Annotated in this window: 41 protein-coding genes and 1 pseudogene; 36 read left to right on the top strand and 6 right to left on the bottom strand. The window is 74.5% G+C overall.

What is annotated here, in order from left to right; all coding sequences use genetic code 11:
* The first annotated feature begins 660 nt into the window (after positions 1-660).
* The 5 genes from LPA27_RS14605 (at position 661) to LPA27_RS14585 (ending at position 5,694) form a co-directional block, all read left to right on the top strand.
* Positions 661-1,116: an SAV_6107 family HEPN domain-containing protein gene (locus LPA27_RS14605; RefSeq protein WP_056862494.1), complete on the top strand. Its 456-nt coding sequence runs from the start codon at positions 661-663 to the stop codon at positions 1,114-1,116.
* Between the two features lie 227 nt (positions 1,117-1,343).
* On the top strand, positions 1,344-2,612 hold the full coding sequence (locus tag LPA27_RS14600) for an endonuclease (protein WP_228942902.1): 1,269 nt from the start codon (positions 1,344-1,346) through the stop codon (positions 2,610-2,612).
* Positions 2,613-2,929: 317 nt separating this feature from the next.
* Positions 2,930-3,715 (top strand): methyltransferase, encoded by a 786-nt coding sequence (locus LPA27_RS14595; RefSeq protein ID WP_082499929.1) that lies wholly within the window; start codon positions 2,930-2,932, stop codon positions 3,713-3,715.
* Positions 3,716-3,880: 165 nt separating this feature from the next.
* Positions 3,881-5,056 carry a DNA polymerase IV gene (dinB, locus tag LPA27_RS14590; protein ID WP_228942901.1) on the top strand — a complete coding sequence of 392 codons (1,176 nt, stop codon included), beginning with the start codon at positions 3,881-3,883 and terminating at the stop codon, positions 5,054-5,056.
* Positions 5,057-5,181: 125 nt separating this feature from the next.
* On the top strand, positions 5,182-5,694 hold the full coding sequence (locus tag LPA27_RS14585) for a DUF3040 domain-containing protein (protein WP_228942900.1): 513 nt from the start codon (positions 5,182-5,184) through the stop codon (positions 5,692-5,694).
* Positions 5,695-6,306: 612 nt separating this feature from the next.
* Here the strand turns inward: LPA27_RS14585 and LPA27_RS14580 are convergent.
* The 3 genes from LPA27_RS14580 to LPA27_RS14570 all read right to left on the bottom strand — a co-directional run bounded on the left by LPA27_RS14580 (position 6,307) and on the right by LPA27_RS14570 (position 11,234).
* Positions 6,307-8,820, bottom strand: a complete 2,514-nt coding sequence (locus LPA27_RS14580) for a transglutaminaseTgpA domain-containing protein (protein ID WP_228942899.1) — start codon at positions 8,818-8,820, stop codon at positions 6,307-6,309.
* Positions 8,817-10,148 (bottom strand): DUF58 domain-containing protein, encoded by a 1,332-nt coding sequence (locus LPA27_RS14575; protein WP_228942898.1) that lies wholly within the window; start codon positions 10,146-10,148, stop codon positions 8,817-8,819. Before LPA27_RS14575 ends, LPA27_RS14580 begins: the two co-directional genes overlap by 4 nt.
* 108 nt (positions 10,149-10,256) lie before the next feature.
* Positions 10,257-11,234: an AAA family ATPase gene (locus LPA27_RS14570; RefSeq protein WP_056862497.1), complete on the bottom strand. Its 978-nt coding sequence runs from the start codon at positions 11,232-11,234 to the stop codon at positions 10,257-10,259.
* Positions 11,235-11,775: 541 nt separating this feature from the next.
* Between LPA27_RS14570 and mraZ the strand changes: the two genes are divergently transcribed.
* The 6 genes from mraZ to LPA27_RS14540 all read left to right on the top strand — a co-directional run bounded on the left by mraZ (position 11,776) and on the right by LPA27_RS14540 (position 17,885).
* Positions 11,776-12,201, top strand: a complete 426-nt coding sequence (gene mraZ, locus LPA27_RS14565; RefSeq protein WP_200918925.1) for a division/cell wall cluster transcriptional repressor MraZ — start codon at positions 11,776-11,778, stop codon at positions 12,199-12,201.
* A gap of 250 nt (positions 12,202-12,451) precedes the next feature.
* Entirely contained in the window at positions 12,452-12,589 is a 138-nt protein-coding gene (locus LPA27_RS14560) for a hypothetical protein (RefSeq protein ID WP_156697701.1), read from the top strand.
* Positions 12,590-12,599: 10 nt separating this feature from the next.
* Positions 12,600-13,661, top strand: coding sequence for a 16S rRNA (cytosine(1402)-N(4))-methyltransferase RsmH (gene rsmH, locus LPA27_RS14555; protein WP_056862498.1), 1,062 nt, complete (start codon positions 12,600-12,602; stop codon positions 13,659-13,661).
* Positions 13,658-14,380 (top strand): hypothetical protein, encoded by a 723-nt coding sequence (locus LPA27_RS14550; protein WP_228942897.1) that lies wholly within the window; start codon positions 13,658-13,660, stop codon positions 14,378-14,380. Before rsmH ends, LPA27_RS14550 begins: the two co-directional genes overlap by 4 nt.
* Positions 14,381-14,481: 101 nt before the next feature.
* Positions 14,482-16,278: a peptidoglycan D,D-transpeptidase FtsI family protein gene (locus LPA27_RS14545; RefSeq protein ID WP_056862500.1), complete on the top strand. Its 1,797-nt coding sequence runs from the start codon at positions 14,482-14,484 to the stop codon at positions 16,276-16,278.
* Between the two features lie 110 nt (positions 16,279-16,388).
* Positions 16,389-17,885 (top strand): UDP-N-acetylmuramoyl-L-alanyl-D-glutamate--2,6-diaminopimelate ligase, encoded by a 1,497-nt coding sequence (locus tag LPA27_RS14540; RefSeq protein WP_324251262.1) that lies wholly within the window; start codon positions 16,389-16,391, stop codon positions 17,883-17,885.
* 63 nt (positions 17,886-17,948) lie between these two features.
* Here the strand turns inward: LPA27_RS14540 and LPA27_RS14535 are convergent, their stop codons facing one another.
* Entirely contained in the window at positions 17,949-19,289 is a 1,341-nt protein-coding gene (locus LPA27_RS14535; protein WP_056862502.1) for an LLM class flavin-dependent oxidoreductase, read from the bottom strand.
* 323 nt (positions 19,290-19,612) lie between these two features.
* Between LPA27_RS14535 and mraY the strand changes: the two genes are divergently transcribed.
* From mraY to LPA27_RS14440, 19 genes are all read left to right on the top strand, one after another.
* Entirely contained in the window at positions 19,613-20,701 is a 1,089-nt protein-coding gene (gene mraY, locus LPA27_RS14530) for a phospho-N-acetylmuramoyl-pentapeptide-transferase (RefSeq protein WP_056904523.1), read from the top strand.
* A complete protein-coding gene (gene murD / locus LPA27_RS14525) occupies positions 20,683-22,203 on the top strand; it encodes a UDP-N-acetylmuramoyl-L-alanine--D-glutamate ligase (protein WP_416383245.1) in 1,521 nt (506 codons plus the stop codon). The genes mraY and murD overlap by 19 nt, the downstream gene beginning before the upstream one ends.
* Positions 22,204-22,245: 42 nt before the next feature.
* Positions 22,246-23,604, top strand: coding sequence for a putative lipid II flippase FtsW (ftsW, locus tag LPA27_RS14520; RefSeq protein ID WP_228942895.1), 1,359 nt, complete (start codon positions 22,246-22,248; stop codon positions 23,602-23,604).
* 10 nt (positions 23,605-23,614) lie between these two features.
* The gene (murG, locus tag LPA27_RS14515) at positions 23,615-24,715 is read left to right on the top strand and encodes an undecaprenyldiphospho-muramoylpentapeptide beta-N-acetylglucosaminyltransferase (protein WP_056904521.1); all 1,101 of its coding nucleotides are present in this window, start codon (positions 23,615-23,617) and stop codon (positions 24,713-24,715) included.
* A complete protein-coding gene (murC, locus tag LPA27_RS14510) occupies positions 24,712-26,154 on the top strand; it encodes a UDP-N-acetylmuramate--L-alanine ligase (RefSeq protein ID WP_228942894.1) in 1,443 nt (480 codons plus the stop codon). Before murG ends, murC begins: the two co-directional genes overlap by 4 nt.
* Positions 26,151-26,900, top strand: coding sequence for a cell division protein FtsQ/DivIB (locus tag LPA27_RS14505; protein WP_193664664.1), 750 nt, complete (start codon positions 26,151-26,153; stop codon positions 26,898-26,900). The genes murC and LPA27_RS14505 overlap by 4 nt, the downstream gene beginning before the upstream one ends.
* Positions 26,901-27,195: 295 nt before the next feature.
* The gene (gene ftsZ / locus LPA27_RS14500; protein ID WP_056904518.1) at positions 27,196-28,512 is read left to right on the top strand and encodes a cell division protein FtsZ; all 1,317 of its coding nucleotides are present in this window, start codon (positions 27,196-27,198) and stop codon (positions 28,510-28,512) included.
* A gap of 11 nt (positions 28,513-28,523) precedes the next feature.
* The gene (gene pgeF / locus LPA27_RS14495; protein ID WP_056904517.1) at positions 28,524-29,255 is read left to right on the top strand and encodes a peptidoglycan editing factor PgeF; all 732 of its coding nucleotides are present in this window, start codon (positions 28,524-28,526) and stop codon (positions 29,253-29,255) included.
* Positions 29,252-30,013, top strand: coding sequence for a YggS family pyridoxal phosphate-dependent enzyme (locus LPA27_RS14490; RefSeq protein WP_324251261.1), 762 nt, complete (start codon positions 29,252-29,254; stop codon positions 30,011-30,013). The genes pgeF and LPA27_RS14490 overlap by 4 nt, the downstream gene beginning before the upstream one ends.
* Positions 30,014-30,087: 74 nt before the next feature.
* A complete protein-coding gene (locus LPA27_RS14485) occupies positions 30,088-30,597 on the top strand; it encodes a cell division protein SepF (protein WP_056904516.1) in 510 nt (169 codons plus the stop codon).
* Between the two features lie 52 nt (positions 30,598-30,649).
* Entirely contained in the window at positions 30,650-30,946 is a 297-nt protein-coding gene (locus LPA27_RS14480) for a YggT family protein (RefSeq protein ID WP_056862511.1), read from the top strand.
* 160 nt (positions 30,947-31,106) lie between these two features.
* Entirely contained in the window at positions 31,107-31,910 is an 804-nt protein-coding gene (locus LPA27_RS14475; protein WP_056904967.1) for a DivIVA domain-containing protein, read from the top strand.
* A 214-nt stretch (positions 31,911-32,124) separates the two neighbouring features.
* Positions 32,125-32,565 (top strand): TraR/DksA family transcriptional regulator, encoded by a 441-nt coding sequence (locus tag LPA27_RS14470; RefSeq protein WP_056862512.1) that lies wholly within the window; start codon positions 32,125-32,127, stop codon positions 32,563-32,565.
* Positions 32,538-33,200 carry a signal peptidase II gene (gene lspA / locus LPA27_RS14465; RefSeq protein ID WP_228942893.1) on the top strand — a complete coding sequence of 221 codons (663 nt, stop codon included), beginning with the start codon at positions 32,538-32,540 and terminating at the stop codon, positions 33,198-33,200. The genes LPA27_RS14470 and lspA overlap by 28 nt, the downstream gene beginning before the upstream one ends.
* Positions 33,197-34,135: an RluA family pseudouridine synthase gene (locus LPA27_RS14460; RefSeq protein WP_056862513.1), complete on the top strand. Its 939-nt coding sequence runs from the start codon at positions 33,197-33,199 to the stop codon at positions 34,133-34,135. Before lspA ends, LPA27_RS14460 begins: the two co-directional genes overlap by 4 nt.
* Positions 34,122-34,850, top strand: coding sequence for a GNAT family N-acetyltransferase (locus LPA27_RS14455; RefSeq protein ID WP_228942892.1), 729 nt, complete (start codon positions 34,122-34,124; stop codon positions 34,848-34,850). The genes LPA27_RS14460 and LPA27_RS14455 overlap by 14 nt, the downstream gene beginning before the upstream one ends.
* A gap of 167 nt (positions 34,851-35,017) precedes the next feature.
* A complete protein-coding gene (gene dnaE, locus LPA27_RS14450; protein ID WP_056904514.1) occupies positions 35,018-38,569 on the top strand; it encodes a DNA polymerase III subunit alpha in 3,552 nt (1,183 codons plus the stop codon).
* Positions 38,554-39,168, top strand: coding sequence for a hypothetical protein (locus tag LPA27_RS14445; RefSeq protein ID WP_228942891.1), 615 nt, complete (start codon positions 38,554-38,556; stop codon positions 39,166-39,168). The genes dnaE and LPA27_RS14445 overlap by 16 nt, the downstream gene beginning before the upstream one ends.
* 246 nt (positions 39,169-39,414) lie before the next feature.
* The gene (locus LPA27_RS14440; protein ID WP_228942890.1) at positions 39,415-41,112 is read left to right on the top strand and encodes a hypothetical protein; all 1,698 of its coding nucleotides are present in this window, start codon (positions 39,415-39,417) and stop codon (positions 41,110-41,112) included.
* Between the two features lie 77 nt (positions 41,113-41,189).
* On the opposite strand, the pseudogene ybaK reads toward LPA27_RS14440, so the two are convergent.
* Both ybaK and LPA27_RS14430 read right to left on the bottom strand, forming a co-directional pair.
* Positions 41,190-41,677: pseudogene (ybaK, locus tag LPA27_RS14435) on the bottom strand (Cys-tRNA(Pro) deacylase).
* A gap of 23 nt (positions 41,678-41,700) precedes the next feature.
* Positions 41,701-42,366 (bottom strand): LON peptidase substrate-binding domain-containing protein, encoded by a 666-nt coding sequence (locus tag LPA27_RS14430; RefSeq protein WP_228942889.1) that lies wholly within the window; start codon positions 42,364-42,366, stop codon positions 41,701-41,703.
* A gap of 116 nt (positions 42,367-42,482) precedes the next feature.
* On the opposite strand from LPA27_RS14430, the gene hisD reads away from it, so the two are divergent.
* The 6 genes from hisD (at position 42,483) to hisF (ending at position 47,823) form a co-directional block, all read left to right on the top strand.
* Complete coding sequence (gene hisD, locus LPA27_RS14425; RefSeq protein WP_228942888.1) at positions 42,483-43,808, top strand: histidinol dehydrogenase; 1,326 nt, start codon at positions 42,483-42,485, stop codon at positions 43,806-43,808.
* Between the two features lie 6 nt (positions 43,809-43,814).
* Positions 43,815-44,930 (top strand): histidinol-phosphate transaminase, encoded by a 1,116-nt coding sequence (locus LPA27_RS14420; protein WP_228942887.1) that lies wholly within the window; start codon positions 43,815-43,817, stop codon positions 44,928-44,930.
* Entirely contained in the window at positions 44,927-45,535 is a 609-nt protein-coding gene (hisB, locus tag LPA27_RS14415) for an imidazoleglycerol-phosphate dehydratase HisB (protein ID WP_193664638.1), read from the top strand. Before LPA27_RS14420 ends, hisB begins: the two co-directional genes overlap by 4 nt.
* 56 nt (positions 45,536-45,591) lie before the next feature.
* Positions 45,592-46,221, top strand: coding sequence for an imidazole glycerol phosphate synthase subunit HisH (gene hisH / locus LPA27_RS14410; RefSeq protein ID WP_056904509.1), 630 nt, complete (start codon positions 45,592-45,594; stop codon positions 46,219-46,221).
* A 103-nt stretch (positions 46,222-46,324) separates the two neighbouring features.
* Positions 46,325-47,065, top strand: coding sequence for a bifunctional 1-(5-phosphoribosyl)-5-((5-phosphoribosylamino)methylideneamino)imidazole-4-carboxamide isomerase/phosphoribosylanthranilate isomerase PriA (priA, locus tag LPA27_RS14405; RefSeq protein ID WP_056862522.1), 741 nt, complete (start codon positions 46,325-46,327; stop codon positions 47,063-47,065).
* Positions 47,062-47,823 (top strand): imidazole glycerol phosphate synthase subunit HisF, encoded by a 762-nt coding sequence (hisF, locus tag LPA27_RS14400; RefSeq protein ID WP_056862523.1) that lies wholly within the window; start codon positions 47,062-47,064, stop codon positions 47,821-47,823. Before priA ends, hisF begins: the two co-directional genes overlap by 4 nt.
* The last annotated feature ends 239 nt before the right edge of the window (positions 47,824-48,062 follow it).

Below are 48,062 nucleotides of genomic sequence, written 5' to 3'. Positions count from 1 at the left end.
ACTGCTCCTCCAGGGCGGCGATGGCCTCGAGGTCTGCGGCCATCACCTCGAGGTCGGAGGCCACGAGCCGACACGAGACGGAGGGCGTCCGACAAGCCCGAGAAGGCCGCCCTGCGGCCGGTGCAGGGGCTCCCGGTCCCACCCCGCCCGGCCCACCCCGCGAGGCTCCCGGTCCCACCCCGCCCGGCCCCGCCAGGCCCGCCGCGGTCGGGCCCGCTCCGCCCAGCCCGGCCCAGCCTGGCCCGGCCCAGTCCCGCAGGCCTCGTCGGCCCCTTGGGCCCCAGCTGTCGGCCCGGACCCGCACCTGTCGGCCTGCGCGTGGGCCGACAGGTGCGGGTGTCACCAGCCGACCGGTGAATCCCGCCAGGGCCGGCCGCAGCCCTCCGCGACCAGGCGGCCCCGGGGGCGCTCGGGCGACCCTTGACGCACTGTCCGTGGCGGGCGGTATGGTTCACCCGTGTTCGAATACATGTTCGAACGCTGCCGACGGGGGCGATCTCGACCCCCGTCCCCGTCGGCGCTCGATCCCGGGTGGCTCCGCCGGAGCGGGGCCTCGTCGGGAGCAGGTCAGGGGGTCGCACGTGGGGTCGACGACCAGGTTAGGTGGACCATGACAGACGACATCCAGCAGCACGCCCCGCGTGGGGCCGAGGTGGAGGCGTGAGCGCGCCGCGGGCGTCGGTGGCCCCGCCCAACCCCTACGCCCTCCCCGCGACTACCCACTCCTACCTCCTGCGAGCCGCGGAGTCGCTCCAGGAGGCCGTCGTGGCCACCGAGGTGCCGGCGCGCTACGCGCTGGCCCACGTCGCCGCGCTCCGCTCGGCGGCCGCGCTGCTCTCGGCGCGGGCCCAGCCGGCGCCGGCGCGGCGTCGACCGCAGAAGAATGCCTGGGTGCTGCTGGCCGAGGTGGCGCCGGAGCTGGCGGAGTGGGCGACCTTCTTCGCAGCGGGGGCCTCGAAGCGCGCCGCCGCGGAGGCGGGGTCGCGGCGCGCGGTCAGCGAGCGCGAGGCCGACGACCTCGTCCGCGACGCCGACCGGTTCCTGGGTGTGGTGGAGCAGGCCCTGGGCCTGGTCCCGCACGCGCCCTCGGCCGAGCGCATCAGCCGCGCTGGCTGAGCCCTCCGCCCCCCTCGGCCGGCCGCCCGGCCGCGCGGCGAGGGCGGTGACACGAATCGGGTCGGGGCCTTGTCGGTCCGGGTGGCTGGATGGTCGCGGTTGAGTCGATGACGAGGGGTTCCCCGGTCGCGCCGGGCGGTGAGGATCGCCCAGGCTCGACCGGGGGCCGCTGTGGCCCCGCCCGCCCCGACGCCCGCACGGGTGTCCCAGTGATCGGAGTCCCGCGCATGCGGCTTCTCGGGCCGCGCCGCACGGCGCAGCTGGTGTCCCTCCTCCTCGTCCCGGCCACCCTCACGGTGGCCCCCGCCCTCGCGCCCGCCGCCCTCCTCGGCGCGCCCGAGGGATCGACGACCGGCTCGACGACCGGCTCGACGACCGGCTCGATGGTGGGCTCGATGGTCGGGTCGGTCCTGCCGGGGGCGGCCAACGCGGCGGCGCCGGTGAGCGTCGCCACCGCGCGCACCGTGCAGGACGGCTCCACGGCCACGGTGCGTGGCTACGTCGTGGGTCAGCCCACCGCCACCAGCACCGTGGTGACCTCGGGGTTCCCCGACGACTACGCCCTCGCCCTGGCCGACGCGCCGGGGGAGACCGCCACGTCGCGGATGGTCTACGTGCAGGTGCCGAGCGCCTTCCGCGCGTCCTGGGGGCTGCGGTCCAACCCCGCGCTGATGGGGCGCCGCATCGACGTGACCGGCACGCTCGGCGCCTACTTCTCGGCACCCGGCGTGCGCAACGCCACCGCCTTCGCCATCGCCGACGGCGGCGGGGGCGCCACCCCGCCCCCGAGCGGGGGCACCGACGACTACGACAGCACCTACTACGCCGGTGCCGTCGGCAAGACGGGCTCGGCGCTGGAGACGTCGCTGCACACGATCGTCTCGCGCGGTGTCGCGCGGCTCACCTACGACGAGGTCTGGGCCGCCCTGCGCGAGACCGACCAGGATCCCGCCGACGCGAGCCGCGTGATCGAGCTCTACACCGGCGAGAGCCGCCCCGAGACCGACAACGGTGGCGGCGTCGAGCAGTGGAACCGCGAGCACGTCTGGGCCAAGAGCCACGGCGACTTCGGCACGGCCACGGGCCCCGGCACCGACCTGCACCACCTGCGCCCCGCCGACGTGACGGTCAACTCCGCTCGCGGCAACCTCGACTTCGACGAGGGCGGCTCGCAGAACGCCGAGGCTCCGGGCAACTACGCCGACGGCGACTCCTGGGAGCCGCGCGACGCCGACAAGGGCGACGTGGCGCGGATGATCTTCTTCATGTCCGTGCGCTACGAGGGCGGCGACGGCTTCCCCGACCTCGAGGTCAACGACCGGGTCGCCAACGGCACCGCCCCGCTGCACGGCAAGCTGTCGACGCTCCTGCGGTGGAACGCCGAGGACCCGCCGTCGGCCTTCGAGATGCGCCGCAACGACGTCATCTACGAGCGCTTCCAGTTCAACCGCAACCCCTTCATCGACCACCCGGAGTGGGCCGACGCCATCTGGTGACCCGCGCCGGCGGCCGCGGTCGGTGGCGGTGACGAGCGGCCACGGTGCCTGGCGGGTGGCGGTGCGCGACGGGTGGCGGTGACCTGCGACGCGTCGTAGGGTGCAGGGTGTCGAACAGACGTTCGACACACGACGTCCCCGGCGGCCGCAGCACCTGCCACCGGGTCGAGCCCCAGGGAGTCCGCCCCCGTGCCAGGTGATCGACCCCAGCGCGTCCCCACCGCCGCCCCCGTCGCCGCGTCTCTCGCCGGGGGCGGCCCGGCGACGCGGGCGCGGGCCCGGGCCCGGGCGCTCGTCGGTCCCCTAGGGTGGTCGCCATGGCAGCAAGCGAGCGCCCTCCCGCCCGGCCCGACGAGCGGTCCCAGGAGCGGCCCAGCGAGCGGCGGGCGGCGGCGCGCACGGCCGTCGTCTGGGCGGCCCTGCAGGAAGCGCTCGGCGCAGGAGGGGCGGGCCGACCGCTCGACGTGCTCGACATCGGCGGCGGCACGGGCGGCCTGGCCGTGCGGGTCGCCGAGCTCGGCCACCGGGTGTCCGTCGTCGACCCCAGCCCCGATGCCCTCGCCTCGCTGGCGCGGCGCGCGCGGGAGCGGGGCGTCGAGGTGTCGGGCCAGCAGGGCGACCTGTCGACCCTGGCCGAGGTGGTGGGCCCCGCCAGCGCCGACGTCGTGCTGTGCCACGGGGTGCTCGAGGTGGTCGACGACCCGGCGGCCGCGCTGGCCAGCCTGCGAGCGGCCATGCGCCCCGAGGCCACCCTCAGCCTGCTCGTCGCCCAGCACCACGCCGCCGTCGTCGCCCGGGCCATGGCCGGACACTTCGGGCAGGCGCTGGCGATGCTCGACGCGCCGAGCGGGGCACCGGTCGCCGGCGGACGCGCCCGCTCGGGGCGACGCTTCACCCGTGACGAGCTCGAGGGGCTGCTGGGCGGCGCCGGGCTCGAGGTGCTCTCGGTGGACGGCGTGCGCGTCTTCGCCGACCTCGTGCCCGGGTCGTTGCTCGACCTCGAGCCCGGCGCCAGTGCCGCGCTGGTCGAGCTCGAGCGGGCCGTCGCACGCCGCTCGGAGTACCTCCCCCTCGCGACGCAGCTGCACGTGCTCGCCCGCTAGCGACCGGCCGGCTCCCGCCGACCGACGCCCTCGCGCCCCTGGGCCGCGGGGGGACCGGTGGTGACCGACCGGGGGGTGGCGGGCCCCGACGACGCCGCGTTCCCGGACGCGGGCCGGAGCGTCGCGCCACGCGCCGATCGGCGACCGGAGGGCACGCCCCGACCGGTGACGCCGATCCTGCACGTCGACATGGACGCGTTCTACGCCTCGGTGGCCCTGCGGGAGCGGCCCGACCTGCGTGACGTGCCCGTCGCCGTCGGCGGCGCCCACCGCGGCGTGGTGCTCGCCGCCAGCTACCCCGCCCGGGCGCACGGCGTGCGCTCGGCGATGCCGATGTCGCGGGCGCGACGGCTCTGCCCCCAGCTGGTCGTGCTGGCCCCCGACTTCGAGCTCATCGGCAGCGTCTCCCGCGCGGTCCACGAGTGCTTCCGCCGGGTCACTCCGCTGGTGGAGGTGCTGTCGGCCGACGAGGCCTTCCTCGACGTCGGCGGCGCCGGGCGGCGGCTCGGGCCGCCCGAGGTCGTCGCCGAGCTGGTCCGCGCCACCGTCCACGACGAGCAGGGCATCACCTGCTCGGTGGGGGTGGCCGCGACGGTGTCGGTGGCCAAGCTGGCCAGCCGGCTGGCCAAGCCGGACGGCGTGGTCGTCGTCGCTCCCGAGGACGTCCCCCGCATGCTCCACCCCCTCGACGTCGGCCTGCTCTACGGCGTGGGGGACAAGACCCGCGCCCGCCTCCAGCGACTGGGTCTGCGCACCGTCGGCGACGTCGCCCGCACCCCCCGCGCCGCTCTCCACGAGCTGGTGGGCGCCCGCCAGGCCGACCACCTGCTCGCGCTGGCGTGGGGCACCGACCGCGGCGAGCTCGTCGTGGGGCGTGCCCCCGGCTTCGGCGGCGGCGAGCCCGACTCCTCGATGGGCGCCCAGCACACCTTCGGGCGCGACGTCGTCGACCGCGACGGCGTGCTGCGCGAGCTGCTGCGGCTCACCACCTCGGTGACGGGCCGGATGAGGGGGCGCGACCTGGTCGGACGCACGGTGGCGATCACGGTGCGCTCGACCGACTTCACCACCGTGAGCCGCTCCCGGACGCTCGCGGAGCCCACCGACGTGACGCGCGAGGTCTACGAGACGGCCGTGGCGCTCTTCGACGCGCTGGGTCCGCAGCGGCGCGCCGTACGCCTGGTGGGGGTGCGGGTGGAGGGCCTCGGCCCCCGCGGTGCGGTGCACCACCAGCACGTGCTCGGCGAGAGGGAGCGTGGCTGGTCGGAGGCCGACCGCGCGGTCGACCGCGCCACCCGTCGCTTCGGGGGCGCCGCGGTGCGTCCGGCCAGCCTGCTCTGAGGACCGGCGGTGCGCGACCGAGGTCGTCGTGCCGCCGCCGAGCACGTCCCTCGACCCCCGCCGCGCGAGTAATTTCCCGACGCGCCTACCGTGACGTCGATCGCCTGCCTAGAATTGGCGCGACGGTGAGCCCGCCGATCCGCGTGACCCTGGAGGACCCTGTGCCACTCTCCGAAGAGGAGCTGCGACTGCTCGAGCAGATGGAGCGCGCCCTCTCTGAAGAGGATCCCAAGTTCGCCTCCACCCTGCGCGGCACCTCGCTGCGCCGGGCTGCACGGCGCCGCGCGATCCTGGCCGGCGTCGTCTTCGTCGTCGGCATCTGCGTCCTCATGGGCGGCGTGATCAGCAAGGTCTACGCCGTCGGCATCGTCGGGTTCGTGATCATGCTCGCCTCGGCGACCATCGGTCTCAACGCCCTCAAGGGCCAGCAGGCCGCCGCTGCCGCCGAGACCCAGGGCGCCGCGGCGCACCCGTCGTCGGGCTTCACCGTCATCGACGGCGGCCGCGCAGGTCGCTCCGCGCGCGCCGGCAAGAGCCGCGGCGGGCGGCCGTCGCGTCGCCCCCGCAAGTCCGGCACGTTCATGGAGCGCGCCGAGGAGCGCTGGCGCCGGCGCCGCGAGCAGAACGGCGGCTTCTAAGCCCTCGCTCGGCGCTGTCGTCACGCGTGATCGATGGCGGCTCGGACCCGTGCCCGGCGTGCGCGCCTGAGGTGACGCGGCGCGGTCCTGACCGCTCGGCCCTCCGGCGGCCGTCCTCGACGAGCCGGACGACGGTCCCGGTCGACGGTCCTGGTCGACGGCTCGGTCCGAGGCCTCCGGTCGACGGCGCTCGTCGACGGCGGCAGCCGACGGCCACTCGGGCCCGCACCGACCGACATGCCGGCCCCGGTCGGCAGGTCGGTGCGAGGGTCGTCGTCGGCGGGGTCCAGCGGTTACCCCGGCCTGCACCGGCCGATGTGCCCGGCCCCGGTCGTCGGACCGGCGCGAGGTCGTCGGAGCGGGAGCCGGTGGAGCCACGGGGCGGAGCCCCCGACCGCCCCCACCGGAGCCCGCCGGCAGCGGTGGCACCCGGCCCGCCCGGCGGCCCCGCTCAGCGGTCGGGCCAGGGCGGCGGCCCGTGCTCAGCCGGTCGGTCGACACCCGGCCCGCCCGGCGGTCCCTCTCAGCGGTCGGGCCAGGGCGGCGGCGCGTGCTCAGCCGGTCGGTCGATCCGGTCGGACCGGCGAGGTCACCCGGCCGGCGCCGCAGAGGTCAGCCGACCTCGTCGACCGTCGCGGCGCCGGTGCGCGTGGCACGCACCTCGGCCCGTCGCGCCTGCGCGCCCGACGGTCGCCGGCCCGCGGTGAGCACCGACCGCGGCCACCACCGCGCCGCGCGGCGCTGTCGCGGCGTGACGCCGGCCAGCAGGGCCGCGACGCAGACGCGCCCGTCGTCGCCCACCTGCTCGCTGGCGGCGGGGGAGTCGGTCGACCCGGCCGGGGCGTAGCGCAGCCGCTCGAGGGCGGTGACGAGCCGACGGGTCGCGGCGGCCGCCTCCGGGGAGGCCGCGGCGCCGCGCTCGGGTCGCTCGACCGGCTCGGCCGCGGGGTCGGCGTACCAGTCGAGGAGCGCGGCGCCGGCGGTGCGCACGGAACGCTGCTCGGGCCAGGGGTGGCCGAGGTCGAGGGCGGTGGCGCGCAGCTCCTGCCAGACACCCTCGGGACCCGCGGCGAGCCAGCGCTCACGCCGGCGGCCCCGCAGCAGGCGCGGCAGGAGCAGCAGTGCCCCGAGCGCCAGCAGGCCGCCGACGCCCCCGGCGACGGGGGCCCACGGGAAGGTCGTCGCCGTCGTGTCGGTGTCGTCGGGGCCCTGCGCCTGCGGCACCTCGGGCTCCGCGCTCGGCGCCGGCCGGTCGGGCTGCACCGGGGCCTGCGACTGCTCGCTCGGCTGGGCCGACGGCTGGTCGGGCTCGGAGTCGAGCTGGCCACGGGTGTAGTCGGGCACGGCGGCCGCCCGGTCGGCGGGCGTGGGCTCGAAGCGCACCCACCCGGCGCCGGCGATGAAGAGCTCGGGCCAGGCGTGGAGGTCGTAGGCGCTGAACTGGTACCGGTCGGGACCGATCTCGTCGGGGCGCAGGAAGCCGACGGCGACCCGGGCCGGGATGTCGAGCTCGCGGGCCATCACCGCCATGGCCGAGGCGAACTGCTCGCAGTAGCCGACCCGACCGCCCTCGTCGTCGCGCAGGAAGGCCTCGAGCTCGCTCACGCCGTTGCCCTCGTCGGCACGCGCGAGGTCGTAGGTGAACTCCGAGCGGAACCAGTTCTGCAGGGCCACGGCCTTGGCGTAGCGGGTCGGTGCCTCGGCGGTGACCTCGACGGCCAGGTCGCGCACCAGGTCGGGCAGCGGGGGCAGGTCGACCATCTCCGCGCTGACGGCGCCGGCGGCCGAGGGCGCTGAGGCGAGCTGGGCGGCGGAGAGGTCCAGCTCGACGCCGGTCATCGAGTAGTCGAGCCCGGCGGTGTCGAGGTCGTCCGCGCTGGCCAGGAAGTCCATGGTCGACTCGTCGTAGCGCCAGTCGCCCTCGGCGCGGATGGCGCGGATCGGCGCCCAGGTGGGCAGCCAGCGCGACTGGAAGTCCTCACCGATGCTCACGTCGTAGTCGTAGGAGCGTCGCGCGACGTCGCCCGCGACGCCCTGCAGAGCCGGCACCGCGCCGTCGGGCAGGTTGTCGGTGGGGATCTCGCGGTCCCCGGAGCTCCACGCCTCGCTGGAGAAGCGGTTGAGCACGGCGATGCGCAGGTACGACGGGTCGGGGTCGTCGGTCTGCACCTCGAGCAGGGGGATGTCGCTGCCACGGCGCAGGTCGCGCTGGAGGTCGGTCATGGGGTTGACGATCTGCACGGCGTCGTCGCCGCCCGCACCCCCCGCGCCGAGGGAGAAGACGTCGACGTCGAGGGTCGGCACCCCGAGGGGCACGAGCACGGCCAGCGCCGTCGCCGCGGCACCGACGCTCGCGGCGCCCACCCGCGAGGTCGAGCTGCGGGGGCCCAGGGCGGCCGAGGCGCGCAGGTCGGTGTCGCTGGCCTCGGTCGGGCGGCCGCGCTCGTCGAGCGGACGGCCCCACCGGGCGACCTGCTCGTCCTCCTGGAGGAAGAGCATGACCAGGAAGCCCGCCGCGGTGAGTGCGAAGACCCACCAGGAGAGCCCGGAGTCGACGATGCTCACCGGCACCGCGTAGACCGTGAGGAGGGGCAGGCCCGCCAGCGGCACGCGGCGCACGCCGTTGGCGAGCAGGTCGACCAGGAGCATGCAGGCCAGCCCGCCGCCGACGAGCAGCGGGTCGAGCGGGGCGGCCTCGGGCGGCACGGGGGCGGCGTACTGGCGTGAGGTCGCCACGGCGGCCTCGACGGCGCGCACCAGCTCGCTCCAGCCGGCACCGAGCGGCACCGGGGTGTCGATGAGCAGCTCGGAGGCCAGGGCGACCCCGACCACCGTCTGCGCGAGCAGCACCACGAGGGCGGGGAGGCGGGCGAGGCGGGCCAGGGCACCCGTGCCGGCGACGACCAGGGCCAGCAGCAGCAGGGGCCGCAGGAATCCGCCCGGGGTCTCGGTCAGCCCCCGCCAGGACACCACCGCGGCCCAGGTGGTGAGGGTGGCGGCCAGGGCCGAGAGCAGCAGGCGCCCGGCGCCCCGGGCGCGAGGGTCCTTCGACGCCGACGCTCGCGCGCGGCCGGTGCTCGGGCGGGCCGGGGACCCGGCCGGTGGCACGAGGGTGGGTGCGCTCACGAGGGTCCTCCACGGGTGGTCGCGCCGGTGCCGCCGCCGGTCCTGATCCCGGTGCCGGGCCCGCTGGTCGCCCCGTGCGGTCGGGGGGCGGTGGCGCGGCTGCGGCCGAGGTCCTGCCAGGCGGCGTCGAGGCGGTCGCGCGGGCCGAGCCCGACGCTGCGCCAGCCCTGGCGGGAGAGCACCGCGGCGCCGGAGGCGCCCGGGGCGGTCGGCACGCCGGTGCCCCAGGCGGCCACGTCGAGGGCGACCGCGAGACCGGCGTCGGCGCCGTGGTGCATGCGGCGCAGCACCGGCAGGTCGGCCTGGGTGAGGTCCCCGAGCACGGCGATGACGAGCCCGCCCTGGCCCTGCTCGCGCAGCCAGCCGGTGTCGAGGTGGGTGGCCCGCAGCGGCTGCAGGACGGCGAGGGACTCCAGGATCGGCCCGGTGTCGAGGGTGGCGTCACGCACGTGCCAGGCCGCGGCGGCGTCCTCGCCCGCAGCGGTGACCAGACGTACGGCGAACCCGCGCCGACCCAGGTGCGTGGCGATGGAGGCGGCGGCCACGACGGCGGTCTCCAGCGAGGAGGCGACGCCCTGGCCGCGGTGGCTGCCGGCGCGGTTGTCGATGAAGAGCGTCGCGCGGGCCTGCCACGGCTGCTCCTCGCGGCGCACCATCAGCTCCCCGGTGCGGGCCGAGCTCAGCCAGTGCACGCGCCGCAGGTCGTCGCCGCGGCGGTACTCGCGCACGGTGACGTCCTCGGCGCTTCCGTGGGCGAAGGCGCGGGGCCGGTTGTCGCCCGACCCGGAGGAGCCGCCGCCGAGGTTGATGGGCGGCAGCGGCACGACCCGGGGGGTGACGGTCAGCGGCACGCTGGTCTGGAAGGCCCGGCCGAGCTCGACGAGTCCGAAGGGGTCGCTGACTCGCACCGTCATCGGCCCGACGTCGTAGCGCCCCCGGACGTCGCTGCGCACCTGGTAGCTCACCTCGCGGCGCCAGCCCTGGCCGATGCCGTCGAGCACGAAGCGCGGGCGGGTGCCGAGCACGTAGGGCAGCTGGTCCTCCACCAGGAGCACGGCGTGGGGGGTGCGGCCCTGGTTGGTCATGGTGAGCCCGACCCGGGCGGGCTGGCCGGCGGTGACCAGCTGGGGGCTCACCGTGCGCACCAGGGCGAGTCGGTAGCGGTTGCGGCCGACGTAGGCGGCGGTGAGCAGCGGCAGGGCCAGCACCAGCACACCGACGCGGGTGAGCGCGGGCTGGCCGAGCAGCACGGCGCAGACGACGGCGGTGACGCCCGCGGCGACGAAGGCGCGACCGCGCAGGGTGAGCCCGGCGAGGGCCTCGCGCATCGGTCCTCCCTGGGTCGTCCGGCGGTGTCGGTGGTGTCGGTGGTGTCGGCGTGGGGCGGTGTGGGGCGGTGTGGCGTGGCGCGGGGTGCCGCGGTGGGGGAGTGGGGCTCAGGCCCGGTCGGGCTCCGGCACCGGCACCCCGGCGAGGATGCGGTCGAGCACGGCCTCGGTGGTGCGACCGTTCATCGCGGCCTCCACGCTGGGCAGCAGGCGGTGGGCCAGCACGGTGCGCGCCAGCAGCTGCAGGTCGTCGGGCACGACGTAGTCGCGGCCCTCGATGGCGGCGTAGGCCTTCGCGGCGCGCACGAGGTGGAGCGTCGCCCGGGGGGAGGCGCCGAGGGTGAGGTCCTCGGTGGTGCGGGTGGCGCTGGTCAGCGCGACGGCGTAGCGCTGCACCGCGTGGGCGACGTGCACCTGCGCGACGATCCCGGTGATCTTGCGCAGCTCGGAGGCGTCGGTGACGGCCTCGAGGTCGTCGAGGGGGTTGGAGCGGGTGTGGGAGTCGAGCATGGCGATCTCCGCGGAGGCGACGGGGTAGCCCATCGAGACCCGGGCCATGAAGCGGTCGCGCTGGGCCTCGGGCAGCGCGTAGGTGCCCTCCATCTCGACGGGGTTCTGGGTCGCGATGACCATGAACGGCGCCTCGAGGTGGTAGGTCGCGTTGTCGACGGTCACCTGGCGCTCCTCCATCGCCTCCAGCAGCGCCGACTGGGTCTTGGGGGAGGCCCGGTTGATCTCGTCGCCGACGACGACGTTGGCGAAGATCCCGCCGGGGCGGAACTCGAACTCGCGGGTGTTCTGGTTGAACACCGAGACCCCGGTGACGTCGGAGGGCAGCAGGTCGGGGGTGAACTGGATGCGGCTCACCGAACAGTCGATGCTGCGTGCCAGGGCCTTGCTGAGCATGGTCTTGCCGACCCCGGGCACGTCCTCGATGAGCAGGTGGCCCTCGGCGAGCAGCACCACGAGGGCCGCGGAGACGACGTCGGGCTTGCCCTCGATGACCCGCTCGACGTTGCCCCGCACCCGGGAGACGACCCGGGCCACGGTCTCGAGGTCGGCGCCTCCAGGGATCGGAGCAACCACGTCGGGTCCTTTCGGTCGTGCACTCGGCGCCGGCGGGCACGGCGCCCGGGGATGACATCACGGTAGGGCGTCGGTGCAACTCGCGTCGCCTGCCGGCGCGCTCGCGTCAGGTCCGGCCCCGGCGGTCACGGTGGTCGGCTGCGCCCCACCACGCACCCCCGGGGCGCGCCGGGTGCCCCACGCTCCTCCACCCGCGCTCCACCTCCGCGCGGGCCCGCTCCACCGGCCCCCACCGTGCGCCCCGCAGCAGGTCCGCGTCGCCTCGTCGTACGCCGGGAGCGCCCGGCCGATCTCGGTGCCGCAGGCCGCTGACCTGCGACGACAACGGTTCGGCGGGGTGCTCGGCCGCCGCGGCGCGCCGCGCCGGCGCAGGGTCTCCCCCCGCAGGTCGCACGGACAGGGCGACGAGCGGCCGCGGCCCGGTGGAGCGCTCGCGGGCGCAGAACACCGCCCCGGAGTGGTCGGATGTGGTTGACGGTGGAGGAAGGTGGAGTAAGGTGGTGCGAAGTGGAGGAGGCTCCCGGATCAGTGGAGGTGCGACGTGTTCTTCATGGGCACGTACACGCCGAAGCTGGACGAGAAGGGACGTCTCTTCCTGCCGGCCAAGTTCAGGGACCGACTCGCAGAGGGGCTCGTCGTGACACAGGGACAGGAGAAGTGCCTGGTCGTGTGGCCCGAGGACGTCTTCATGCAGGAGGCCCAGCGCGCACAGAGCACGCCGATGACCAACCGCGACGCCCGTGACTACGCCCGCGTGCTCTTCGCGGGCGCCGAGCAGGGCACGCCCGACAAGCAGGGGCGCATCGGCATCCCGTCGGTGCTGCGCCAGTACGCCTCGCTCGAGCGCGACGTCGTCGTCATCGGCGTGATGGACCGCATCGAGATCTGGGATCCCGCCCGCTGGCAGGAGTACTCCTCCGGGGCCCAGGAGAAGTTCGCCGAGCTCGACGAGCAGCCGCCCGTCTGACCCGGCACCCCCCGGCTCCACCCCGCACCACCGCAGACGGCTCCACCCGCACCACCAGCAGCACCACCCGCACGTCCACCACGGATCCGCCGGTCTCGGTACCGGCCCGCTCCCTCGGCCCTGGGGCACCTTCCCCGGCACCAGGACCGAACGCCACCTCGAGTCTTCTCACGGAGCGGGCCGGGACCCGGCTCGGCGGATCCGCCCTTTCCCCCGCACCGCCCGCACACCACCCGATCTGGGGTCGACGATGAGCATCACCCACGAGCCCGCGCCGCCGCGGGTGCGCCACCAGGCGCGCGACGCGGTGGTGCTGATGGCGTTCTCCGCCGCGGTCTCCCTCGGCGGCGCCGCGACCCTCCTGCTGCTCTCGAGCCTGGGACGCTGAGGTCGGCTCCATGGCTTCCCCCCGCCACGTCCCGGTCCTGCTCGACCGGGTCGTCGACCTGCTGGCGCCCGCGCTCGACGAGTCCGCCGCCGCCCGGCTGGGCGCGGCTCCCGTGCTCGTCGACTGCACCCTGGGCCTCGGTGGCCACAGCGAGGCCGTCCTCGAGCGGCTGCCCGGCGCCCGCGTCGTGGGCATCGACCGCGACCCCGCCGCGCTCGCGCTGGCCGGCGAGCGCCTGGCGGCCCACGGCGAGCGCTTCACCGGCGTGCACGCCACCTACGACGAGATCGGCGAGGTCGTCGCCGACCTCGGCCTGGGCGAGGTCGCGGGCGTCCTCTTCGACCTCGGGGTCTCCTCCATGCAGCTCGACGTGCGCGAGCGCGGCTTCGCCTACGCCGAGGACGCCCCGCTCGACATGCGCATGGACTCCTCGACCGGGCCGACCGCCGCCGACGTCCTCAACACCTACTCCGCCGCCGACCTGACCCGCGTCCTGCGCGACTACGGCGAGGAGAAGTTCGCCCGCAAGATCGCCGCCGCCGTCGTGCGCCGCCGCGAGAGCGAGCCCTTCACGACGTCCGGGCCGCTCGTCGAGCTGTTGTACGCCGAGATCCCCGCGCCGGCCCGGCGCACCGGCGGCCACCCCGCCAAACGCACCTTCCAGGCGCTGCGCATGGAGGTCAACGACGAGCTGGCCGTCCTGCGCCGCGCGCTGCCGGCCGCCATCGACGTCCTCGGCGTCGGCGGGAGGGTCGTGGTGGAGTCCTATCACTCGCTGGAGGACCGGCTGGTCAAGCAGGCCTTCACCGCCGCGACCCGCTCGGTCGTGCCCGACGACCTCCCCTTCGTGCCCGAGGGCAGCGAGCCGGCCCTGCGCCTGGTCACCCGCGGCTCGGAGAAGGCCGACGCGGGCGAGATCGAGGCCAACCCGCGCGCCGCCTCCGTGCGCCTGCGCGCCGTCGAGCGGGTCCGACCCTCCGACGGGCCCCAGGACCGGCCCCAGGGCCGGTCGGCCGCCCGCACGCCCCGCACCACCCACCGTCCCGACACCCGAGGGGGAGCAGCCCGATGAGCAGCACGGCACGAGCGATCCAGACCAGACTGCCCCGCCTCGCCGAGGCCGCCGTCGAGCGCGCCCGGCTGACCGTCGTGCCCCGGGGCCGCACGAGGGCGGCCAAGGTGCCGTTCGTGACCCTGCTCAGCCTGCTGATGCTCGGCGGCGTCGTGGGCCTGCTGCTGTTCAACACCTCGATGCAGCAGTCGGCCTTCGCCGCCACCGAGCTCCAGGACCGCGCCACCGTGCTCACCGCGCGCCAGGCCTCGCTGTCGATGCAGCTCGAGCGCCTGCGCGACCCGCAGAACGTCGCGCGCCGGGCCCAGGCCCAGGGCCTGGTGCTCCCGGCCGCACCGCAGTTCCTCGACCTCTCCGACGGCACCGTCACCGGCACCACCGACGCCGCCCTGGCCCCCGGGACGCTCGCGCTCGACCCGCCCCCGGCGCCGCTGCCGGCCGAGCTCCGCCCGCCGGCCCCGACCCAGGCCCCGCCCGAGGGCACCCTCCCCGGCGACCGCGACCGCTCGGGCGACCGTGACGGCTCGGGCGACGGTGACCGCTCGGGCGACCGCGACGGCTCGGCCGACCGCGATGGCTCGGACGCCGGCGACCGGTCCGGCGACCGCGACGGCAGTGGTCGTGAGCGCCAGCAGGACCAGACCGGCGACGACACCGTCGAGGACGCCCCGCGCGGCAACCGCGACGGCGACGCCGGTGGGGGTAGGAACGACCGGTAACACCTGCACCACCCGCACCACGTGCACCACCCGCACCACGGACCGAACCGCCCAGCACCAGCACCACCCGGAGGACGAGCGTGCGACAGACCCGCCAGCCGATGCGCAGGACCGCAGCCCGTGGCCCGGCCCGCCCCGCCGGCGAGCTGAGGGGCTCCCCGCAGCTGCGGCTGCGGATCGGCTTCCTGGTCATCGCGATGGTGCTGTCGGTCTTCGTGGGCCGCCTCGTGCAGCTCCAGGGTCTCGACCCCGCCTCCTACGCCTCGATGGCCGCGGCCGAGGGCCTGGAGGAGATCGTGCTCCCCGCCGAGCGCGGCGACATCCTCGACCGCAACGGCGAGCCGCTGGCGGAGTCGGTCGACGGGCTGATGGTCGTGGCCGACCCGGCGCTGACCGCCGACGACGCCCCGGAGCTCGCGCGCTTCCTCGCCAACCGCCTCGACGTCGACTACTTCACGATCCTGCCCCGCCTGCGGGCCGAGGACAGCCGCTTCCAGTACATCGCCCGCAGCGTGCCCGCCGCCCTCGCCACCTCGGTGGTCGCCAAGGCGCGCGCGCTGGGCTACGACGGTCTGGTGACCGAGCGCGACCCGGTGCGGGAGTACCCCGCGGGCGACGTCGCCGCCAACCTCGTCGGCTTCGTCGGCACCCCCCGCAAGAACGGCACGACCAAGCCGCTGGCCGGCTTCGAGCGCACCTTCGACGATCTCCTCGACGGCGTCGACGGCGAGGCGCGCTACTCCGTGGCCGCCGGCAACCGCGTCCCGCTGGGGGAGAACACCACCGTGCCGGCCGTCGACGGCGAGGACCTGCGCACCACCCTCGACCGCGACCTGCAGTTCTACTCCCAGCGCGTGCTGCGCCAGGCCGTGCGCGACTCCGGAGGCGAGTCGGGCTCGGTCGTCGTGCTCGACAGCCGCACCGGCGACGTGCTGACGCTGGCCGACTACCCCACCTTCGACGCCAACCACCCGCTGGAGTCCGACGAGGCCGACCTCGGCTCGCGCGCGGTCAGCGACGTCTACGAGCCCGGGTCGGTCGAGAAGGTCCTCACCGTCGCGGGCCTGGTCGACGCCGGCAAGGTCACCGCCCGCACGCGGCTCACGGTGCCCGGCGTGCTGCAGCGCGAGGGGGACAACCCGATCAGCGACTGGTTCGACCACGGCACCATCCGGCTCACGCTGGCCGGCGTCATCGCCCAGTCCTCCAACATCGGCACCGTGATGGCCACGGAGAAGTACGACGACGGCGAGCTGCGCTCCTACCTCGACGCCTTCGGCCTCGGGCGCACCACCGGCACGGGCATCCGCGGCGAGTCGGCCGGCATCCTGCCCGACGAGAGCATCTGGTCCGACGCGCTGCAGGACCGCATCGCCTTCGGTCAGTCGGTCTCGGTCAACGCACTGCAGATGGCGGCCGCGGTCAACACCATCGCCAACGGCGGGGTGCGCATCGACCCCAGCGTCGTGCTCGGCTCGGCCACCACCGACTCCGGCGAGCAGGTCGGCACCGACCACGCCACGGAGCGGCGCGTCATCAGCGAGGACGCGGCGCGCCAGACGACCCACATGATGGAGCGCGTGGTCGACCCCGAGGTCGGCGTCGCCCCGGGCGCGGCCGTCCCGGGCTACCGCGTCGCCGGCAAGACCGGCACGGCGCAGCGGGCCAGCAGCGAGTGCCAGTGCTACGACGGCAGCTACACCGTGTCCTTCGCCGGGTTCGCGCCCGCCGACGACCCCCGCTTCACCATCTACGTCGTGGTGCAGAACCCCACCAACGGCGGCGGGGGCGGCTCGGTCGGCGGTCCGGCCTTCTCCAAGATCATGGGCTACGCGCTGCGCCGCTACGCCGTGCCTCCCACCGGCACCGAGCCCTCGCGCCTGCCCGTCGAGTGGTGAGCCCGGCCGCGCGCTCCTAGGCTGACCCGATCGTGACCTCGACACCTGGCACTCCCGGCACGTCCGGCGACACCCGCCCCGCAGACCCGCCCCGCACGCCCCTCTCCGAGCTGACGGCGTGGGTGCGCCGCGAGCTGGCGCCGGCGCACCGCACCGCGCCCTCGAGCGACCCGACGCTCACCGGCATCACGCTGAGCTCCCAGCGCGTCCGGCCGGGCGACCTCTACGCCGCGCTCCCCGGCGCGCGCGCCCACGGCGCCGACTACGCCGCGGCCGCGGTCGGGGCCGGAGCCGTGGCGGTGCTCACCGACCCCGCGGGCGCCGACCGTGTGCCCCCCGGTGTGCCCGCCCTCGTGGTCGACGACCCCCGCCGTGTGCTCGGGCGGGTCAGCGCCCACCTCTACGGCCACCCTGCCGAGCGGCTGACGATGATCGGCGTCACGGGCACCCAGGGCAAGACCACCACCACGCGGCTCCTCGAGGGCGGCCTGGCCGGCGCGGGGGTGCGCTCCGCGGTCATCGGCACGGTCGGCACCCGCATCGCCGGGGTCGACGTGCGCACGGCGCTGACGACGCCCGAGGCGCCCGACCTGCACGGGCTCTTCGCCGTCATGGTGGAGCGCGGCGTCGAGGTGTGCGCGATGGAGGTCTCGAGCCACGCCCTCGTGCTGGGCCGCGTCGACGGCGTGGTCTTCGACGTGGCCGTCTTCCTCAACCTCGGGCGCGACCACCTCGACTTCCACGACACCGTGGAGGAGTACTTCCAGGCCAAGGCCGCCCTCTTCGGCCCCGACCGCGCGCGCCGCGCGCTGGTCAACCGCGACGACGAGCACGGGCGGCGCCTGGCCCGGGAGACGCCGCTGCCGGTCGCGACCTTCTCCACCACCGGCGGGGGCGCCGACTGGGAGGCGCTCGACCTGCGCCCGGCCCCGAGCCGCACCTCCTTCGAGGTGCGCGGCCCGGCGGGCCCGCCGTTCCCGGCCGAGGTGCCCCTGGCCGGTGCCTTCAACGTCTCCAACGCCCTCGCGGCCGTGGCCGCCGCGGGCGAGGCCGGGCTCGACGCCTCCGGGGTGGCCGACGGGATCGCCGCCCTGGCCGGCGTGCCGGGCCGGCTCGAGAGCGTCGACGCGGGCCAGGACTTCGAGGTCGTCGTCGACTACGCCCACAAGCCCGACGCCGTCGAGGCGGCGGTGGCCGCCCTGCGCCCGCTCACCGCGGGCCGGGTGGTGGTGGTGCTGGGCGCCGGGGGTGACCGCGACACCGGCAAGCGCCCGGTGATGGGGGAGATCGCCGCCCGGCTCGCCGACGTGCTCGTCGTGACCGACGACAACCCCCGCAGCGAGGACCCGGCCGCCATCCGCGCCGCCGTCCTGGCCGGCGCCGCCGCGGTGCCCGAGGCCGAGCGCGCCGAGGTGCGCGAGGTCGGCGACCGGCGTACGGCGATCGCCGCGGCCCTCGCCGTGGCCCGGTCGGGCGACATCGTGCTCGTGGCCGGCAAGGGCCACGAGACCGGTCAGGAGGTCGACGGGGTGGTGCACCCCTTCGACGACCGGCTCGTCGCCCGTGAGCTGCTGCTCGCCCCCCGGGCCGAGCAGCCCGACGCCTGAGGTCCTCCCGCACCCCGCGGGCACCGGCGGCGTGGCACGAGGGCGCCGCCGGTGCCTCGCGGCTCAGCCCGGCACGCGCTCGCGCCGCCCGAGGTCGAGACCGAGGTGCTCGCGCAGGGTGCGACCGGCGTACTCCCGGCGGAAGAGCCCGCGCCGGCGCAGCTCGGGCACGACCTGGTCGACGAAGTCCTCGAAGGTGCCGGGGCTCTGCGCCGCCGAGAGGATGAAGCCGTCGGCCTCGCCCCCGCGGAAGCTCTCCTCGATCTGGTCGGCGACCTCGGAGGCGGTGCCGACGAGCTGCGGCAGCAGGACGCCCTGGGCGTAGAGCCGGCCGATGTCGCGCAGCGTCAGGCTGTCGCGCTCGCTCAGACGGCGGGCGAGGTCGAAGAGTCCCTGCGTGCCCGAGACCTCGACGTGCTCGAGCGGGGCGTCGAGGTCGTAGGCGGAGAAGTCGTGGTCGGTGTGGACCGAGAGGGTCATCAGGCCCGAGACCGGGTCGGCCAGCTCGTTGTGGAAGGCCTGCTTCTCCTCCGCGATCGACCGCGTCTCGCCGACGAAGGGCACGAAGGAGGGGAAGACCTTGACCTGGTCGGGGTCGCGGCCCGCGTCGCTGGCGCGGCTCTTGATGTCGTCGTAGTAGGCGCGCCGCCCCTCCGGCGTCGGGTCGATCTCGAAGATGGCCTCGGCCCACCTCGCGGCGAAGTCGCGCCCCTTGCTCGAGGAGCCGGCCTGGATGAGCACGGGCCGGCCCTGGGGGGAGCGGGGGGTCGTGAGAGGTCCCCTCGTCTTGTAGAAGAGCCCGTCGAAGTGCGCCGGCCGCACCTTGTCGGGGTCGGCGAAGACGCCGGTCGCCTTGTCCTGCACCAGCGCGTCGGCGTCCCAGGTGTCCCACAGGGCCACCGCGGCCTCGACGAACTCCTGGGCGCGGTCGTAGCGCAGGTCGTGGTCGAGGGCCTCGGTGAGGCCGAAGTTCTGGGCCTCGGAGCGGCTGAGCGACGTGACGATGTTCCAGGCCGCGCGACCGCCGCTGAGGTGGTCGAGGCTCGCGAAGGCCCGCGCCACCTCGAAGGGGTGGAAGTAGGTGGTGCTCCTGGTGACCGCGACGCCGAGGTGGCGTGTGACCGCGGCGATGCTGGCCGCCACGAGCGACGGGTCGAGGGTGGCGCTGGCCTGCGTGCCGCGCCGCAGCGCCTCGCGCTCGTCGCCGCCGTAGTTGGTGGGCACGGCCAGCAGGTCGGCGAAGAAGACGAAGTCGAAGGTGCCCCGCTCCAGGGTGCGCCCCACACGGTGCCAGTAGTCGGGGGTCAGGAACGCCGGGTCGGAGCCGGGGTGGCGCCAGGCGGCGTGGGAGTGCGTGACGTGGGAGGCGATCTGGAATCCGCCGAGGTGCAGCTGCCGGCTCATGGAGGTCTGCCTTTCAGGAGTAACTGGAGTCAGTTACTAGAGGATAGATTGCGCCGTGGTCCGTCCGCCCTCGCCGTCCGGCTGCCGGTCGGCGCGGGCCGGGGTGGGCCGGGGTGGGGCCGGGGTGGGTCGGGCGGGCCCGGGGGTCGGCGGCGCACGTGAGGATCGCCACCGGGCGGCGGGGCGCGGAGGCGCCGGCGGCCCTCGTGGGTCAAGATGTCCTGGTTGCCCCGGCGACGTCGGGGATCACCCCGGCGGCGACGCGGGGCGAGGGACGGCGCGGCGACGCGCAGTGACGGCACCGAGGGAGCGGACGTAGTCGGATGAGAGCGATCCTCATGGGAGGTGGCCTGGCGCTGCTGATCTCGCTGCTCGGGACCCGCGTCGCGATCCGGCGCTTCACCGAGTGGGGCTACGGCCAGGAGATCCGCGACGACGGACCCACCAGCCACCACACCAAGCGCGGCACCCCGACGATGGGCGGCGTCGTCATCATCGGCGCCACCGTGGTGGGCTACTTCGTCGCCAAGCTCGTCACGCGCGACCTGCCCAGCGCCTCGGCGCTGCTGCTGCTCTTCCTCTTCGTCGGCACCGGTCTGGTCGGCTTCCTCGACGACTTCATCAAGATCTACAAGCAGCGCAGCCTCGGCCTGCGCAGCAAGGCCAAGATCGTCGGGCAGACCATCGTCGGCCTCACCTTCGCGGTCCTGGCGCTGAGCCCGTGGTTCGCCGACGACCGCGGCCAGCGGCCGGCGTCGTTCTCGCTGTCCTTCATCCGCGACTTCGACAGCTTCGTGCTGCCCGCCGTGGTGGCGGTGGTGCTGATCCTGCTGATCGTCATCGCCACCAGCAACGCGGTCAACCTCACCGACGGCGCCGACGGCCTGGCCACCGGCGCGAGCGTGATGGTGTTCGGCGCCTACACCCTGGTCAACATCTGGCAGAACAACCAGTGGTGCGGCCAGGACGACATCGCCTACGGCAAGTGCTACGAGGTGCGCGACCCCCTCGACCTGGCGATCATCGCCGCGGCCATCACCGGCGCCTGCTTCGGCTTCCTGTGGTGGAACGCCTCGCCGGCCCAGATCTTCATGGGCGACACGGGCTCCCTGGCGCTGGGCGCGGCGCTGGCCGGCTTCGCGGTGCTCAGCCGCACCGAGCTGCTCCTCATCGTGCTCGGCGGCGTCTTCGTCATGGAGACCGTCTCGGTGATGCTCCAGGTGACTTGGTTCAAGGCCACGCGACGCATCACCGGCACGGGCAAGCGGCTCTTCCGCATCGCGCCCATCCACCACCACTTCGAGATGGTCTGGGACGAGATCACGGTGGTCATCCGGTTCTGGATCATCACCGGGCTGTGCGTCGCCGGCGGCCTGGGCATCTTCTACGCCGAGTGGGTGGCCGGCACGTGAGCGCGCCCCGCGACCTCGACTCCCTGGGCCGGCACACGCCCTGGGACGGCGTGAAGGCCGTCGTCGCCGGCTTCGGCGTCTCCGGCTTCGCCGCCGCTGACAACCTCAACCACCTCGGCGCCGACGTCACCGCCCTCGACGAGTCGGCGGCGGGCAAGGAGGAGAAGGCCGAGCTGCTGGAGGTGCTCGGTGCCTCGATCCGCCTGGGGGAGGGCGCCACGGCGACCCTGCCCGACGACGTCGACGTCCTCGTCACCTCGCCGGGCTGGCGCCCCGACGCGCCGCTGCTCGCGCAGGCGCGGGCCCGCGGGATCCCGGTCTGGGGCGAGGTGGAGCTGGCCTGGCGCCTGCGCGACCCGGCCCACGCCACGCCGTGGCTGGCGGTGACCGGCACCAACGGCAAGACCACCACCGTGCAGATGCTCGACGCGATCCTGCGTGCGGCGGGTCTGCGCAGCGTCGCCGTCGGCAACGTGGGCCTGCCCATCGTCGAGGCCGTCATGGACCCCGAGCCCTACGACGTGCTGGCCGTGGAGCTCTCCAGCTTCCAGCTGCACTACACCGACTCGATGAGCGCCCAGTCGGCGGCGGTGCTCAACCTCGCCGAGGACCACCTCGACTGGTACGCCTCGATGGCCGACTACGCCGCCGACAAGGGGCGCATCTACGAGCGCGTCCAGCGCGCGTGCGTCTACAACGTCGCCGACCCCGAGACCGAGCGCCTGGTGCGTGAGGCCGACGTCGTCGAGGGGGCCCGCGCGGTCGGCTTCACCCTCGGCGTCCCGGGCGTGGGCATGCTCGGCCTGGTCGAGGACATCCTCGTCGACCGCGCCTTCATCGAGGAGCGCGGCACGAGCGCCGCCGAGCTGTGCCACCTCGCCGACCTCGAGGTCGACGGCCACCCGGCCGCACCCCACCAGGTCGCCAACGCCCTGGCCGCCGCGGCCCTGGCCCGCTCGCACGGGGTCTCCCAGCAGGCGGTGCGCGACGGGCTGCGCGGCTTCCGGCCCGACGGCCACCGCATCGCCGTGGTGGCCACCCACGAGGGCGTGACCTGGGTCGACGACTCCAAGGCCACCAACCCCCACGCGGCCGGGGCGTCGCTGCAGGCCTACGACCCCGTGGTCTGGGTCGCCGGCGGCCTGGCCAAGGGCGCCGACTTCGACGACCTCGTGCGCTCCGCCGCACCCCGGCTCCGCGGTGTCGTGCTGCTGGGCCGTGACCGCGACGTGATCGCCCGCGCTCTTGCCCGACACGCGCCCGATGTGCCCGTCAAAGTCGTCGGCGGCGACCAGACTGGCGCCACACACGCACCAGCAGTCACACGCACACCAGACACACCAGAACAGGTCATGCGGCAGGTCGTCGACGCGGCGGCCGGGCTCGCCCGGCCGGGGGACACCGTCCTCCTCGCGCCGGGATGCGCCTCCATGGACATGTTCGCCAGCTACGCCGCTCGTGGTGACGCCTTCACCGCAGCGGTCCGGGAGAGGACCGGCTAGCGGTCCGACCGGGCCCGCAGGGCCCACGCAGGAAGGGACGCCGTGACCACCACCGCCGAGCGGGGCCCCAGCCCCACCCGCACCGCCCGCCCCGCGCCGCAGGGCCTCGACGACACCCGGTCGATGCCCGCCCCCGGCGGCGCCGCCTCGGCGTGGTGGACCCTGCGCGAGCGCGTGCGCACGACCACGGCGACGGTGCACGACGCGCTCGACCGCCCGCTCACGTCGTACTACCTGCTGCTGGGGGCCTCGACCCTGCTGCTGACCATCGGCCTGATCATGGTCCTCAGCGCCTCGAGCGTGTACTCCTTCACCCAGAACGACGGCGACTCCTACGCCATCGTGCGCCGCCAGCTGATGTGGGTGGTGCTCGGGCTGCCGCTCGCCTTCGTGGCCAGCCGGCTGCCCCACCGGCTGCTGCGGGCCCTGGCCTACCCGGGCTACCTCGTCTCGCTGGCGCTGCTGCTGCTCACCGCCTTCATCGGCGTCGCGGTCAACGGCAACCAGAACTGGCTGGCGATCGGGCCGCTGCAGATCCAGCCCTCCGAGATCGCCAAGCTCGCCCTCATCCTGTGGGCCGCGCACATCTACGCCAACAAGGAGCGCCGCCTCGCGAGCCTGCACCAGGTGATGGTGCCGGTGGTCCCCGGCCTGCTGCTGGCCACCGGCCTGGTCGTCTTCGGCCGCGACCTCGGCACGGCGCTCGTGCTGTTCGCGATCATGCTCGGCATGCTGTGGGTGGTCGGCGCGCCGCTGCGCTTCTTTGCCGTCTGCCTCTCGCTGGTGGGCGTCGCCGCCATCGGCCTGGCCGCCAGCGACCCCGAGCGGGTCTCGCGGCTGACCACCTTCGCCGACCCCTTCAAGGACTTCCACGACTCCGGCTGGCAGCCCGCCCACGGGCTCTACGCCCTGTCCAGCGGTGGCTGGTTCGGCCAGGGGATCGGCGCCTCCCAGCAGAAGTGGGGGGACCTGCCCGAGGCCCACACCGACTTCATCTTCGCCGTGCTCGGCGAGGAGCTGGGCCTGGTCGGCACGGTGCTGGTCGTCGCGCTCTTCCTCACCATCGCCTTCGCCGCCCTGCGGGTCGCGCGCCACACCGCCGACCCCTTCGTGCGCTACGCCTCCTTCGGCATCGTGGTCTGGCTGGTCGGGCAGATGGTGATCAACGTCGGCATGGTGCTCGCCCTGCTGCCCGTCATCGGCATCCCGCTGCCCCTGGTCTCCTACGGCGGGTCGGCGCTGCTGCCGTCGCTGATCGCGCTGGGCCTGCTCATCGGCTTCGCCCGCCGCGAGCCCGAGGCGGCCCGGGCCCTCGCCCTGCGCCGGCGCGGACGCTCCAGCGGTGTGGCGGCCGGCCCGCTGGCGGGCCTCACCTCCGGGCGCGGCCGGTCCGATCGCTAGGTTGGTCCGGATGCGCGTACTCCTCGCCGGCGGTGGCACCGCCGGTCACACCTCGCCCCTGCTCGCCACCGCCGACGCCCTGCGTCGGCTCGACCCCGCCACCGAGGTGACCTGCCTCGGCACCCCCCGCGGGCTCGAGACCCGGGTCGTGCCCGAGGCCGGCTACCCCCTCGAGCTGGTGCCGCCGGTGCCGCTGCCGCGGCGCCCCGGTGCCGACCTGCTGCGGGTGCCGGGCCGCCTGCGCGGTGCGGTCACCGAGACCCTCGCCGTGCTCGACCGCGTCCGCCCCGACGTCGTGGTCGGCTACGGCGGCTACGTCTCGGTGCCGGCCTACCTCGCCGCCCGGCGTCGTCACCTCCCGATCGCGCTGCACGAGCAGAACGCCCTGCCCGGCGTCGCCAACCGCCTCGGCGCCCGCCTCGCCGCGCGCGTGGCCGTGAGCTTCCCCGACACCCCGCTGCGCGGCGCCGAGTACGTCGGCCTGCCGATCCGCCGCATGATCTCCCAGCTCGACCGGGCCGCCAGCCGCGCCGAGGCCTGCGCAGCCTTCGGCCTCGACCCCGCACGGCCGACCCTGCTGGTGACCGGGGGGTCGCAGGGCGCGACCCGCCTCAACCAGGCCGTCTCCGCCGCGGCGCCCGCCCTCGCGGCCGCCGGCGTGCAGGTGCTGCACGTGCAGGGCAAGCACGGCGGGGCCGACCCGGCCGCGGCGGGCTCCTCCTACGTCATCGTCGACTACGTCGACCGCATGGACCTCGCCTACGCCGCCGCCGACCTCGTGCTCTGCCGCGCGGGGGCCAACAGCGTCGTGGAGGCGGCCGCCACCGGCCTGCCCGCCATCCTCGTGCCGCTGCCGATCGGCAACGGCGAGCAGGCGCAGAACGCGCGACCCGTGGTCGACGCCGGGGGCGCGCTCCTGGTCGACGACGCCGCGGTCACCCCCGACTGGGTCGCGGCGACCGTGCCGGGCCTGGCCACCGACGCACCCCGGCTGCAGCGGATGAGCGCGGCGGCCGTGGCCCTCGTGCCCCGCGACGCCGACGAGCGCCTGGCACGCCTGGTGCTCGAGCTGGGTGCCACGCGCCGCGACCGCACGGGGGGTGCCCGATGAGGGTGCCCGTGCCGTCGACCCTCCTGCCCGCCGACCGGCTCGGCCGGGTCCACCTCGTCGGGATCGGCGGCGCCGGGCTCTCCGGGATCGCGCGCATCCTCCTCGCCCGCGGCATCACCGTGTCGGGCAGCGACGGCACCGACTCCCCGACGCTGCAGCGGCTGCGCGAGCTGGGCGCCACGGTCCACGTCGGCCACGCCGCCGACCAGCTCGGCGACGCCGACACCGTGGTCGTCTCCACCGCTGTGCGCGAGGACAACCCCGAGGTCGTGGCCGCGCAGGAGCGCGGGCTGCGGCTGCTGCCGCGCTCGGCCGCGCTGGCAGCGGTGATGGCCGGGCGCCGCGTCGTGGCCGTCGCCGGCACCCACGGCAAGACCACCACGACCTCGCTGCTCACGGTCGCCCTCCAGGCGGCCGGCGCCGACCCGACGTACGCCGTCGGGGGCGACCTCGCCCAGACCGGCACCAACGCCGCCGAGGGCGCCGGCGACCTCTTCGTCGCCGAGGCCGACGAGAGCGACGGCGCCTTCCTGGTCTACGAGCCCACCGTCGCGGTCGTCACCAACGTCGAGGCCGACCACCTCGACAACTGGGGCACCGAGGAGGCCTACGCCGCCGCCTTCGAGGAGTTCGTCGGCCGCATCCGCCCCGGCGGCCTCCTGGTGGCCTGTGTCGACGACGACGGCGCGGCCGCCCTGCGCGCGGTCGCGGCCTCGCGCGACCTCGCCTTCGTGGGCGTCGGCGAGGGCGAGGGCGCCGACCTGCGCGCCGTCGACGTCGTCTTCGCCGGCACCACCTCCTCCTTCACCGTCGTCGACCGCGGGGTCGAGCTGGGTCGGGTCACCCTGCAGATCCCCGGGCGCCACTACGTGCTCGACGCCCTGGCGGCGCTCGGCGCGGCGCTGCGCCTGGGCCACGACTTCGAGGCCCTCAAGCGGGGCCTGGAGTCCTTCGGCGGCACCCGGCGCCGCATGGAGCGCAAGGGCGAGGCCGCCGGGGTGCGGGTCTACGACTCCTACGCCCACCACCCCGTCGAGATCGCCGGCGACCTCCAGGCCGCCCGCTCGGTGGCGGGGGAGGGGCGCGTCGTCGTGGCCTTCCAGCCCCACCTGGTCTCGCGCACGCGCATCTTCGGCGTCGCCATGGGCCAGGCGCTCGGCGCCGCCGACGAGGTCGTCGTGCTCGACGTCTACCTGGCCCGCGAGGACGCCGACCCCGAGGTGACCGGCGCGCTGGTCGCCGACGCGGTGCCGCTGCCCGACGACCGGGTGGCCTTCGTGCCCGACCTCGCCGACGCCCCGGCCGCCCTCGTCGACCGGGCCCGCGCGGGCGATCTCGTGCTGACCCTCGGCGCCGGCACCGTGACCACCGTCGGCCCGCGCGTGCTCGACCTGCTCGAGCAGCGCGCCGACGGGGTCGAGGCGGGGCCCCGGCCGTGAGCGACCCGGTCGACCCGCGGACCCGGCGCACCCGTCGCCGCTTCGTGCGGCGTCGCTGGGCCCGGCGCTGGTCGACGCTGCGCTACGTCGTCGTGGGCCTCGTGCTGCTCGCGCTCGGAGCCGCTGCGGTGTGGACCGTGTGGTTCTCCGCGCTGCTCGACGTCGAGGACGTCGAGGTCACCGGCGTCGGGCCGCTGGCCGCCGACCAGGTGCGGGCGGCCGCGCAGGTGCCCGACGGCGAGCCGCTGGCGCGGGTCGACCTCGCCGCCGTGCGCGCCCGCGTCGAGTCGCTCTCGCAGGTGGCCTCCGCCGACGTCACCCGGTCGTGGCCCGACGCGGTGACGATCTCGGTCGAGGAGCGGGTGGCCGTGGCCGTGGTCGAGCTCGGCGGCACGCTGCGCGGCCTCGACGCCGAGGGCGTGGCCTTCCGCACCTACACCGCCGCACCGCAGGGTCTCCCGCGCGTCGAGAGCCAGGTCGACACCACCGCGGAGGCGCTGCGCGAGGCGGCCCAGGTCGTCGCCGCGCTGCCGGAGGACCTCGCGGGCCGGCTCGACCACGTGGAGGTCGAGACCGTCGACCGGATCGTCCTGGCGCTGCGCGACGGCCGCACCGTGGCGTGGGGGAGCGCCGACGAGTCCGCGCGCAAGGCCGAGGTGCTGACCGTGCTGCTGTCGCAACCCGGCACGGCGTACGACGTGAGCGTGCCGGGCCGTCCGACCGTGAGCGGTCCCGCGGTCGGCTGACCTGAGCGGGCCTCGTCCGGATCGTCGAGGACGCGCCGGGCGTGTCTGCGCGATCCGGCGCCTCCGTGTGCCTACTGTCGTCGTCACGGCGAGGTTGACATAACTATAACCCTCAGGTTGAGGGTCAGAGTTGAGGCCCGTCGCTTCCCCGCAGCACCATCCGGCACGACCCCAGCACCACATCAGCACGACCACCAGCAGCACGAACGCCGCCCGTCCCGGTGCGGCACCCCAGACCACCCGTGCGCGACGCACGGACCCAGCACCACCACCGATCAGCGAGAGGCGAGCCGCCGTGGCAGCAGCACAGAACTACCTGGCCATCATCAAGGTCGTGGGCATCGGCGGAGGCGGTGTCAACGCCGTCAACCGGATGATCGAGGTGGGGCTCAAGGGAGTCGAGTTCATCGCGATCAACACCGACGCCCAGGCCCTCCTCATGAGCGACGCCGACGTCAAGCTCGACATCGGCCGCGAGCTCACCCGCGGCCTCGGCGCCGGCGCCAACCCCGAGGTCGGCGGCCAGGCCGCCGAGGACCACGCCGACGAGATCGAAGAGGTCATCAAGGGCGCCGACATGGTCTTCGTGACCGCCGGCGAGGGCGGCGGCACCGGCACGGGCGGCGCTCCCGTCGTGGCCCGCATCGCCCGCTCGCTGGGCGCGCTGACCATCGGCGTGGTCACCCGGCCGTTCGCCTTCGAGGGCCGCCGCCGCGCCAACTCCGCCGAGGAGGGCATCGCGCAGCTGCGCGAGGAGGTCGACACCCTCATCGTCATCCCCAACGACCGGCTGCTCTCGATCAGCGACCGCAACGTGTCGGTGCTCGACGCCTTCAAGCAGGCCGACCAGGTGCTGCTCCAGGGTGTCTCGGGCATCACCGACCTCATCACCACCCCCGGCCTGATCAACCTCGACTTCGCCGACGTGAAGTCGGTCATGGCCAACGCCGGCTCCGCCCTCATGGGCATCGGCTCGGCCCGGGGCGAGGACCGCTCCGTCGCCGCCGCCGAGATGGCCGTCTCCAGCCCCCTGCTCGAGGCCTCCATCGACGGCGCCCACGGCGTGCTGCTGTCGATCGCCGGCGGCTCCGACCTCGGCCTGTTCGAGATCAACGAGGCCGCCGCGCTCGTCGCCGAGGCGGTGCACCCCGAGGCCAACATCATCTTCGGTGCCACCATCGACGACGCCCTCGGTGACGAGGTGCGCGTCACGGTCATCGCCGCCGGCTTCGACGGCGGCACGCCCAAGCGGCGCGACGAGGGCACCGTCCTGCGCCGCGAGCCGAAGGCCGAGCCGGCCCAGGAGGCCCGTCAGGCGTCCCCGGCGCCGTCGCTGCGTCGCGGCGAGGAGCGCGAGCCCGTCCCCGCGGGCGCCCGGCAGGGCTTCGGCCAGCCGGCGCCCCAGGGCGGCCAGTCCGGCCAGGCCCCGCAGCAGCCGCCGCGCCAGGCGCCGCAGCAGGCCCCGCACCAGGGCGGCCAGCAGGGCGCTCAGCAGGGTGGCCAGTCCGGTCCCACGGGCCCGGCGCCGACCCAGCCGCCCGCCCCGCGGCCGGCGCCGCGACAGGTGCAGTTCGACGACGACGAGCTCGACGTGCCCGACTTCCTGAAGTAGGTCCTGCCCCGGTGTACGCCTTCCGCACCACCACCGGCCCCGCCGACTCGCTCGTGGACCTCGCGTTCACCGACCGTGTCGGCGGGGTCAGTGCTGCTCCCTTCGCCGAGCTCAACCTCGCCGTCGAGGGCGACGACGACCCCGGCTCGCGACAGCGCAACCTCGAGCTGCTCCTCGCCGACTTCGCGCCGGGCGACCGGGTCGCCGACCTGCTCCAGGTGCACGGCCGCGAGGTCGTCACCGTCGGCGAGCACCCCGCCGCCGAGCGTCCGCGCGCCGACGCCCTGGTCACCGACAGCCCCGGCGTGGTGCTCGTGGTCCGGGCCGCCGACTGCGTGCCGGTGCTCCTCGCCGACCCGGTCGCCGGCGTCGTCGGTGCGGCCCACGCCGGCCGACCGGGCCTGGTCGCCGGGGTGGTGCCCGCCGTGGTCTCGCGCATGCGGGAGCTCGGGGCGCGGCGGATCGAGGCCTGGGTCGGACCGCACGTCTGCGGGGGGTGCTACGAGGTGCCCGAGCAGATGCGCGACGAGGTCGCGGCCGTCGTGCCGGAGAGCCGCGCCACGACCACCTGGGGCACGCCGGCGCTCGACGTCGGCGCCGGGGTGGTCGCCCAGCTGCGCGGCGAGGACGTCGTCGCTCACGACGTCTCCCGCTGCACCCGCGAGTCGCCCGACCTCTTCTCCTACCGTCGCGACGGCCGGGCGGCCGGGCGGCTGGCCGGCGTCGTACGGCGGCGCGCGTGAGCGCCCACGGCGCCGGGTCCGGTGACCCGCACCGGCCCACGGACGGCTCCGTCGCCACGACGGAGCGCGCCGCGGAGCTGACGGCCGCCCTCGGGCGTGCCCGCGAGCGGCTCAGCGACGCGTGCGTGGCGGCGGGGCGTGCACGCGACGACGTCGACCTGGTGGTCGTCACCAAGTTCTTCCCCGCCTCCGACGTGCGCGTCCTGGCCGGGCTCGGGGTCACCGACGTGGGGGAGAACCGGCACCAGGAGGCCGAGGCCAAGGCCGCGGAGCTGGCCGACCTCGACCTGTCGTGGCACTTCATCGGCGGTCTGCAGAGCAACAAGGCTTCGGCGGTCGCGGCGTACTCCGCCGTCGTGGAGTCGGTCGACCGTCCCAAGCTCGTCGGTCCCCTCGACCGAGGCGCCGAGCGGCGTGGGCGACCCCTCGACGTGCTGGTGCAGGTCAGCCTGGACCCGCCCGGGGCCGAGGGCCGCGCCGGCGTCGGGCCCGACGCGCTCCTGGCCCTCGCCGACCGCGTGGCGCAGGCCGAGCACCTGCGCCTGCGGGGCCTGATGGCGGTGGCGCCGCCGGCCGAGGACCCCGCCGTCGCCTTCGAGCGGCTGGCCCGCCTGCACGAGCGGCTGCTCACCCAGCACCCAGCGGCGACCGTGCTGTCCGCCGGCATGAGCGGCGACCTCGAGCAGGCGGTGGCCGCCGGCGCGACACACGTGCGGCTCGGCTCCGCGGTGCTCGGTTCGAGGCCCACGGTCCAGTAGGGTCCGACTACAACGTTGAGCGCCGATCGCCCCACCCGGGGACGACGGCGCAGGAGTTCCGGAGGACGACTGTCATGAGCGGCGCGATGCGCAGGATCGGCGAGTACCTCGGCCTGCTCGAGGACACCGGCCGGTACGACGACGAGTACGACGGCGACGACACCACCCGTGAGACCCAGGCGGTCCCGGCCCAGCGTCAGCCCGCCCCGGCGGCGCCCCGTCAGCCCGCGGCGCGAGCCGCGTCCGTGTCCGACCTCGCCGAGCGCCGCCGTCCGGCCGCCGGCCCCACCGGAGTGGTAGCCGAATTGTCCCGCATCACGACCCTGCACCCGAGCACCTACAACGAGGCCCGCACCGTCGGGGAGAACTTCCGCGAGGGCGTGCCGGTGATCATGAACCTCTCGGAGATGGACGACGCCGACGCCAAGCGTCTCGTCGACTTCGCCGCCGGCCTGGTGTTTGCCACCCGTGGCACGATCGAGCGCGTCACCAACAAGGTGTTCCTGCTCTCCCCGCCCAACGTCACGGTCGCCGCCGAGGACAAGGAGCGGATCGCCGAGGGCGGTTTCTTCAACCAGAGCTGAGGCCCGTCGTCACGACGAGCCCGGTCCGGCCCCGACAGGAGCTATCACCGACGTGCAGATCGCCGGTTGGATCATCCACTGGATCCTGTTCTTCTTCATCGCGCTCATGTGGGTGCGCTTCATCGTGGACTGGGTGCAGGTCTTCGCGCGCTCCTGGAGTCCGCGCGGACCGCTGCTGCTGGTCCTGGAGGCGGTCTACTCCGTCACCGACCCGCCCATCCAGTTCCTGCGCCGCTTCATCCCGCCGCTGCGTCTGGGGAGCATCGCGCTCGACCTGAGCTTCCTGCTCGTCCTGGTCATCGCGTGGGTGCTGCTCAACGTCAACGACGCCGTCTTCAACATCGCCTGAGCGCCCTCCGGGGCCCCAGCCGCCCACCGGGACCCGCCTGTCCCGCCTGTCCCACGACAGGCGCTATTGTTCCCCGAGAAGTTCGCAGCACGACCTCGCGCACCCGCGCGCGGCACGTCTGGGATCCACTTGAACACCACGACTGAGAATGGGTGAGGTCATGCCACTGACGCCTGAGGACGTGAGCAACAAGCGCTTTACTCCCGTCCGGCTGCGCGAGGGCTACGACATGGGGGAGGTCGACCAGTTCCTCGACGAGGTGGAGGCCGAGCTCGCGAGGCTCACCAAGGAGAACGAGGACCTCCGCTCCAAGCTCGCCTCCGCCCAGTCGGGATCGGGCCCGTCGGGATCGGGTCAGGCAGGCCCGTCCTCGGGTCAGTCCGCCCCGGCGACCACCGCGCCGTCCACGCCCGAGCCGGTCACGCAGCCTGTGCCGGTCGCGAAGCCCGAGCCGACGCCGGCCCCCGTGGCCGCACCGGCCGCGCCCGCCGCCGCGGCCCCCACGGAGACGATCCGCGTCGAGACGGTGCCGCAGGCCTCCAACGCCGCGGCGCGCCTGCTCGAGATCGCCACCCGCAACGCCGACGAGCTCGTCGACGAGGCCAAGAACGACGCCGACAAGATCGTGGGCGAGGCCCGCACCAAGGCCGAGCGTCTCGAGGCCGAGTCGAAGTCGAAGGCCGACCGCATGGAGTCCGACGCGCGCACCCGCGCCTCGATGCTCGACTCCGAGACCGCCGAGCGCCGCCAGCAGATGTTCGGCGACCTCGAGCGCGAGCGCGACAAGCTCAGCAGCGAGGTCGAGAACCTCCGCTCCTTCGAGCGCGAGTACCGCTCGCGCCTGAAGAGCTACTTCACCCAGCAGCTGGAGGCGCTGCAGAACGGCGCCGAGAGCGCCGCTCCGACCGAGGAGGCCCCGGCCCCCAAGCGTCTGCGCTCCATCCTGGGCGACGAGGAGTCCTGAGCGACTGCTCCACCTGGCTCGATCCGGCGCGGCCGGTCCCCTCGGGGGCCGGCCGCTCCGTCGTCTGCGCGGGCCCGTGACGGAGGGGCCCTGGTCGGTTCACCACCGACTGGCTACCCTCCTGCTCACCGTCCTCACCCCTCTCCCGCCCCCCCGGACCTCCCTGCTCCGTCCACCCCTGGCGCTGCGGCGCCCCCGCTCGAAGGCTGTGCCCGTGACCAAGGCAGCACCCACCAAGAAGGCCGCCACCGCGGCCCAGGCCCAGGACCTCGTCGTCAAGGAGGGCGAGTCCGACTGGACCGCCGCCGAGCTCGACGAGGTCGTCGCCGAGCTGCACGAGCAGCACGACCACATCGCCCAGGTGATCGCCGACCAGGAGCAGGAGCTGTCGGGACTGATGCGCGACTCCGGTGACGGGGCCGGGCAGGACCAGGCCGACGTCGGGGCGAGCAGCTTCGAGCGCGACCACGAGCTCACCGTGCTCAACAACGAGCGCGACAAGCTGGCCCAGATCGAGCGGGCCCTGGCGCGCATCGACGACGGCACCTACGGCGTCTGCGAGTCCTGTGGAGAGCCGATCGGCAAGAATCGGCTGATGGCATTTCCGCGTGCCACACTGTGCATGACATGCAAGCAGCGCGAGGAACGGCGATAGACCCCGAGACCACCGCAGCCCCCGCCGGGCGCTCCCGGGCGCGGGTGTGGGCGCTGTTCGCGACGATCGCCGCCACTGCGTACGCCGTGGACCTGGTCACCAAGGTGCTCGCCCTCGACCGTCTCGAGGGCCAGCCCGACGTGCCCGTCGTCGGTGACCTGCTCACCCTCACGCTGGTCAAGAACCCGGGCGCCGCCTTCAGCACCGGCACCCAGTTCACCGTGGCGCTGAGCTGCATCGCGATCGCCGCCACCGTGGTCGTGCTCGTGCTCAGCTTGCGGGTGCGCTCCCGGCTATGGGCCGTGGCGCTGGGCCTGCTGCTCGCGGGTGTGACCGGCAACCTCACCGACCGGCTCTTCCGCGATCCCGGGCCGATGCGGGGCCACGTCATCGACTTCCTGATGCTGCCCAACTGGCCGGTCTTCAACGTGGCCGACGTCTGCATCAACGTCGCCGCCGGCCTCATCCTCGTGCAGGCCTTCCGCGGTGTCCGCCTCGACGGCACCCGCGACCGCGACCACGAGCCCGACGACCAGCCCGGCGACCGGCCCGGTGACCGGCCGGACTTCGAGCCTGACGTCGAGCCTGACGATGCAGCCACGGCGAGCGGCCCGACCGCGGGGGACCAGCGATGAGCCAGACCTCCGAGCACCGCAGCCTCAGCGTGCCCGAGAGCCTCGCGGGGGAGCGGGTCGACGCCGCCCTGGCCCGCATGTTCGGGCTCTCGCGCACCCGCGCGGCCGACCTGATCGCGCAGGGCCTGGTGCAGGTCGACGGCGCCGGCGTCGGCAAGAGCGACCGGGTGCTGCCCGGCTCGCTGCTCGACGTGGAGATCCCGACCCTGACCGACCCGCTGACGGTGACCCCCGAGATCGTCGAGGGGATCAAGATCGTCCACGACGACGAGTCCATCGTGGTGATCGACAAGCCGGTCGGCGTCGCGGTCCACCCCTCGCCGGGCTGGACCGGCCCCACGGTCGTCGGCCACCTCGCGGGCGCGGGCTTCCGCATCGCCACCAGCGGCGCCTCCGAGCGCCAGGGCATCGTGCAGCGCCTCGACGTCGGCACGTCCGGTGTCATGGTGATCTGCAAGTCCGAGCACGCCTACTCGGTGCTCAAGAACGCCTTCCGCCACCGCACCGTCGACAAGACCTACCACGCGCTCGTCCAGGGCCACCCCGACCCGCTGGAGGGCACGGTCGACGCCCCGATCGGTCGTCACCCCCGCTCGGACTGGAAGTTCGCCGTGATGGCCGACGGCCGAGCCAGCGTCACCCACTACGAGACGCTCGAGGCGCACCGCTTCGCCAGCCTGCTCGAGGTGCACCTCGAGACCGGCCGCACCCACCAGATCCGGGTGCACATGTCCGCGCTCAAGCACCCCTGCGTCGGCGACCTGACCTACGGCGCCGACCCCGTGCTGGCCAAGCGCGTGGGCCTAGAGCGCCAGTGGCTCCACGCCGTCCGGCTCGGTTTCGAGCACCCCGACACCGGTGAGCACGTCGAGTACGAGACGGAGTACCCCGCCGACCTCGCCCACGCCCTCGAGGTCGTCCGTGACGGGTCCTGACGGACCCCCTGCGCAGCCCGACGTCCTGGTGCGTCCGGGCACGGGCGCCGACCTGGCCGAGGTGGCCGACGTGCACCTGCGCAGCCGCCGCGCGGCGCACCCCGCGATGCCCCCGGGCGCGCACCCCGACACCGAGGTGCGCAGCTGGTTCGCCACCTGGGACCTCTCCGCGCGCGAGCTGTGGGTGGCCCAGGAGGGCGGGCGCGTCGTGGCCTACGCCGCTCTGGCCGGCGACTGGCTCGACGACCTCTACGTGCTGCCCGGTGCCGCGGGTCGCGGGCTCGGCTCGCTGCTGCTGGAGACCGTGAAGGCGCAGCGGCCCGACGGCTTCTGCCTGTGGGTCTTCGAGACCAACACCGCGGCGCGCGCGTTCTACGCCCGCCACGGGCTGGTGGAGCTCGAGCGCACCGACGGCTCGGCCAACGAGGAGCGCGCCCCCGACCTGAGGGTGGCCTGGCCCGGCCGCGAGCCCCTCGTCTTCCTGCGCGGGCTCATCGACGAGGTCGACGACCAGCTCGGCGACCTGCTGGCGCGCCGCGCGGCCCTCACCGCCGCCGTGCAGCCGCACAAGGGCCACACCCGTCGCGACCCCGGCCGCGAGCGCGCCATCGCCGTCGCGATGGCGCAGCGGGCACCGGCCCTCGGGGTCGAGCGCCTGCACCGCATCGTCGACGTGGTGATCACCGAGAGCCTCGACGCCGCCCGCGAGGGGTGAGCCGCCGGTGGTGCCGCCGGTGGTGTCGGCGGCGGCTGGCACGATCCCCGGAGCGGTTGACGTAGGCTGATCCCCTTCCCCCAGAAGGTCGATCGGCGCCCGTCCGAGACCGCTGCACCCTGCTTGACCGCTGCCCGATCTCGACCCGGCGAGGACTTCCACACACGATGTCGACAGGCTCCCAGGACTCCTTCGTCCACCTGCACGTGCACACCGAGTACTCCATGCTCGACGGCGCCGCCCGCCTCGGCGCGCTGGCCGACCGGGCCGCGGAGCTCGGCATGCCGGCGGTGGCGATGACCGACCACGGCAACGTCTTCGGGGCCTACGAGTTCTACTCCAAGGCCAAGGCCGCGGGGGTCAAGCCGATCATCGGCATCGAGGCCTACTTCACGCCCAACATCTCCCGCTTCGAGAAGCGCGGCGTGAACTTCTACGGCGGCGGCCCCGACGACGTCTCCAACCGCGGTGCCTACACCCACATGACGTTGCTCTCGGAGTCCACCGAGGGCATGCACAACCTCTTCCGGCTCTCCACGGGCGCGTGGCGCGACGGGTTCTTCAAGCACCCCCGCATGGACCGCGAGCTGCTCTCCCAGCACGGCAAGGGCATCATCGGCACGACCGGGTGCCCCTCCGGCGAGGTGCAGGTCCACCTGCGTCACGGCAACTACGAGGCCGCCAAGCAGGTCGCGGGCGACTTCCAGGACATCCTCGGCAAGGACAACTACTTCCTCGAGCTGATGGACCACGGCCTCGACATCGAGACCCGGGTCAAGGACGGCCTGCTGCGGCTGGGCAAGGACATGGGCATCCCGCTCCTGGCCACCAACGACTCGCACTACGTGATGCGCGAGGACGCCAAGGCCCAGGAGCACCTGCTCTGCATCAACTCCGGGTCCACCATGGACATCCCCGCGGGCGACGGCCCGGGGCAGCGCTTCGCCTTCAACGGCGACGGCTATTACCTCAAGTCGGCCGCCGAGATGCGCGAGCTGTGGCGCGACTTCCCCGAGGCCTGCGACAACACGCTGCTCATCGCCGAGCGCTGCGACGTGGAGTTCACCGAGGGCAACGGCACCTACATGCCGCGCTTCCCCTGCCCGCCGGGGGAGAACGAGGACTCCTGGCTGGTCAAGGAGGTCGAGCGCGGGCTGCACGTGCGCTACCCCTCGGGCATCCCCGACGCGGTGCGCAAGCAGGCCGACTTCGAGATCGGCGTCATCACCCAGATGGGCTTCCCGGGCTACTTCCTGGTGGTCGCCGACTTCATCAACTGGGCCAAGGACAACGGTATCCGCGTCGGACCCGGCCGCGGCTCGGGCGCGGGCTCGATGGTCGCCTACGCGATGCGCATCACCGACCTCGACCCGCTCCAGCACGGCCTGATCTTCGAGCGCTTCCTCAACCCCGACCGCGTCTCGATGCCCGACTTCGACATCGACTTCGACGAGCGTCGGCGCGGCGAGGTCATCCGCTACGTCACCGACAAGTACGGCGACGACCGTGTCTCCTACATCGTCACCTACGGCACCATCAAGGCCAAGCAGGCCGTCAAGGACTCCTCGCGCATCCTGGGCTACCCCTTCGCGATGGGCGACCGGATCACCAAGGCCATGCCGGCGGCGGTCATGGGCAAGGACGTGCCGCTGCAGGAGATCTTCGACCCCGAGCACAAGCGCTACGGCGAGGGCGGGGAGTTCCGCCAGCTCTACGACGCCGACAAGGACGTCCAGCGCGTCGTCGACACCGCCATCGGCATCGAGGGCCTCAAGCGGCAGTGGGGCGTGCACGCCGCCGGGGTGATCATGTCCAGCGAGCCGCTGGTCGACGTGATCCCGCTGCTCAAGCGCCCCGCCGACGGCGCGATGATCACCCAGTTCGACTACCCCACCTGTGAGGGCCTCGGCCTGATCAAGATGGACTTCCTGGGCCTGCGCAACCTCACCGTGCTCGACGACGCGGTCAAGAACATCCAGGCCAACCGCGGCGAGACCGTGGTGCTCGAGGACCTCCCGCTCACCGACGAGGCCACCTACGGCCTGCTCCAGCGCGGCGACACCCTCGGCGTCTTCCAGCTCGACGGCGGTCCGATGCGGGCGCTGCTGCGCTCCATGCGGCCCGACACCTTCGAGGACATCTCCGCGGTCGGCGCGCTCTACCGCCCCGGCCCGATGGGCGCCGACTCCCACAACAAGTACGCCCGCCGCAAGACCGGGCGCGAGCCGGTGGAGGCGATCCACCCCGAGCTGGCCGAGCCGCTCGAGGACATCCTGGGCGAGACCTACGGCCTGATCGTCTACCAGGAGCAGGTCATGGCCATCGCGCAGAAGCTCGCGGGCTACAGCCTGGGCCAGGCCGACATCCTGCGTCGCGCGATGGGCAAGAAGAAGAAGTCGGAGCTGGACAAGCAGTTCGAGGGCTTCTCCCAGGGCATGAAGGAGCGCGGCTACAGCGCCGCCGCGGTCAAGACGCTGTGGGACATCCTGCTGCCCTTCTCCGACTACGCCTTCAACAAGGCCCACTCCGCGGCCTACGGCCTGGTGTCGTACTGGACGGCCTACCTCAAGGCCAACTACCCGGCCGAGTACATGGCCGCGCTGCTGACCTCGACCAAGGACGATAAGGACAAGTCGGCCATCTACCTCAACGAGTGCCGCCGGATGAAGATCCAGGTGCTCCCGCCCGACGTCAACGAGTCCTCCTCCAACTTCACCCCCGTCGGCACCGACATCCGCTTCGGCCTGACGGCCGTGCGCAACGTCGGCGCCAACGTCGTCGACGGCATCGTGGCGGCGCGCGAGGAGAAGGGCCGCTACGCCGACTTCAACGACTTCATGGACAAGGTGCCGGCGCTGGTGTGCAACAAGCGCGTCATCGAGTCGCTGGTCAAGGCCGGCGCCTTCGACGAGATGAAGCACAGGCGGCGCGCGCTGGTCACGATCCACGAGACCGCGGTCGACCAGTACGTCGACATCAAGCGCAACGAGGCGATCGGTCAGGACTCCCTCTTCGGCGGGCTCGACGACGACGCGGGCGGGTCCTTCGGGATCACGGTGACGGTGCCCGAGATCGACGAGTGGGACAAGATGACCCTGCTGGGCCACGAGCGCGACATGCTCGGGCTCTACGTCTCCGACCACCCGCTGCTGGGCCTCGAGCACGTGCTCACCAACTCCAGCGACTGCAGCATCGGTCAGCTCATGCTCGACGAGGAGCGCTCCGACGGCTCGCCCATCACGATCAGCGGCCTGGTGACCACGGTGCAGCGCAAGATCACCAAGCGCGGCGACGCGTGGGCGATGGTCACCCTCGAGGACCTCGACGGCGCGATCGACGTGCTGCTCTTCCCCAGCGCCTACCAGCTGGCCAGCACCCTGCTCATCGAGGACGCCATCCTCACGGTGAAGGGACGGCTGTCGAAGAGCAAGGACCAGCCCGAGATCCACGGCCAGGAGGTCTCGGTGCCCGACATCTCCGACGGCCCCTCGGGTCCGGTCGTCATCAGCATGCCCTCGACACGCTGCACCCCGCCCGTCATCGAGCAGCTGCGCGACGTGCTCTCCACCCACCCGGGCATGACCGAGGTGCGGCTGCGGCTGATGACGCGCGAGGCGACCAAGGTGATGCGGCTCGACGACCGGCTCCGGGTCACCGCCACCCCGGCGCTCTTCGCCGACCTCAAGCAGCTGCTGGGGCCCGGGTGCCTGAGCGTCTGAACCCCTCCGTCGGCGTCCGCGACGGCGGCAGCGCCGCTGACGCGCCCCGGCTGCGCGGGCGCCGCGAGTGGGGCCGGGCCGGGGTCCAGGCGCTCCTGGTGGTCGTGGTCTTCGCCGTCGCCGGCCTCGGCGCGGCCTGGCTGTGGCACCTGGTGTGGGAGCCCTCGCGGGGGCTGGCCTTCCAGGGGCGCTTCGTCGTCGTCGACCGTGACGGCTTCTACGACCTCCCGCAGCTGCGCGGGCTGTTCTCGGCCACCGGCCTGCTCGTCGTCGTCGCCTTCCCGACCGCGGTCGCGGTCGGGCTCCTCACGGCACTGGTCCTCGACCGCCACGAGCTCGTGACGCTGGCGGCGGTCGTGGTGGGCGCTGTCGTGGCCGCCGCGCTGATGGCCTGGCTGGGCCAGCAGCTCGGCCCGCCCGACCCCGACGTGCTGGCGCGCTCCGCCGACGACGGCACCACCCTGCTCAGCGCGCTCGAGGCGCCGCGACCGGTGCCGTACCTCGTGTGGACCACCGGCGCCCTCGTGGGCCTGCTGGTGGCCTTCGTCGGGGTGGCCAAGCGGGGCGCCCGACGCGCCCCCGCCGACCCCCGCGCCTGAGCGGCGCCGCGGACCGCCCGACGGGTGGGGGAGCGACCGGTTAGGACCGGCCCCGCCGGGGTAGGTTCCCGCGCGAGCGCGGCCGACGGGGCCGGCGCCAGGACACCCACGGGAGCCGTCGTGACGAGCAACCTTCCGCCCGGACCGCCGCCCCAGGGCCCGCCGCCGCAGGGCCCGCCGCCGCAGGGCCCGCCGCCGTCGGGCCGGCCGCCCCAGGGGCCGCCGCCGCAGGGCCCGCCGCCCGAGATGCTCGACAGCAGCGGCGGAGGGCGGCTCCCGCGGGAGCGGCGGCCCCGCCGCACGGGGCTGCTGGTGGGTGGGGGCGTCGCCCTCGTGGCGGTCGTCGGTGCGGGAGCCTTCGGGGCGGCCTGGTGGTTCGCCGACGGCGCCCAGGCCGCGGAGGCGCTGCCGGCCGGCACGATCGGCTACGTCGGCGTCAACCTCGACCCCAGTGGCGGTCAGAAGGTGGAGGCGCTGGAGACCCTCGAGAAGTTCCCGGCCATCCGCGAGGAGTTCGGGCTCGACGGCCCGGTCGGCGACATCGACGTCAAGCAGACCCTGGTCGACTACCTCGCCGAGCAGACCGACTGCGCCCAGGTCACCGAGGCGGCCGACGCCTTCGGCGACCGCGCCGCCTTCGCCGCGGTCGACACCGGCGGCGAGGAGCCGGCGCCGGTCTTCACCATCGAGGTCGCCGACGCCGACGCCGCCGGCCGGGCGCTCGACGACCTGAGCGCGTGCACCGGCAGCGACCCCGCCGAGGGCGGGGGCGGCCCGGCCTACGTCGTGAGCGGCGACTGGATGGTGCTCGCCGAGACCGAGGAGACCGCCCAGGCCGTGGTCGACCAGACCGAGTCCGACGGCAGCCTCGCCGACGACGCCGACTTCCAGCGCTGGACCGACGAGACCGGCGGTGACGGGGTCGTCACCCTCTACGCCGCGCCGGAGGCGGGTGAGTACCTCGCCGAGGCCTTCGGACCCGGCCTCGAGGGCTCCTCCGACCTGCTCGCCCCCGCGGTGCCGGAGATGAGCGCGTCGGCGCCGGCGATGCCCAGCGCGCTCTCCGGTGCGGGCCGCGCGTCGGGCGACGGCGTCGTCGGCGCCAGCGCCGGCCTCCCGAGCGCCGAGACCCCGGCCGAGGCGCTCGAGGACTTCGCCGGCGCCGCCCTGACGCTGCGCTTCGACGACGGGGCGCTGGAGATCGAGGCGGCGGGCGAGGCCGCGGTGTTCGGAGGGTCCGACCTGCTCGTGACCGACCGCGGCGCCGACGTCGTCGAGGAGCTGCCCGCCGACACCGTGGCCGCGGTCGGGGCGGGCTTCGAGGAGGGGTGGTTCGCCGCCGTGCTCGAGCAGCTCGAGACGGCCTCGGAGGGCCTCATCGACGCCGAGGGCCTCGAGGAGCTCGCCGGCGAGACCGGCCTGACGCTGCCCGACGACGTCGAGACGGTCGTCGGCGACGCCGCGGCCGTCTCGCTCGGCAGTGGCTTCGACGTCGAGGAGCTGACGGGCTCCGCCGACCCCGCCGACCTGCCCGTGGCGCTCACCGTGCGCGGCGACGAGGACGACGTGCAGGGCGTGCTCGACCGGCTCGCCGAGGGGCCGCTGGGCTCCGAGGTCGGCACGGTGGGCGTCGCCGGCGGCGACGGCCTCACCGCGATCGGCCTCGACGAGGACTACCTCGCCGACGTGGTCGCGGACGGTGAGGGTCTCGGCGACTCCGAGACCTACCAGAGGGTCGTGCCCGACAGCGACGAGGCCGGCTCGGTCGTCTTCGTCGACCTCGACCAGGTCAGCAGCATCGCCGGGGACTCCTTGCTCCCGCTGCTCGGCGACGACGCCCCCGCGGTCGAGGACAACCTCGACCCGCTGCGCGCCCTCGGCCTCAGCAGCTGGGTCGACGACGACGTCGCCCACCTGGTGCTCCGCGTCTCGACGGACGACTGAGCGCTGTGGCGCGACCCGCCCCCGGGCCGGGTCGTGCCGCAGCGGGGCGCTCCGCCCGGCGGGCCGACGGGGTCGCCTCAGTCGCGGGCGACGGCCGCGGTGACGGCGCCGGTCAGGGCGACGAGGTCGCCCGGGGTCAGGCCGAGGTCGAGCCCGCGCCGCCCGCCCGAGACGTAGACCACGGGGTGGGCGAGGGCGGAGACGTCGACCACGGTGGGCAGGCGCCGTCGCTGGCCCAGGGGGAGATGCCCCCGACGACGTAGCCGGTGGACCGCTCGGCCGTCGCGGGGTCGGCCATGGCGGCGCGACTGCCGCCGACGGCGCGCGCGAGGGCCTTGAGGTCGAGGCGGCCCGAGACCGGCACCACCCCGACGACCAGTCGGCCGTCGACGTCGGCGAGCAGGGTCTTGAGCACGCAGGCCGGGTCGACCCCGAGGGCGCCGGCCGCCTCGAGCCCGAAGGACTCCGCACGCGGGTCGTGCTCGTAGGGGTGCAGCGTGAAGGCCACGCCGGCGCGCGCCAGCGCCTGCGTCGCCGGGGTCGCGCCCGCACCCTTCCTCGCCACCGCCGCGCTCCGTCGTACGGCGGCTAGTTGGGCGACCAGCGGGTGCGGGCGACCTCGGTGGCCGGCAGCGACGGGATGACGTTCATCGCGCGCAGCTCCGAGCGCAGCAGGTCGGTGACCATGACCAGCCGGCTGGCGGCGTCCTCGGCCTCGAGCAGCGCCTGCCGCTCCGGCATCGGCAGGGGAGCGCAGGCCGCGAGCGTCCACGACAGGTAGGACGGGTCGCGCGGCAGGCTGCCGGAGTAGGGGTCGGTGCGGATGTCCGAGAGCGCGGCGCGGTAGGCCGAGAAGGTGGCCCGCGCCCGCTCGAGCACGCCCTCGTCGACGGGGTCGGTGCCCTCGGGCAGCGCGTGGACGTGACCCACGGGGAAGGTCTCGCCGCTCTCGAGGCGGTCGAGGCCGATGCGGTCGAGTCCGACGGCGACGACGTCGAAGGTGCCGTCGGGGTGGGCCTCCACCTCGGTCAGCTGCAGGCGCACACCGACCCGGTAGAGCGACTGGGCCCCGTGGTCGCCCACCTCGTAGCCCTCGCGGATGGCCACCGAGGCGAAGACCCGCTCCGCCGGGTCGGGCACCCGCAGCAGGTGGTGGACCAGGGCGCGGTAGCGGTCCTCGAAGACGGTCAGCGGCACGCTGACGCCGGGGAAGAGCACCGAGTTCAGCGGGAACATCGGCAGCGTGTCGGTCACGCTGACGACCCTAGACCCCCGGCCCGCACGCCGTGTCCCGGACGGGTGGGTCCGTGCAGGGTCCACGCGGGGTCGCCGGTTCGGGCTGCCGGCACCGGGGCTCGTAGGATTGACCCATGATTCGCCGGATCGACCTGCGAGGGACTGCCGCCGACGGCGCTGCCCCCGTCGACTACCGCGCCGCCGTGCCGCGCGCCGAGTTCGACGTCGAGGCCGCGATGCATGTCGTGCGCCCGATCTGCGACGCGGTGCGCGACCGTGGCGTCGAGGCGATCCTGGAGTTCTCCGAGACCTTCGACGGCGTCCGCAACGACGACATCGTCGTGCCCCCGGCGGCGCTGTCGCAGGCCCTCGAGGAGCTCGACCCGGCCGTCCGGGTCGCCCTGGAGGAGTCGATCCGCCGCCTGCGCGAGACGTGCGTCGCCGAGCTCGAGGAGGACACCTCGGTCGAGCTCGGTCCCGGCGCCCGGGTCAGCAAGCGGATGGTGCCGATCACCCGGGTCGGCCTCTACGTGCCCGGCGGCATCGCCCCGCTGGTCTCCAGCGTCGTCATGAACGTCGTGCCCGCGCAGGTCGCCGGCGTCGAGTCCATCGCGCTGACCTCGAGCCCGCAGAAGGAGTTCGGCGGGCTGCCGCACCCCACGATCCTGGCCGCCTGCGCGCTGCTGGGCGTGGAGGAGGTCTACTCCGTCGGCGGCGCCCAGGCCGTGGCGATGTTCGCCCACGGCGCGGGCCCGTGCCGCCGCGTCGACCTGGTCACCGGACCGGGTGCGATCTACACCGTGGCCGCCAAACGCCTGCTCAAGGGCATCGTCGGCATCGACTCCGAGGCCGGGCCGACCGAGATCGCGGTGCTGGCCGACGACACCGCGGAGCCGGCGTACGTCGCGGCCGACCTGCTGAGCCAGTCCGAGCACGACCCGATGGCCTCCAGCGTGCTGGTCACGACGTCGGTGCGGCTGGCCGACGAGGTCGAGGCCGAGCTCGACAAGCAGGTCTCGGTGACCCGCCACGCCGAGCGCATCCGCACCTCGCTGGGCGGGGAGCAGTCCGGCATCGTGCTGGTCGACGACCTCGAGCAGGGCCTCGCCGTCGTCGACGCCTACGGCGCGGAGCACCTGGAGATCCAGACCCGCGACGCCGCCGCCCTGGCGGCCCGGGTCCGCAACGCGGGCGCCATCTTCGTCGGCCCCCACGCACCGGTCTCGCTGGGCGACTACTGCGCCGGCTCCAACCACGTGCTGCCCACGGGCGGCTGCTCGTGCCACTCCTCGGGGCTCTCGGTGCGCAGCTTCCTCAAGGCGGTGCACGTCGTCGACTACACCCGTGAGGGACTGGCCGCCGTGGCCGACCACGTCGTCAACCTCGCCGAGGCCGAGGACCTGCCCGGTCACGGCGCGGCGGTGCGGGTGCGCTTCGACCGCCCCCTCGCCGACGGGTAGGCGCCGGTGTTCCCGCCCCTGCGCGAGGAGCTGCGCGGCCTCGAGCCCTACGGCGCCCCGCAGCTCGACGTGCCCGTGCAGCTCAACGTCAACGAGAACCCCTACGGCCCCTCGCCCGCGTGCGTGGCCGACATCGCCGACGCCGTGGCCACGGCGGCCACGACGCTCAACCGCTACCCCGACCGCGAGTTCGTGGCGCTGCGCACCGCCCTGGCCGACTACCTCGCCCGCGACACCCCCCACGGGATCGTGCCGGAGCAGGTGTGGGCTGCCAACGGTTCCAACGAGGTCATGCTGCAGCTGCTCCAGGCCTTCGGCGGCCCGGGGCGCACGGCGCTGAGCTTCGCCCCGACGTACTCGATGTACCCCGAGTACGCCCGCGACACGATGACCCGCTGGGTCGCGGGTCGCCGCGCCGAGGACTTCACCCTCGACCTCGACGCCGCCCGCGCCCTCGTCGAGGCCGAGCGCCCCAGCGTCGTGCTGCTGCCCAGCCCCAACAACCCCACCGGCACCGCGCTGCCGCCCGAGGCGGTCGCGCTGCTGTGCGAGGCCGTGGGCGAGGACGGCGTGCTCGTCGTCGACGAGGCCTACGGCGAGTTCCGCCGCACCGGCACGCCGAGCGCGCTCGAGCTGCTGCCGCACCACCGCAACCTGGTGGTCAGCCGCACCATGAGCAAGGCCTTCGCCGGGGCGGGTCTGCGGCTGGGCTACCTCGCCGCCGACCCGGCCATCTGCGACGCGATCCGGGTGGTGCGCCTGCCCTACCACCTCTCCTCGGTGACCCAGGCGACGGCGCTGGCCGCGCTGCGCCACACCGAGGAGCTGCTCGGCCAGGTCGACCGGCTGCGCGAGGAGCGCGATCGCACCGTCGCGTGGCTGCGTGCGCAGGGTCACCAGGTCGCCGACAGCGACGCCAACTTCTGCCTCTTCGGCACCTTCCCCGACCGTCACGCGGTCTGGCAGGGCCTGCTCGACCACGGGGTGCTCGTGCGCGAGGTCGGCCCCGAGGGCTGGCTGCGCGTGTCGATCGGCACCCCCGACGAGATGGCCGCCTTCCGCACCGCCCTCACCCAGGTGACCGGCCAGACGACCCCGCAGGCCCCCAAGGAGACGACATGAGCAGGACCGCACGCGTCGAGCGCCAGACCAGTGAGTCCTCGGTGCTCGTCGAGGTCGACCTCGACGGCACCGGACGCCACGAGATCTCCACCGGCGTCGGCTTCTACGACCACATGCTCACCGCCTTCGCCCGTCACGCCCTGGTCGACCTGACCGTGCGCACGACCGGCGACGTGCACATCGACGCCCACCACACCGTCGAGGACACCGCGATCGCCCTGGGCCAGGCCCTGCGCCAGGCGCTCGGCGACAAGCGCGGCATCCGCCGCTTCGGCGACGCCACCGTGCCGCTCGACGAGGCGCTCGTGCAGGCCGTCGTCGACGTGTCGGGCCGTCCCTACTGCGTGCACACCGGCGAGCCCGAGGGCCAGCAGTACGTCGCACTCGGCGGCTCCGGGGTCTCCTACCTCGGGTCGCTGACCCAGCACGTCTTCGAGACCCTCGCCTTCCACGGCCACCTCGCGCTGCACGTGCGGGTGCTGGCCGGGCGCGAGCCCCACCACCTGGTGGAGACCCAGTTCAAGGCCTTCGCCCGTGCCTTCCGCGACGCCGTCGCTCTCGACCCGCGCGAGACCGGCATCCCCTCCACCAAGGGCGCGCTCTGAGCGCCGCGGCGGGGGAGAGCGACTCTCCGGTCACGGAGGGGGCGGACGGACCCGACGTGGTCGTCCTCGACTACGGCTCGGGCAACCTGCGCTCGGCCGTGCGCGCCGTCGAGCGCGCCGGGGCCCGCGTCACCCTGACCTCCGACTTCGAGACCGCGCTGCACGCCGACGGCCTCGTCGTGCCCGGCGTCGGCGCCTACGCCGCCTGCATGGCCGGCCTGCGCGAGATCAAGGGCGACCGGCTGATCGGGCGCCGCCTCGCCGGCGGACGCCCCGTGCTGGGCATCTGCGTGGGCATGCAGGTGCTCTTCGCCCGCGGCGTCGAGCACGGCGTCGAGACCGAGGGCTGCGACGAGTGGCCCGGCGTGGTCGAGCGGCTCCAGGCCCCGGTCGTGCCCCACATGGGCTGGAACACCGTCGAGGTCGCCGAGGGCAGCACGCTCTTCGCCGGCCTCGCCGACGAGCGCTTCTACTTCGTGCACTCCTACGGCGTGCGCGAGTGGACCCTGGTCACCAACGACCGCACCACCGCACCCCGCGTCACCTGGGCCGAGCACGGCGGCGACCGCTTCGTCGCCGCCGTCGAGAACGGCCCGCTCACCGCCACGCAGTTCCACCCCGAGAAGTCCGGCGACGCCGGCGCGGCCCTGCTGCGCAACTGGGTCGCCACCCTCGGGCGCGGCTGAACCGCCCCCTCCTGCCGCCCCGCCCCCTGCCGCCCCAGCCGACCCCAGCCCGCCGCCACGGTCCCGACGTACGCCGGGAGCGCGCCGACCCGAAGGAACCCTGATGTCCGACCACCTCGAGCTCCTCCCCGCCGTCGACATCGCCGGCGGCCAGGCCGTCCAGCTGGTGCAGGGCGTCGCCGGCTCCGAGAAGCGCTTCGGCGACCCCGTCGAGGCGGCGCTGCGCTGGCAGGAGGCCGGCGCGGAGTGGATCCACCTCGTCGACCTCGACGCCGCCTTCGGGCGCGGGCACAACCGCGAGCTGCAGGCCCGCATCGTCGGCACCCTCGACATCGACGTGGAGATGAGCGGCGGCATCCGCGACGACGAGTCGCTGGCCGCCGCGATGGCCGCCGGCTGCCGCCGCGTCAACATCGGCACCGCCGCCCTCGAGCAGCCCGAGTGGTGCGCCCGGGCCATCGCCGAGCACGGTGACCGGGTCGCGGTCGGCCTCGACGTGCGCGGCCGTACCCTGGCGGCGCGCGGCTGGACCCAGGACGGCGGCGACCTCTACGACGTGCTGACCCGCCTCGACGCCGAGGGCTGCGCGCGCTACGTCGTCACCGACGTCAACAAGGACGGCATGCTCCAGGGCCCCAACCTGCAGCTGCTCCAGGACGTCTGCGCGGCCACCGACCGCCCGGTCGTCGCCTCCGGCGGCATCACCGAGCTGGCCGACCTCGAGGCCCTCATGGGCCTGGTCGGCAGCGGCGTCGAGGGCGCGATCATCGGCACCGCGCTCTACGAGGGCCGCTTCACCCTGGTCGACGCCCTGGCCCTGACCCGGCCGGGAGGCGTGTCGTGACCCTCGCGGTGCGGGTCATCCCGTGCCTCGACGTCGACGGCGGCCGGGTGGTCAAGGGGATCAACTTCACCGAGCTGCGCGACGCCGGCGACCCCGTCGAGCTGGCCCGCACCTACGACGCCGAGGGCGCCGACGAGCTGACCTTCCTCGACATCTCCGCCTCCCACGAGGGCCGCGCGACCACGATGGAGGTGGTCTCGCGCTGCGCCGAGGAGGTGTTCATCCCCCTCACCGTCGGCGGGGGCGTCTCCTCGACCGCCGACGTCGACCGGCTGCTGCGCGCCGGGGCCGACAAGGTCGCGGTCAACACCGCCGCCATCCGCCGACCCGAGCTCGTCGCCGAGATCGCCGACCGCTTCGGCAACCAGGTGCTCGTGCTGTCGGTCGACGCCCGTCGCGCCGCCGGCACCGACTCGGGCTTCGAGGTCACCACCCACGGCGGTCGGCAGTCCTCGGGCCTCGACGCGCTGGCCTGGGCCGTGCGCGCCGCCGAGCTGGGCGCGGGCGAGATCCTGCTCAACGCCATGGACGCCGACGGCACGCAGGACGGCTTCGACCTCGACCTCATCGCCGCCGTGCGGCGCGAGGTGGCGATCCCGGTGATCGCCTCCGGCGGCGCCGGGCGCCTCGAGCACTTCGCCCCCGCCGTCGACGCCGGCGCCGACGCCGTGCTCGCCGCCACCGTGTTCCACTTCGGCACGCTGCGCGTGGGCGAGGTCAAGAACGCGCTCGCCGCCACCGGTCACCCGGTGCGCTGAGACCCGGCGCCGGGCCCTGGCGCCGGGACCTGCTGCTGGGCCCGGGCGCTGGGACCGGGTGCTGGGACCGGGGCGCTGGGACCGGGCGCTGGGACCGGGCGCGGGGACCACGGCGCTGGACCGGGCGCGGGGGACCGGTCCAGCGTGCACGCCGCCCCGCCAGCCCCACCCGTCACACCGGTCGGCCCGGACCCGCACCTGTCGGCCGACGCGTGGGCCGACAGGTGCGGGTTTCACCA

This window comes from Nocardioides sp. Leaf374 (genome assembly GCF_916862475.1).
Lineage (GTDB): Bacteria > Actinomycetota > Actinomycetes > Propionibacteriales > Nocardioidaceae > Nocardioides > Nocardioides kribbensis.
This window is presented reverse-complemented; position numbering and strand designations above follow the sequence as displayed.

What these genes read in the sequence shown, in the direction of transcription:
- LPA27_RS14600 (WP_228942902.1), top strand. Translation starts at nt 1,344, where the DNA reads ATGCGGCTTCTCGGGCCGCGCCGCACGGCGCAGCTGGTGTCCCTCCTC.
- LPA27_RS14595 (WP_082499929.1), top strand. Translation starts at nt 2,930, where the DNA reads ATGGCAGCAAGCGAGCGCCCTCCCGCCCGGCCCGACGAGCGGTCCCAG.
- LPA27_RS14575 (WP_228942898.1), bottom strand. Translation starts at nt 10,148, where the DNA reads ATGCGCGAGGCCCTCGCCGGGCTCACCCTGCGCGGTCGCGCCTTCGTC.
- LPA27_RS14560 (WP_156697701.1), top strand. Translation starts at nt 12,452, where the DNA reads ATGAGCATCACCCACGAGCCCGCGCCGCCGCGGGTGCGCCACCAGGCG.
- rsmH (WP_056862498.1), top strand. Translation starts at nt 12,600, where the DNA reads ATGGCTTCCCCCCGCCACGTCCCGGTCCTGCTCGACCGGGTCGTCGAC.
- LPA27_RS14550 (WP_228942897.1), top strand. Translation starts at nt 13,658, where the DNA reads ATGAGCAGCACGGCACGAGCGATCCAGACCAGACTGCCCCGCCTCGCC.
- LPA27_RS14545 (WP_056862500.1), top strand. Translation starts at nt 14,482, where the DNA reads ATGCGCAGGACCGCAGCCCGTGGCCCGGCCCGCCCCGCCGGCGAGCTG.
- LPA27_RS14535 (WP_056862502.1), bottom strand. Translation starts at nt 19,289, where the DNA reads ATGAGCCGGCAGCTGCACCTCGGCGGATTCCAGATCGCCTCCCACGTC.
- mraY (WP_056904523.1), top strand. Translation starts at nt 19,613, where the DNA reads ATGAGAGCGATCCTCATGGGAGGTGGCCTGGCGCTGCTGATCTCGCTG.
- murG (WP_056904521.1), top strand. Translation starts at nt 23,615, where the DNA reads ATGCGCGTACTCCTCGCCGGCGGTGGCACCGCCGGTCACACCTCGCCC.
- murC (WP_228942894.1), top strand. Translation starts at nt 24,712, where the DNA reads ATGAGGGTGCCCGTGCCGTCGACCCTCCTGCCCGCCGACCGGCTCGGC.
- LPA27_RS14485 (WP_056904516.1), top strand. Translation starts at nt 30,088, where the DNA reads ATGAGCGGCGCGATGCGCAGGATCGGCGAGTACCTCGGCCTGCTCGAG.
- LPA27_RS14475 (WP_056904967.1), top strand. Translation starts at nt 31,107, where the DNA reads ATGCCACTGACGCCTGAGGACGTGAGCAACAAGCGCTTTACTCCCGTC.
- lspA (WP_228942893.1), top strand. Translation starts at nt 32,538, where the DNA reads ATGCAAGCAGCGCGAGGAACGGCGATAGACCCCGAGACCACCGCAGCC.
- LPA27_RS14460 (WP_056862513.1), top strand. Translation starts at nt 33,197, where the DNA reads ATGAGCCAGACCTCCGAGCACCGCAGCCTCAGCGTGCCCGAGAGCCTC.
- dnaE (WP_056904514.1), top strand. Translation starts at nt 35,018, where the DNA reads ATGTCGACAGGCTCCCAGGACTCCTTCGTCCACCTGCACGTGCACACC.
- LPA27_RS14440 (WP_228942890.1), top strand. Translation starts at nt 39,415, where the DNA reads ATGCTCGACAGCAGCGGCGGAGGGCGGCTCCCGCGGGAGCGGCGGCCC.
- hisD (WP_228942888.1), top strand. Translation starts at nt 42,483, where the DNA reads ATGATTCGCCGGATCGACCTGCGAGGGACTGCCGCCGACGGCGCTGCC.
- hisB (WP_193664638.1), top strand. Translation starts at nt 44,927, where the DNA reads ATGAGCAGGACCGCACGCGTCGAGCGCCAGACCAGTGAGTCCTCGGTG.
- priA (WP_056862522.1), top strand. Translation starts at nt 46,325, where the DNA reads ATGTCCGACCACCTCGAGCTCCTCCCCGCCGTCGACATCGCCGGCGGC.